Genomic DNA, 57,671 nt, shown 5'->3' on the forward strand with positions numbered 1-57,671 from the left:
CCCGGCTGACGCAGGTCACGGGAGCGGGTTGCAGTCTGGGTGGCTTAATTGCTGCCTTCCTCTCAACCCCGGCCGATCCGCTGACGGCGGTGGCGGCCGCCCATGCGGTTTATGCCCAGGCCAGCGAGCGGGCATCATCCGCACGCGGCACCGGCAGCTTTGCGGTGAGCTTTCTGGATCACCTGTCGCTGCTTGATCCGCACGAAGCGTAAATCCACGGTGGGTCGAGCCTGATTCCCGCTAAAAGGGACAGGGCCAGGCTTGAGTGCGCCTGGTCCTCCAGCGCTCGCTTTTTATACGTTTAAGCTGAATCGTTTAAAGCCTTGTCATCTCAAGATCACCATAATCCAGTGTAACAGTTTCGTTATTGCCGACAGCTTGTGATCCACATCCCATTTCCGAAGCCCCTCACCGGCCTTTTCCTGCCGGGTGAGGAAAGTCACGTTTCTATTTGTTACTTATCAGTAAATTCCTTTAACTAATCTAAAAACGATTCAGCAAAAGAGGATACAAATGAACAAAAGAGCGGCGTTGACGGTGCTGGCAGTAATAATTTCTGCTCCGGCTGTGGCTAAAACCTGGGTGCTGACAAGTGCTGAACAGGCAGTAGATCAAGGGAACTGGAAGATTTCCAGCGGCGAGCTGAAGATTAAGGACAGCGCGTTCAGCATCGAACAAAAGGTGCTCCACGGGGGTAAACAGGAAGGCAGTAAAATCATTGTCATTCACAGTCAGTCGGGACTGACAATTACCCTCAGTCCGACCCGGGGCATGAACCTGCTGCGCGTGGAGGGCTTCGGCTCAAGAATGGGCTGGGATTCGCCGGTAAAAGAGGTCGTGAACCCGGCATTTATCAATCTGGAAAGCCGCAACGGCGTGGGCTGGCTGGAAGGTTTTAACGAAATGATGGTCCGCTGCGGCTACGAATGGACTGGCCATCCAGTCACCGCTGACGGTCAGATTTATACCCTGCACGGCAAAGCGGGTAATACGCCGGTATCCCAGCTCGAAGTGGAAGTGGCGGATGCCGCTCCGCATGAAATTCGAATTCGCGGCCTGATCAAGGAAAGCACCTTCAAAAAAGCGGATTTGCAGACCCTTACCGAGCTGCGCTACGTCCCCGGCAGCAACAGCTTCAGCCTGCATGATGTTTTAACCAACCATGCAGACTATCCGCACGATTATCAGATTATCTATCACAGCAACTTTAGTACGCCCATTCTGGAAGAAGGCGCGCGGTTCCTGGCACCGATATCCGGCATCAGCCCCTTTAACGATTATGCCAAAGCGGGTTTAAAAACATGGCAGACCTATGCGGGTCCGACCAAAGGTTTCGATGAAATGGTTTTCAACATCAGTCCGCTGTCTGATGCAAACCATCAGACCGTTGCGGCGGTGATCAATAAAGCCGGGGATAAGGGCGCTGCCATCCAGTTCGATACCCGGCAGCTGCCCGTCCTGACGCTATGGAAAAACACCGATACCCTGAAGCAGGGCTACGTGACCGGTATTGAGCCTGGCACCAGCTATGCCTATCCGGTGACCATTGAGCGTGAGCAGAAGCGCGTGAAGCAGCTACAGCCCGGCACCAGTACCGCATTTGACCTGACTTACACCCTGCTGCATAACCGCGATCAGGTAACCGGGGTTCGTAACAGAATCGAAAAAATCCAGGGCGAAACGAAAGTTGATGAGATTGCGACGCCAATGGCCAAAGAGTAGGTTGGCGGGATAATCAAACCGGATCCCTCTCTACTGAGGACGTGAAGCCCTTAATTGAACTTCTTAAATACCGCTCTGTCATTCCTATATCGGTGTTGAACACATAAAAGGAGATATACATGGATGTGCAAAAGGAAGGAAGTCTCAGATGACCCCGAATGGGGAGTTGTACTTCAGGAATTGGTATAGCAGTGATTTCTCCGTAGCGGATTATCCCTCGCAGCATCTTTTTATTCATGAGATGAGCCATGTATGGCAGCGCGAAAGAGGGATGAATGTTATCGCGCGAGGCTTAGTCAGCTTTGCAGTCAGCTACCGATATAAACTCGACGGTCGACCTTTGAGGCGTTATCCAATGGAACAACAGGCCCAAGTCATTGCAGACCATTTTATTTTGAGTCACTACGGCTATGCAGTGTGGTCGACACTTAAGAGAAGAGGGGATATTACATTGGATGGTGATAAGAGCGAGGCTGTAGTTCAACAAAAGTACAAGGAAACAATGAGTCACTTCCCATGGAGATAATGATGATTTATAAGCGTAAACGTTGCTCCATCTTACTGATTGCATCGATTTTTTTTCTGACTGGTTGCCCAGGATCAGGTGACAGGTTAACAGCAGACGAAACCACCACGGTGAGTCAGACTGGAGAAGATGTCTGTTTTATAGTTAGTAACGCAGCAAACTACCAACCTTCTCTGATCTCGATTAATCCCAGGGGAACACCCCCACAAAAGTTGTCCGTTACGGATTCGCCTGATCTAAGGGTTAAAAACGGCAAGTTATGCATTCCACCCAACTTTTACCGCTTCACAGACAAGGGGCAGTACGTCGTACAATACATACTTGAAGCGCCCGGTGGATTGCCACAAAGAAGCGTGGTGACGGGAATTGAGTTTTCTCAGGGGCAGGTGAAAAGCATACCGCTTAAGGATAGTGAGATAACGAGAGGATCAACGCACTAACGTGGTGAATAGAGAAAGGCCAAACGATGAGAAAACTCAAACAGGTTGCCACCTCTATAAAATCCACCGGCGCTGATAGCAGGGAACATCGAGTTGGGTAAGTGAGAGCATGAGCTAAGGAATCAGCGGAATCAGCGGAATCAGCGGAATCAGCGGAATCAGCGGAATCAGCGGAATCAGTATATTAAATTTAACATAATATACATTATGCGCACCAAGGTAACGCTACGTGAAATCCTGAGATTTGTCGCCTCTACTAATGGTGATGATATTGATATTGTCGCCCCTGATAATTCTACAGGAGCGACTTTTACACATCTTACGGGGTGTTTTTATCCACCACGTTGCCTTCCAGCGCGGCTTTCACAACCTGGTAAACGTCCGTATTATCAATAAACTTGCCATCATTCAGTCCAACATATCTTGCATAACCTGCATCCGTACCTCGTACTCTGGCATTAAACGCCTCGGCCCCGACGCCTTTCGCCCATAAAGGAACCAGCGAGTTTGAATGGTTTCCCGTAGGACGGAATGAGATACCAGGCATATGGCCTTTGCCCTTATTGATGACGGCCTGAAAGGCCGATTTTTGCGCATCAGGTCCCATAGGCATCCCGTTATCGTGGTCTGTCGTTACAACCAGCAGTGTTTCCTCCCAGCTGCTGTTTTTTTCCACCCAGTCAATGACCGCCGATACAGCATTGTTGAAATCTGCGGTCTCTTCAATCAGACGACCGTACTCCACGCCACTGCAGTTAGGATTGTAAGAATTGCCCCAGTCCCCCTTACCCGTACAGGCATTACTGGTGTGTGCTGCCCAGTCGGTTGCTCCTCCCTCAATCATCACAAAAAAGCCCTTATCGTTCTGGCTGAGATGTTTAATTGCGCCTTCGCTCATGGTTTTCAATGTCGGGACCGTGCGGATAAAGGCATCTCCTGACGGCGTTGCGGTATCTTTGCCGGTAATTGCGCCCTGACGCCCCTGCTGGAGCGTTCCGCTCGGGGCTACATTAGGGGAGCCAAGCAGCGGTCCGGTATAACTCAGGGAACCCTCTGCCAGAGAGGCAAACTCATCTTTAGTCCGCACTATCTTCCACGGTTGATGGGCATTGAAAGGAATAATTTTATTCGTTTGCAAAGCCCGCCACTCATCTTCAGCCAGAAAAGTGTGGGCATCTTTGCCGCAGCCCACTGCTGATTCACCCTCGGCCAGATGCTGACAGTCCGTTCCATTGACGTTAAACCCGGGCAGGCCCGTTCCCATAATTAGATCAATCTTGCCGGAGGTAAGCATTTGATGGGCGATCGCATGATAATCATTACGCGATGCACTCTGTGCAGCAAAGGCCGCAGGTGTCGCATGTGAGAAAGGAACGCTGGTGACAACACCTGTAGATTTGCCCTGCTCTTTAGCAATAAGCGTAACGAATTCTATGGGCTTGCCGTTATTATCATAGTTAATGGCATTATTATAGGTTTTAACCCCGGAGGCGAGAGCGGTACCTGCGGCAGCACTATCCGTGGGGTTGGTGGCTAAATATTTGTACCCTTTAAAGGGCAGGTCCTTATCTTCATCCGGAGTGATTTCCCATGCTTTGAGTGGATCATAATTGACTAAGGGATCCGCGGTAAAAGTTGCCTGCTTCGAGGGATTCAGCGGATAGGTGGTCATCGCATACTTGATCGGAAATCCGGCATAAGGCGTTTTTTCCCGACTGCCATATTGCCAGTATGCAGTTGCATCCCATGTGCCCCATCCTGCACCATCATTAATCATTATGATGACATTTTTGGCTTTCGTCATCGGTATTTCTGCTGCAGTCACAGATGATGTGGCCGCCAGCGCTAACGCTGATAAGAGTAATGGGGTTAAGGTGCGTTTATAAAGCGGGGAACAGCACTGATAATTCATAAAAGCTCCAGAGGTCTGTATTTCAGGTTAACAATGTCATTAAAAACCAAGGTGTTTCTAAAGGTTTCTATTAGTATTATATTAATTCATGACATATTAATGACATTTAATGCAATATCAGCCATTACATTGCTCATTCTGTCCTTCCAGTGCGAATTCCGCCCCCCGCAACGCCCGCTTGCACGATGTAACATACCGCACCATTTACTTCACATTATGTCCTGATTACTGTAGTGAAATAGCATTCCCTAAGACCAGGAGTGAACTATGAATCGTCGTCATTTTCTCACCGGTGTTGCTGCTACATTCGTCGCCGTCCGGGCGGGCATTTTACAGGCCAGCCCGTCAGGACAAAACAGTGAAATTCCTTTGTGGGACGGTAATCCGCCCGGGGGTGGCGGCCCAGCCGGCAGCGCCGATCTGTCAGGCAAAGGCGCCCTGACCCACGTGAGCCGTCCCCTGCTCACCCGCTTCACGCCTGCCGTTCCGAACGGTAAGGCCGTGCTGATTGCGGCCGGCGGCGGATATAAAAGAATCGAAATGGGCCCAGAAGCCTGGCCCGCCGCAAAGTGGCTTACCGCTCGTGGCTATACGGCCTGGGTGCTGACCTACAGGCTGCCTGCCGAAGGCTGGAAAGACGGAAGCGTGGTGGCCTTTCAGGATGCCCAGCGGGCGCTGAGGATTGTCCGGCAGCATGAAAAACACGTTAGCGTTTTAGGCTTCTCCGCCGGGGGGCATTTGCTTGGGATGGCGGCGACGCGCACTGATTTTGCGTCCTACCCCGCGCGTGATGCGCTGGACAACACGCCTATCCATGCCGATCGTATTGCGCTGATTTACCCGGTTATCACCCTGGAAAAGCCCTATACTCATACCTCAACGCATAAAATTATGGTTGGGCCAGATGCTTCGGCCTCTGCAGAAGCGGCCTGGTCGGTGCAGAATTATGTTACCAGGCAAACCCCGCCGGTCTTTCTGGTTCAGGCCGAGGACGATCCCATTTCAGATCCGCATAATACGCTGATTATGGCGGCGGCCTGCGAGCATGCGCATGTGCCGGTCGAGATGCACCGTTATTCCAGCGGGGGTCACGGTTTCGGCATGGGTAAACCCGGTACGCCGACGGTAGCCTGGCCGGAAAAATATGAAAAATGGCTGCATCAGGGCTAGAGGAGTGTCATGCCTGAGCTGGATACGCAATCTGAAACAGATCCGCTGAATCGGTTTTCCGCTCCCGTTCAGGCCTGGTTTCGTTCCGCCTTCCCTGCCCCGACGCCCGTTCAGCGGGCCGCCTGGCAGGCTATTGCTTTGGGTAGTAGCTGCCTGGTCATCGCCCCTACCGGGTCGGGCAAAACGCTGGCCGCCTTTCTCTATGCCATAGATGCCCTTTTTGCAGAGCGTCAGATAGCCACAGAAGCAGGTAAAAAGGCGGGCAGGACGACCACGCGTATCCTTTATCTCTCCCCGGTTAAAGCCCTGGCTGCCGACGTCGAGCGTAATCTGCGGCTTCCGCTCGAGGGCGTCACCGGGCAGCGCAGCAGAATGGGCGCCCCTGAAATCAGCATTAGCGTAGGATTGCGATCCGGTGATACCTCCACAGCGGAGCGAGGCAAACTGCTGCGGCGGCCCCCGGATATCCTGATCACCACGCCGGAATCCCTTTTTTTAATGCTGACGTCGAAAGCGCGAGAGACGCTGCGCGGCGTCACCACCGTCATCCTTGATGAGGTCCACGCCGTGGCGGGCAGTAAACGGGGGTCACAGCTTGCCCTGAGTCTGGAAAGACTCGACGCGCTGCTCCCGGCGCCCGCTCAGCGGATCGGCCTCTCCGCCACGGTGCGCCCGGTTGGCCCCGTCGCCGCCTTCCTCGGCGGTTCGCAGCAGACCACCATCGTGAATCCCGCCTCTGACCGCCAGCTGAATATGAAAATTATCGTGCCGGTGGAAGATATGACGGATATCTCCAGCCGTCCGACGCGCCCGGACAGCGCGCAGGAGAGCGGTGCGGCGGGTTCGATATGGCCCCATGTGGAAGCCAGCATTCTCGACCGGGTGCTGGCATGCCGCGCGACGCTGGTTTTTACCAACTCCCGGGGGCTGGCTGAAAAACTCACCGCCCGCCTTAATGAGCGCTACGCCATGCGGCTCAGCCAGGCACCTGAAGCCTCAACTCAGGCCTTTCAGTATGGCTCGCGCAGCGGCGGCACCACACAGAGCGAAGAGGAAACCGCGCCGGTCATCGCCCGTTCGCACCACGGTTCGGTTTCAAAAGAGCAGCGCAGGGTGATTGAATCGGCCCTGAAAGCGGGAGAACTCCGCTGCGTGGTAGCCACCTCCAGCCTGGAACTGGGCATTGACATGGGGCTGGTTGACCTGGTGATTCAGGTAGGGTCACCGCCCTCCGTCGCCAGCGCACTCCAGCGCGTGGGTCGGGCTGGCCACCAGGTGGGCGGCATCTCATCCGGGGTGATTTTCCCGCGTACCCGGCGCGATCTGGTGGATGCGACGGTAACAGTTAACTGCATGCTTTCCGGTCAGCTGGAGGCAATCGCGCCACCGCGTAATCCGCTGGATATTCTGGCCCAGCAGACTATTGCTGCCGTGGCCATGGATCCCCTGCACGTTGATGACTGGTACAGCACCGTACGCCGTGCGGATCCCTTTAAGACGCTGCCGCGCGGCGCATTTGATGCCACGCTGGATATGCTGTCCGGGAAATACCCTTCTGATGCGTTCGCCCAGTTTCGCCCGCGGATTGTCTGGGACCGCGACAGCGGTATGCTGACTCCCCGGCCGGGTGCGCAGCATCTGGCCGTCACCAGCGGTGGCACCATCCCGGATCGCGGCATGTTTAGCGTAGTCTTACCCGAAGGTGAGGAGCAGGCGGGTTCACGCCGCGTCGGTGAGCTGGATGAGGAGATGGTGTATGAATCCCGTCTTAATGACATCATCACGCTGGGGGCAAGCTCCTGGCGCATCCAGCAGATCACTCACGATCAGGTGGTAGTGGTCCCCGCCCCGGGCCGTTCTGCCCGCTTGCCCTTCTGGCGTGGTGAAGGCCCGGGGCGATCCGCCGAGCTGGGTGAATCGACCGGGGCTTTCCTGCGGTATATTGAAGAACAGATGGCCGCTAAGCATGGTCTGCGCGCGGTCGAAAAGGTGCTGTCCCGTAGCGGGCTGGATCGCTATGCGGTGCAAAATATTCTTGCGCTGGTCGATGAACAGCATCAGGCCACCGGGGTGATTCCCACTGACCGGACGCTATTGATTGAACGCTGCCGCGATGAGAGCGGCGACTGGCGGGTAATTCTCCACTCCCCCTGGGGAAAGCGGGTTAACAGTCCGTGGGGGCTGGCCGTGGCCGAGCGCATCCGCACGGATCTGAGGCTGGAAGGCTCGGTGGTCGCCAGCGATGATGGCATCATTGCCCGCTTTCCTGATACGGCCGGCCGGGTTCCAGGCGCTGAGCTTTTCCTGTTTGAACCGGAGCAGCTTCAGCGCACCGTTGCCGATGCAGTCGGCAGCTCCGCTCTGTTTGCCGCCCGTTTTCGCGAGTGCGCCTCCCGCGCGCTGCTGCTGCCACGGCGCAACCCCGGCAAACGTTCGCCGCTCTGGCAGCAGCGTCTTCGCGCGGGTCAGCTGCTCGAGGTGGCGCGTGAATATGCTGATTTTCCGGTACTGATTGAGACCGCGCGTGAATGTCTGCAGGATGTCTACGACCTTCCGGCGCTGCACGGGGTGATGGGGAGGATCCAGCAGAACGAGATCCAGTTTGCCGNGTTGTCTCTGTCATTGAACAGCAGCTACAGCGACTGACGCCAGAGTACCGGGTCGCCAGCAGTGAAGGCCTGGCGGATCTGCTGCGCGAGCTGGGTCCGCTCTCGTCCGGGGAGATGAATCGGCGCTTTGAGGCAGAAGATCAGACGGCAGCGGAGTGCCTGCGGGTACTGGCAGATGCCCGGCGTATCATTCAGGTGACGATAGCCGGTAAGCCGTGCTGGGCATCCGTTGAGGATGCTGCCCGACTGCGCGATGCACTGGGCACCCTGCTGCCTGCGTCTGTCCCTGCGGCCTTTCTGGAACCGGTTTCGCATCCGCTGCGGGACCTGATTGGCCGCTACGCGCGCACCCATACGCTGTTCAGCAGCCAGGACGTTGCCTCAGGGTTCGGCCTGGGTGTCGCGGTAGCGGAGGCAGAGCTGGAACGCCTGCGGGAACAGGGAAAGGTGCTAAAGGGTAACTTTAACCTGTCGGAAGATGCATCCACCGCTGAACAGTGGGTGGCTCAGGAGGTGTTTCGACGAATGCGTGTGCGCTCCCTGCAGGCTGCCCGCGAAGCAACGCGCCCGGTTTCGCAGGAGGCCTGGGTCACGTCGCTGCTAATGCGGCAGGGGCTGATCGGCGAGGGGGTCCCACACCATGAAGGTGTCGCAGAAGGCGTCTATACCGGGACCAACGGCGTTGCGCGCGTCATTGAGCAGCTGGCAGGCGTTGCACTTCCTGCTTCTCAGTGGGAGACGCAGATTTTACCCGCGCGCGTGCGGGACTATCAACCTTCCATGCTGGATGAGCTGCTGGCCACCGGCGAGGTGGTCTGGACCGGAGAACAGGCTGTGGCCGCTCATGATGGTCTGGTTTCCCTGCATATCAGCGAATTTGCAGCCGAAACGCTACCCCTGTCCGTGGAAGCGGCAGAAGGAACCGGGATCCAGACGCCGCTTCAGCAGGCCATTATGAAGATACTGGCTAACGGCGGAGCGTATTTTATGCGTCAGATCCTGGCGCAGCTGGAAGAGAGCGACCCGGAAGAGGTTGCCGGGGCGATGTGGCAGCTGGTGTGGTCTGGCTACATTACCACCGATACCTGGGCTGCGCTGCGTGCGCTAACGAGCCCCTTGCCGACCCAGCGTGGACGCGCCCATCGGGTGCTACGCAGCCGACGTGGACATACCCATCTGGCGGCAAAAGCGCCCTCACCGCGCGCAGGGCCGGGTATTAACAGTCTGACCGGACGCTGGTCAGCGGTGATTCGTGACACCGTAACGCCAACGCGGCGCGTACTGGCGTGGGTTGAGAACATGCAGGATCGATATGGCGTTATCGCCCGGGGGGCGGCGATATCCGAGCAGGTGCCGGGCGGCTTCCCTGCCCTACAACCCGTTCTGCGCGGCATTGAAGATGCCGGACGCATGCTGCGGGGTCGCTTTGTTCAGGGGCTGGGCGGCGCCCAGTTTGCCGATAATGCGACGATCGAAAAACTCCGGGCCGTGGCGGACAGGCGACCGGACCGGCTTCTCGCCGTGGCGTTATCGGCCATCGATCCCGCTAATCCTTTTGGGGCTACGCTCCCATGGCCAACATCGCTACAGGGGGTCCGCCCCACGCGCCGCAGTGGTTCGCTGATCGTTATCTGCCATGGACGGCTTCTGCTCTGTCTGGTTCAGGGCGGAAAAGAGCTACTGACCTTTACCCCCGAAAAGGACAGCGATGAGCGCGCGGCCATTGCTGCGCTGGCCGTGGCGCTTAAGTGCGACAGGCAGCTCAGATTTATCCTGGAACGGGTGGATGGCAAACCGGTCGGCGGCTCCCCGCTGGTTCCGGCGCTGCGAGCGGTGGGCTTCTCTCGCGTACCAAAGGGTTACAGCTGGTTCCCTTAAATCACGCCTTCCTGCCGCCTGACAGACGCGCCTTACCCCTGTTGCAAACTCAATCCCACCTAAACAACCGGTTCATCCACCTTGCCTTTGAGCAACCGCTCAAGTAACTTTCCGGCTTGAGCGGTTGCTCAAACGTTATTTCGCCGCCCTTCTGCGCGGTGCAAGAAGCGATCGAACCTGGAAACCCGCCTGCACTACCCTGAGCCGGGACCAGGATACTTTCAATCTGAGGCAAAATCATGTACGTCAAAAATCGCTGGTTGATACTGGCGATCATCACCAGCACCCTTTTCCTTATTGTCATTGATATGTCTGTTCTTTATACCGCACTGCCGCGGCTTACCCAGGCACTGGACGCCACGGCTTCGCAAAAACTGTGGATTGTGAATGCCTATCCGCTGGTCGTGGCCTGCCTGCTGCCGGGCGCAGGAATGCTCAGCGATCGCATTGGCCATAAAACACTCTTTATGAGCGGCCTGCCCGTCTTTGCCACTGCATCACTCTGTGCGGCTTATTCACCCAGCGCAGAGATCCTGATTGCCTCCCGCGTATTTCTGGCGGTGGGTGCAGCAATGATGATGCCTGCGACACTCTCCATCGTACGCCATGTTTTTACCAATCCGCGCGAACGGGCGCTTGCCATCGGCATCTGGTCCGCTGTGGCTTCAGGCGCCGCCGCCCTTGGCCCGGTAATCGGAGGCGTATTGCTGGCGCATTTCTGGTGGGGATCGGTGTTTCTGATTAACGTACCGGTGGTGCTGGTGGCCATCGTATTCGCCGCGCTCTATATCCCCCGCATCGAGGGTGATGTAAAACGCCCCTGTGATGTGATCGGATCGCTGATGATCATGATCGGGCTGGTCGGCGTCATTTATGCGCTGAAAGAGCTGAGCAAAATGGATGCCTCGATGGCGGCCGTGGCGGTAAGCGGGTTAACCGGTATCCTGTTTATGGGGCTGTTTGTCAGACGCCAGACGCGCTCAACCCATCCTATGATCGACTTCTCCCTGTTCAAAAATGCGGGATTCAGCGCCGGAGTCGCCGTCGCCATTATCTCGATGATCGTGCTGATCGGTATCGAGCTGGTACTCACCCAGCGGCTACAGCTGGTTCAGGATCTGTCACCGCTGAGGGCCGCGCTGACCATTCTCCCTATTCCAATCGCTTCTGCGCTCTCCTCCACGCTGGCTGGCATGCTGCTACCGCGCCTCGGTGAACGGCGGATCATTCTGGGTGGCCTGTGTCTGACCGCACTGGGGATTATTTGCCTGGCGCTAAGTTTTGAAAACGGCCTGTTATATCAGATGATTGCACTGTTTATCCTCGGATTTGGCCTTGGCGGCCCGGTGACCGCGGCCTCAACGGCGATCATGCTCAATACACCAGAGGAAAAAGCCGGGATGGTCGCCGCCATAGAGGATGTCTCGTGGGAGCTGGGTGGCGTACTGGGGGTTACCCTGCTGGGCGGCCTGATGACGGCGGCCTACAGCACTATCCTTGTCCTGCCGGAAGGGTTAGTTAACGGCGTGAAGGCCTATGACAGCCTGGATGAAGCGCTGCTGATCGCCAGGGAAATGAGTCAGCCCTACGCCACTATACTGACCGAGCTGGCAAGAGAAGCTTTCGATCGCGCATTCAGACTGGTGCTGGTCGGCGCGACAGTTCTGGTTGCCTGTAGTCTGGTTGCGTTGAGATACATGTTAAGACAGCCTGAAATCCGGCAGCAGGTCGGGGCGAAAAGCTAAAGGCTGGAAAAGCCACTTGGGATTTTGTTATAAACAGTTCTTTGCCGGGGTAATATACTGAACGCTTTTTACTTCGGCTGACCCAGGGCCGCCTTATAAAGGAACAAAGATGAAAGAGATGGCTGACACGCTCAGAGGCAAAATCCTTGATGGGGCAATCGAACTGTTTATCGTCAGGGGCGTTGAGAAAGTAACAACGCGCGAGTTGACGGAACATCTGGGTATCTCGCGCAGTCATATCTATCACTACTTCCGCGACTGGCAGGCGCTCTGTATTGAGGCGCTGACGCATTTTATGCTGTCCGAGCTGGAGGAGGTTAAAGCCCGCATTGCGCACCTGCCGCCGGGAGAGAAGCTCAAAGCGCTGGTGGATAACTATCTTCCCGAGGGACAGGATGCAGTCTGGCAGCTCTATGTTTCCCTGTGGCAGCTGGCGGCGCATAACGCGGCATGGGCCGCGTTGGCCGACCAGCTGATGCATCAGTGGAAGCAGTTTCTGACCGAAATTATCATCACCGGCGAAGCGAGCGGCGCGTTCAGGGTGACGGACAGCCAGCGCATCACGCGCCAGCTGGCGGCACTGCTTAACGGCTACTCCGATAAGCTGGTGGTGGCACCTTCTGCCGCTGCACGTCAGCAGGCAATAGATGATATTGACGCCTTTATTGCGATGGTACTGTGACAGCGATATTCAGTTAATAGGGGTCTGAAGCCCAACCGTACGAAAACGTACAATTCTTTGTGTCTATTATATTGCGATATATCAGACAGTACTTCATTAACGTATTTTTTCGTTCCATTGGCTTCAGACCCCAAAATCCAGCTTTCATGCTGGATTTACTCTTAGAATGGTGATGCATTCAGATATATCGTAGTTAAGTAAGTCGCCCCGTTATTGAAGCTGTATACATCCCCTTTAACGGTTAGGTGAATAGCCAGGTCACTTATATCAATCTTCGCACTTCCGTCAGACGTTGATAAAAAGGCCCAGTATTTATCGCCTAAACCTTTTAGGAAATTGTTTCTGGTGACTGCTGAAGGGACCAAATAATATTGGTACACAAAACCTGTCGTAGCACCGGCGCTTCCCTCTGTGACGTATAGCGTGATCTGTGAGTTAACTTTCTCAACTTTGTAAATGGTCTGGTCTATAGGGGAATTAAGTACTTTCCACGCACTGTATAAAGCAACGATGGCAAAAATCACCACGGCCCACTTAAAAACCCGAACGTTTCGCATAATCTAAACCTGCCCTTATCCATGTCTGATCTTCTGGATCATCACCATAAGAGTTAGGGCCCTGATAATCAGCAAACTCAGGGCGGCTTGTACCTGCAAGAGTTTGCGCAGCACCTGCACCACGAAGCAGAATCTGATCAGGGATACCCGCTGCTGCCCCAACAGCGCCGTAGTTGAAGTTTCCAAAGGCTGCGTACTTCCTATCGCGTTGTTTGTAATCCCACGGCCCGTGATTTCTTACCTGATAATAAAACCAGATGTAGGTGAGGGCTGACGGGCCACGGTGAAAACGTGCCATCATCATGTTATTGACGATATTCACGCCTGGGGGAGCAAAAGAGGACACATCATACGGCGGGTGAGGTGATGCCGCTAATGTTGGGTATCTCACGCTTGCGCTCTCTCATTCCATGCATCGGTGAATTGAACGTTACCATCGCAGTATTTCCAAGTGATTTTTTCATAGCGAAGCTCTACACACTCAAGGTGGTTATGCTTTTCTTTAGCGGGGTCTTTAGTGTCGTGCATCACCGGTGAAACTCCGACAATTTTCACACCTTCAAGCAGCATGTTGAAGTATTCAACTTCCTGACCAGCGTCATTAATGCGATACCATTTGAATTCGGCTGATTTGAGGGTTTGACCAGTAGCTACGGCTTTGTAAAGGTAAGGGCTGGAGCTATCAAACTCCTTTTGGAGTATTACGGCTGAGTGCTTGCGGGTTCCAGTTATTTTCCCTGTCATTCCGTCAGTTGGAATACTCAGGTTATGAGAAAAGCCGTTAATCTCAATGCTGCCATCACGGTCTTGAACATCTACAGACCCCTTGATGTGTGCCCCACCATCGTCTTTAAGCCATAGGTAAGCGGGGATAGCCATTTTTTCTTTATCCTTATGTTGTTATAAAGTCCACAACGAAAGTATAGGTAATCAGGAGTGGCGAGTAAACAATGATGAGGGATGGTTTGGGCGATAGTATACCTAATGCTCCCGATGTGGGTATAACCACAACCAGGAGCGTAGCGACCAGCGTCAGACCGTTGGTTTTTTTATTCTGATTTTGTGGGAGAATGTGCCAGACCATCAATCACACATCTCCGCAGCCACTGCCTTGAAACTCACTTTATCAGGTACGTGATGCGTTCACGTGAGACGGGGCAGAGCCAGCATCTTTTCCGTGCTGGTTGGATACCACATGTGCCTGTTTATCGGGGTTTGAGGCCCAACCGTACGAAAACGTACGGTTGGGCCTCAAACCCCTAATATGACCGGACGCACATAAATCCCCTCTTGCGGGCGCACAATTCCTCACCGCCGTTACACTTACAGCAAATTTAGCGGCGGTACGCCTGTAAGAGGAATTACGATGCCCGATCTTAATAACATTATCCCCCTTTCCGCACCAACACGCGTGACAATTGGTCTGCCCCTGAGAAAACCTGCCACGTTATCCTGCGCTGCCCTGTTTAGTTCGCTGCTGATACTGACCGGCTGCGGCGGGGGCAATACGCCGCCTAAGGTTCACGCGCCAGGAAACCCAGAATCCACTAAGCTGGAGGTGCTGGATAAAGGCGCAGCGTTGATGCAGTCCCGCCCGCCCGTTGACGCGATCAATGCTTACCTTGACGGCTTTCATTTTTATAACGGCGACAAAAATGGTCAGATGGAAGCGCATCATTACGTCACCGTGCTCAATGACGATGTGATGCAGGCGGTTATCTACGACGGGAATACGCGTGATGCCCATTTGATGGGCGTGGAATACATTATCAGCGAAAAACTCTTTGCGGGCCTGCCGCCCGAGGAGAAAAAGCTGTGGCACAGCCATCGCTACGAGGTCAAATCCGGCAGTCTGATTGCACCCGGCCTGCCCGAGGCGGCTGAAAATTCACTGATGAAAAAGCTGGTAAATACCTACGGCAAAACCTGGCACACCTGGCATACCGATCGGGACAAAACGCTGCCGCTTGGCATTCCGTCCCTGATGATGGGCTTTACCGCCGACGGGCAGCTGGATCCTAAACTGCTTGCCGACAGGGATCGTCGCTTCGATACGGATACCCGGAAGATCCGCCAGCAGCGCAGTGATATTCAGGCTCATCCCATCGTCACTGGAGCCGATGCTTGGGAAAAAGGGCATACGATCCAGTTACAAAGGGTGTCCGGTGCCGGTGAGCATGCTCAGGGCACCACCGGCTTCTCCACCTCGGAACAGACCGAACACGGCAAGGTGGGAAACTGACCGGCGCCCTGCTCCTTGCGAACCCGGCTGGGCGAGAAACAGATGGCGCCCTGCTCTTTTACTCGCGCCAGCCCAGCGCGGGTGCGACGTGCGTCAGGATGGCTTCCATCACGTGAGCACAGTAGTCAACGCCGAGCTGATTAGGGATAGTCAACAGCAGAGTATCCGACTCGGCAATCGCTTCATCCTTTGCCAGCTGGGCGATCAGTGCTTCCGGCTCGGCTGCATAGCTACGGCCAAAAATAGCCCGCGTTTTCTCATCCAGATAGCCTATCTGATCGCCGCCTTCCCGGCTGGATCCAAAATAGGCGCGATCGGTGCTGTTTATCAGGGCAAAAATACTGCGGCTGACCGACACCCGCGGCTCGCGTTGATGACCCGCCTCTTTCCACGCTGCCCGGTAAGCGCGGATCTGCCTGGCCTGCTGAATATGGAACGGCTCACCGGTTTCATCATCTTTCAGCGTGGAGCTTTGCAGATTCATCCCCAGCTTTGCGGCCCATACGGCGGTAGCATCGGAGCCGGATCCCCACCAGATACGTTCGCGCAGCCCGTCGGACCAGGGTTCCGGGCGCAGTAATCCGGGCGGATTAGGAAACATCGGCTGCGGATTGGGTTTGGCAAAGCCCTCTCCACGCAGCACCTCCAGCAGCTCCTCGGTGTGCCTGCGGCCCATCTGCGCGTCGTTTTCACCCTGCTGCGGCTCAAAACCGAAATAACGCCAGCCGTCGACAACCTGTTCCGGCGAACCGCGGCTCAGCCCCAGCTGCAACCGGCCTCCGCTGATCAGGTCAGCCACGCCCGCATCTTCCGCCATATAGAGCGGGTTTTCGTAGCGCATATCAATAACGCCGGTGCCAATCTCGATACGCTTCGTCCTGGCCGCCACCGCCGCAAGTAGCGGGAATGGCGCGCTAAGCTGGCGGGCAAAGTGATGCACGCGGAAATAAGCCCCGTCCGCGCCCAGCTCTTCGGCGGCCACGGCAAGGTCGATGGACTGGAGCAGCGCATCCGCTGCTGAACGCGTTGCCGACTGCGCCGAGGGCGTCCAGTGGCCGAATGACAAAAAGCCTATCTTTTTCATGGTCGGGCTACCTTTATCTCAGGTCAGATTCAGTACAGACTAGCATACATGCTGCATTCTCAGGCTGACAGCCCGCTTCGATAAGGGCGCACATAACGATCCATTTTAACCCTATGCGGGTGAAATCATTTCAGGCTATATTACAATTTACCCGTCCCTGAGATACCAGGTTATCTTGCGAGTGAATCGTCTGATTCGTTCGCAAAATGACCTGATTGAAATGGTCAAGTTGCTGGAGTCGAATAATATCGGCTTAAAAGCCTTAGGGGATCCATTGATATCACCTCCAGATCCGGTATGCTGACATTTCATCTTTTTGGGGCACTGGCTGAATTTGAGCGTAATTTGACACGGGAAAGAACCCAGGCCGGACTTCAGGCTGCGCGGGCCAGAGTGAAAAACGGCGGAAGACCAAAAGCGCTTATGGAATAAATTACACTTTTATTAAAAGGAAATTAATAGAATGGCAATACCAGCATATATGTGGTTGAAAGATGACGGCGGAGCTGATATCAGAGGTTCCGTTGACGTGAAGGAAAGAGAAGGTAGCATCGAAATAAACGGATTTTCGCATAATCTCAGTTTACCAACAGATGCTATGACAGGGAAAGTGACCGGAACCAGAAAACATTCTTCAGTAATCCTTCAAAAAGAATTTGATTCATCTTCCCCTTATTTGTACAAAGCCGTTGCAACCGGTCAGACACTCATGTCAGCTGAAATTAGATGGTATAATATCAATGATGCCGGCCAGGAGGTTGAATATTTTAACATGCTGTTGGAAGGTGTTAAAATTGTTGGAATGTCACCCATAATGCACGACACCAAAGATCCAGCAAAAGAAAAACATAATCACCTGGAGTGTGTCGAGTTGCGTTATGAGAGAATTACCTGGAAACATTGTGTTGGCAACTTGTTGTTCTCAGATTGCTGGAATGAGAGAGCGTAACTATGCGCTATCCAACCTTAGCAGTAACATCTCATCCACCTTATGATGTCTCGTCTTTCGCACCACCAGGTGTGTCTGTACTCAACAACATGATGATTGCCAGATTCCACAAAGGGCCATCTGCTTTGACCTATGCCTGCTTTTACTCTCAGGTGCGTAATAACGGTCCATGGGATTATAAAAAACGGTCTGGAAAACACTACGCTAATTTCGGAAACTTCAATTACGGAGCTGTAGGAACGGCTGCTGGGATCGGAAAAGAAGTATTATTCAGAGCCGCGGGATGGGCGCAAGGCAGGGCTGGGACGAGTGAGAAGGAATATGGCATTTGGTATGGCGATAGCCCTTTTGGTGATGATCCTGATGACCAGGGGTGGATTAGAGCGGGGATAGATTATGCGATACGCTCAGGTTTTTAAAAAAAGCTATTTTCTGATTGCTTTAATCGCACTGATCGTGACTGGAACATATCAGATAATAAAATTTTCACCACTTGAACAGTCCATAATAAAGAAGGTAAGGGTTAATAATTTAGCTAATCTTTATATCACGGAAGCGAGCACTGGAGCCACTACCAATTTCTCTTATCGGTATTATGTTTTTGATGCGAGTAGAAGTGATGCGGATTTTCAGGAAAGCGTAAAAGGAGATAATAAGAAGCCTTTTCTTATAACTGACGATAAAAACGCTTCAGTTGAAGTAAAAGAAAACTGTATTTATCTTAAAATACGAGGGCGGATATACTCATACATTAGTCCCGCGTCATACCGAAACAAAACAGGTATTTTCTCTGTTCCGATCTGTATGGAATCCTCTCCCTGATAAACTCCGGAGCATGGTTGCTGACATGAATACCCTGCCTCACCCCGCCTGGCAGCACGCGACCGGTTGACTTAAGCAGGCCAGGGTTTCGCACCCTGCATAAAGGCCAGAGAGAACGCATTCTCTCTGGCCTTTTTTTACTGCATCAGGAGGCCGCTAAGACGGCATCCTGGTCTGTTACAGCGTACCGGTACCGCCGTCAGAACACCAAACCTGACCAGAGGTGTAGGTGCTCTCCTGGGAGGCGAGCGTGACGTACAGCGGCGCGATTTCAGCCGGCTGGCCTGGGCGGCCCAGCGGCGCGGTGGCACCAAATTGCTCAACTTTCTCCTGCGGCTGTCCGCCACAGCACTGTAGCGCGGTCCAGTAGGGTCCGGGGGCGACCGCGTTAACGCGAATTCCCTGCGGCCCCAGCTGTTTTGCCAGTGATTTGGTAAAGGCAACGATGGCGGCTTTCGTCTGCGAATAATCCAGCAGAATATCGCTTGGCTGGTAAGCCTGTACCGAGGTGGTATTAACGATAGTTGCGCCGCGTGGCAGATGATCCAGCGCAGCTTTTGTTATCCAGAACATGGCATAAACGTTGGTTTTAAAGGTGGCGTCAAAGTCCTCAGTCGAGAGGTCTTTAATGGATTCATGGTACTGCTGACGGCCAGCGTTGTTGACCAGAATATCCAGTCCACCCAGCTGTTCAGCGGCTTGCTTTACCAGATTCTGACAAAAGCTTTCTTCACGAATGTCGCCAGGGATAGCAACCGCTTTGCGGCCTGCTTCCTTAATTAACTTGATCACTTCCTGCGCATCTTCCTCTTCTTCAGGCAGGTAGTTGATCACTACGTCGGCGCCTTCGCGAGCATAAGCAATGGCGACGGCGCGGCCAATACCAGAATCACCCCCGGTAATAAGCGCTTTGCGGCCGGCCAGGCGTCCACTACCTTTGTAGGAGGTTTCGCCGTGATCGGGACGGGGATTCATTTTGCTCGCCAGACCAGGAAACGGCTGCTTCTGTCGCTCGAAAGGCGGGACGGGATAAGCATCGCTGTTGGTTTGGTTCAGTGATGCCGGGAGGCCATTCTTGCTCGTCATAATTTGCTCCTGTTAATTTCGGGCGGTGTTGCCACTAAGCATAGAACAGGATTTCACGATCGCCAGGTATTGTTCCCGGTAACCTTTTTTTCTGAGCCACGTGAACTTCGGCAAAAATTATCTATACTTTTCAATCAGGATGAAAAAAGACCGGGCCGGAATGATTCACTTATTCTGTCCAATGCCGTTGCGCAAAAGCCGTTTCCTGGCCGCGTATAACCCCTCCCTGACAAGGATGAGTGCCGAGTGAAAAACAAAACGTATCAGAGCCCAACGCGCAAGCAGGGCTATGCCGATCTGGGTGATTATGCCGCCATTGGCGAAGGTCGTTCCGTTGCGCTGATCGCACCCGACGGCGCCATTGACTGGTGGTGCGCCCCCAATCTCGACTCCCCGCCGCTGTTTGACCGTATTCTGGATGATGAGATCGGCGGATATTTCCAGCTTGAGCCCGTGCAGCCCTACTCCGTTCAGCGCCAGTATCGTGAAAACAGCAACGTGCTGGAAACCCGCTTTGAAACTGAAACGGGCGTGGCGCGGGTGACTGAATCGATCAATAGCACCCTGGCCGGACGACTGCCGTGGAGTGAACTGGCCAGACGCATTGAGGGCGTTGAAGGCGAAGTGGCGTTTACGCTTTGCATGCGGCCTGGCACCGTGGCGGAAACCCGCTCTCCCTGGCGTGCGGAAACGCAGCAGGGAACCGTTTTTCACATTGCGGATCTGATGCTTATGCTGCGCACCAGTGATGACGTGACCCTCGAAGAGAGCAGCGATGAACAGATAACCGGTCGGTTCACCACTTCCCCCGGCTCACGTTCGCTGGTTGCGCTTCTGGCGACGGAAAAAGAGCCGCTGGCGGTACCCGAACTGACTGCTATCGATGGACGAATCGAAACCAGCCATACGGCCTGGTGCGACTGGGTCAATAGTCTGAGCTACGAGGGGCTGTTCCCCGGTCACGTTAAGCGCTCTGCGCTGGCGCTAAAATTTCTGTGGTACTCACCGACTGGCGCACTGGCCGCTGCCGCCACCACCTCACTGCCGGAAGGCATTGGCGGCGAGAAAAACTATGATTACCGCTATGCCTGGGTACGTGATGCCTGCCTGATTATCAAATCTTTCGTCTACCTTGGTGCACTGGAAGACTGTAAGGCGGCATTCTCCTGGTTAACCCGCACCATCATTCGTCACGGCGTGCAGCTACGCGCCTGTTATACCCTCGAGGGCGGAATTGTCCCGGAAGAGCGCTACCTGCCGCTGAAGGGATATCAGGGATCCCAGCCGGTGCGGGTGGGAAATAACGCGCGCGATCAGGTCCAGCTGAGTATGTATGGCGATATGCTGGCGACCGCGCAGCTGTTTATCGAAGCGGGTCACGTGCTGGATCTGGCGACCTCACGTATGCTGGGAGAACTGGCTAACTGCTGCGCCGACAGCTGGCGGCAGAAGGATTCCGGCATCTGGGAACTGCCTGAAGAGCAGCACTATACCCACTCTAAAATGGCCTGCTGGCTGGCGCTGGATTCAGCGGTAGCCATGGCGGAAGGCAAGCATATTGAGCCGACCTGGGTTGAGCGCTGGCAGCGTGAGCGCGATCGCATCCGCGACTGGATTGAAACGCACTGCTGGTCCGAATCAAAACAGGCGTATCTGTTCTACCCCGAGAGCGAAGCCGGACTGGATGCCTCGATGGCGCTGGTTTACCACTATGGCAATACGGTTAATCCGCAGCGGATGCTGTCAACCTATCAGGCGATTCAGAGGGAACTGGGGCATGATACGGCGATGCTTTATCGCTACAGCGGCGTAGAACAGGAGGAGAGCACCTTTGTCGCCTGCTCTTTCTGGCTGGCTGAGGCCTGGGCGGCCATGGGCGAACGCGAGCGGGCAGAAAATGCCATGAATGAGATCCTCGACAGCCTGTGCGATCGCGGTAACGTTGAGACCTTCAATGAGATGTTTGACGTCAGAACGGGCAGCTGGCGCGGCAACTTGCCTCAGGGTCTTAGCCACCTCGCGCTCATCTGTGCCGCCCAGAGGATTTCGACGGCTGGCGAAACGCATTCTGGTAGCAACACTGAATGATATATCAATCGCGTACGCATTCATGCCGCATAAGCTAACTCTGCTCCCCTGCCCGGTGTCATCGCCGGGCTAAAATACAGCGAAGAACTCCTATAGCTACAATGGCAGGAATGTCAGCGATAAACCACATGGAGTCGGTATCTTTCATGTATGAAAAGATCACCTGGAAATATTGCGACGGGAACATTTTGTTCTCTGACAGCTGGGAAGACCGTGCCTGAAGAAGTTACCGGACGTAGCCCGGTTTCGTTTACCGTTATTTGTTCAACATTTTTTCTATTAGGCGAACTGCAATCTGGTAGCCCACGATAGTTATCAGTGTACATCCGACAAGAAGCGAGGTAGCTTCAGCGGATGGTATGCGCTTTGTCACCCCGGTGAAAACCCTCAACTCAGGCCCTAACAGAAAATACTTTGGTTCCAGACGCGGTATCACCTGGTACAACTTCCACAGACTAAAAATATGCGCTAATGGTCAGGTGAAATGAATAAGAACCTTTTGTATGTTGTAACTAATTACCTGACTGAGACCCAGGATAAAACCTGCACAGTCCTGAGCTGGCTGTTAAAGGAGGATCCTTTATTCATACGCTGGTTAACCTTAGCTGAATTACCTGGTTCACCTGCCCCTTCAGAAGTCCGATATTAACTGCCACATCTCTGTAAATACTGACTTTTAAGGATCCACTATGCTGACCCCTTTTTTTCCAGGGCCAGGTAGACTGAGGCCCTCCCGATCCCAAGCTGACGAGCAATGGCCATGGCCCCCATCTTCTCCGTGGTGAACAGGCGCCAGACCTCTGCCGGATCTATTGAGGGCTTTCTTCCCCGGTACACGCCCCGCGCTTTCGCCGCGGCAATCCCTTCCATCTGGCGTTCACGTCGCAAATTGGTTTCAAACGCAGCGAAAACGACCAGCATATCAAGGAAGGCCTTGCCTGCTGCTGAACGCGTATCCACTGGCTATTCTGTTGCCCTGAGCGTTACGCCGGGCATACACGATATCCTGCAGGTCCTTAATGCTGCGTGCCAGGCGATCCACGCGGGTCACCATCAACGTATCACCGGGGCGCAGGAACTCCAGCAACAGTTGCAACTCGCTCCTTCCGGTACGGCTGCTTCCGCTGGCTTTTTCTGCCCGGATGATTTCACAACCGGCAGAGCGGAGAATTTGTGTCTGAAGGATAAGATCCTGATCGCTGATTGAAACGCGGGCATAGCCGTAAAGTGCCATTTTGGTGAAAGTGTCTCATTAGACTCTAGATGATGAGAACGTAACACCAGGATGAGGCAAAACAACCCAAATGAGACAGAAAAACTGTCTCACCGGATTGCCTTCTTTAGGTCTACTGATAAAAGACAAATCAGAATATTTTTTGAAAAAATAGCCTGAATAGTGTTAATAAATTACAATGACTTCCAACGCGGATTCGCGATAAGAGACGGGGCTTCGGGTTTGAAGGTTTTTTTCTGCTGGGAAAAATAACTATAGAAATTAGCATTTTTTGCAGTATAAGCCAGATAACGAGTTGCTGTTGTAAAAGAGTCTGCATTTTTCAGCGCGTCCAGACTTCCTCGGGTACGTCGTTGTTGGATAGTTTCCTCACGCTCTCCTTTAGTTGTCGGTAGCTTTTCTGGTTCAAGAAGAGCGAGCATAGCATTTAACTCCTGATATCCCTCATTCTTCACCACTCCAATATACGCATTATCTTCCGTATTCAGGCTGAGGTGTGAAATTTCATGAATCAAAATATGAGCTAAATGATCAATGCCAAGTGTCTCATTTTTTTTGACTTTTCCCAGTACATCCGTATAAGTATTCATGTAAATTTTCTCCCCACGCTGAAATGCTTGAGTATCGGCTTCGGCTGCTACACTCTCCGATTTTTCTCCAGATGCGGTTATCTTCAGCGGGGAATACTGGACATTTCTTTTCGTATCCAGTTTATTTACCCCCTGTAACACATTTTTTATTTGCGCCTTCCAGATACCTAGTTTTTCTTCTCCCATATGCAGCCCAAAAAATGTCTTATAGATATCTAACGCTACTTCATTATTAGATGAGTTATTCAAAAACTTCTCAGCGACTGATAATTGTTCTGCAGCTAAATATTTAGCTTCTTTAATATAGGTTCTGCCAACCTCCTGTTGAGATTTTTCCTCATTTGGAGCAAGTCCATCCTTATCAAAAAACCTTAGAGGATTATTCCGTACCATCCTGAACAGGTTCAGCCCGTCCACTGTGCCAGCCGGGTCCGCGCTAAGCCACCGACCCGCCCACGGTTGATAGTACCGATACCCGTAGTAATACAGCCCCGTCGCGTCACGCTCCTTGCCCGAATAGCGCGCGGTCTTGTAATTCGCTTCCACCGCGCTGCGGGCTGTCCATACCGCCGTACCACCATACGGGTAATATTCCTCCATGCTGATAATGTTGCCGTTGCCGTCCAGCTCCAGCTGGCTGCTGCCAATCAGATTGTCGTAACTGTAACGCATCTGACCGCTGCTGATGTCTGCCGGTTTGCCGCTCTCCCAGTGCAGCGCCCGCACCTGTGCCCGGCCCGCCTCGCCCACGGTTATCACCTGCAAACTCTCCGTTTCTATACTGCCTGTTGAAGTCGTGCGCAGCTCCAGCCCCGGCAGGTACATCACGCGCTGCGTCTGTTGGCTGCTGTTTGTTTTCTGCATGCTGACTTTCAGAAGTCTCTGGCTGCTACCGTCATAGCGGTAACTTTCCCGGTCATCCGCGCTTCCATCTCGCACCACCGGCGTCACCTGCAGCAACTCATTACGTTGTGTCCAGACCAGGTTCTGCCCTGGCTGCAGCTGTTTCTGCTGTCCGCCCGCCGTGAACAGCGCGTCCACCTCTGCCGGATTATCCGTCAGGGTACTCAGCACGCCCCGGTTGCTGCGGTCGCTTAACGTGATGTTTGTGGTGTAACTGTTACTGGTCGCCGGGGCACTGTGCCTGATTTGCGTCAGATTGCCGGCCTCGTCATAAGTGTAAGTGCGGGTGTAACTGGTATATGCAGAGCTGTCGGTGGGGAGGGGTACGGTGGCGGACGGTAAGCTGCTGCCCTGCTGTCCGGTATTGGCCATCTCGCGCCCGGTGGCGCTGACCAGCTGGTACAGGCTGTCATAGGCGTATGTGTTCTCAGGCACCACTTTCTGATTGCGCCAGAAGCGGGTCTGTTCGGCGTCATTGCTGATTTTCAGCACGTTGCCCACCGGGTCGTACTCATAGCGCAGGTCCTGCAGGACCCTCGCACCTGAGGCGTGTCCTGCCGGACGCTCCGTTTTAATGCCGGTCAGGCGCTGCGTCTCTGCTTCATACGTGTACGTGGTCACCACGCCGTTGCCGTGTACCTCGCGCAGCTTCTGCCCGGCAGCAGAGTATGTCAGGGATGTCACGATAGCCTGCTCTTTTCCGCCCTTTAGCGTCAGCCAGCTGCCCGACAGCAGGCCTGCCACGCCGTACGCCACTCCCTGCGTATTGCCTTTTGCATCGGTGGTGGTCAGCACCGCGCCGGTGGCGTCAGCGGTGGTCAGGGTAGAGTATGTTTCAGTATCGAGCCGGTCATTCCAGGCGGAGACGTCAGTCCCCTGCCAGGCGGCTGCCACATCGGGGTTATCCGCATCCTTCAGCAGACGGCGGGTGACGGAGAGCGGCACACCCGTCAGCGCCACGCTGTCGGTCTGCACCAAGCCGGCCGTGTCGTAGTGGCTGACGCACAGTCTGGCGAAGTTGAGGGCTTTCTCCGCCTCGGTATTGCCGGCATACACGAAGCGCTCCGTGATGCGGGCGGCTTCACCGGTGGCCTGTTCGGTCACGCTCACCGGACGCCCGGGCAGTTCTGAGTCTTCATACTGCCAGGTGCGGGTCACCGCCTGGCTTCTGTCCTCCGCGCCATCACCGGCAGTGCTGATGTTGCTGACCGCCAGAAACGGCCGGCCTGCGGCGTCATTCAGGCTGACGGTGGTACTGTTATCGACTCCCTGCGTGTGCAGGATGCTGCCGGCCAGGTCCGTGAAGTATGTGAAGGTCGCCAGCCCAGCGTCGTGCAGGCGCGGGTCAGCGCTCTGCGTCAGAAAGCCGCGGGTATCGTACTGATGTCGAGTGATGCACTTACTGGTAGCGTCCGGGGAGCCGGGATGGCGGTGGTACGCGATATCGCGCACGGTCAGTCCGCGATTGTCGAAAACCGTCACCGTCGGGGTTTTGCTGAACAACGATGTGCTCATGGGATTCTCCTGTGTATGTTATGCAGCCGGTCAGGCTGCAAAGACAATCATACAACAATCAGGATAATTCCACCTGGACAGGCACTTTCAGAGTGGGCCGGAGAAAGTTGATGGTATATAAATTTCATTTGCAATTATTGTGAGCCCGGGAGGATTTTCATTGTCACCTAATCTGAGCCGAAAATTGTGCTGATTGCGAGTCGGAGGGATTTCGATTGCGAGCCGCTACATGTATCCCCCTGCGGGTGGATTTTACCCTAATGGTGGCATTCTGAATCAGATTACCGACCGGATAACCCGCTGGTCAGCGACCTTCGCGTCCGCCGAGCACTACTGCATGCCACCAATGCGAAGGCAGGTCGTTGAAACCCTGTTCTCCCCTAACTACCCCCAGGCCACTTCAGTCATTGCGGCGACGGCCGCAGGATATATGAATCTTTGCCGCAGCCGCAAAACAAAGAAGTGCTGCAGCTCATCGCCCAGCATTGGCGTCAGGTCGGCGTGGAATAGTTGAACCAACACACCCTGAAACCATGCGCTCCATGGAGTTGATTGCCGGGCATATTGCTCCCTTGCTGAGAACGTTGGAAAAGTCCCTTTAACCAGACAGTATCGTGACCACGGCAACAGATTTACTGGCTTACCCTTTCCTCCCTCTAACGGGCAAGGGTAAGCCTGACTTCCCTACCCTTCAATCAGCCAGAAGAAAGTTTCCCGCATTATTTCGATTTTGTCCTGACCTCCTGCTGAATTTTCAATATCAACTCACTACGCTGATGCCTGCCTAAAGGTAAACGAAGCTTAATTGCATGTTGTAACTAAAAGGTTTGGATATAAAACAGCGGCGGCAGTGACAATGTGCCAGTCACACCAAACTTCGCCGCGGCAATCCCTTCCATCTGGCGCTCCCGGCGAAGGTTGGTTTCACATTCAGCGAAAACGCCCAGCATATCGAGAAAAGCTTTACCTGCTGCCGAGCGCATGTCCACTGGCTGTTCTGTTGCCCTGAGCGTTATGCCCTGCTGATTCAGGGCATATACGATACCCTGCAGGTCCTTAATGCTGCGGGCCAGGCGATCCACGCGGGTCACCATCAACGTATCACCGGGGTGCAGGAACGCCAGTAACAGTTGCAACTCGCTCCTTCCGGTCCGGTTGCTTCCGCTGGCTTTTTCTGATCGAATGATTTCACAACCGGCAGCGCGAAAAGTTTGTGTCTGCAGAGTAAGATCCTGGTCGCTGGTTGAAACGCGGGCATAGCCGTAAAGTGCCATAATAATGAGAACTGTCTCATTTAACTCCAGATGATGAGAACGTAACTCCGGGATGAGACAAAAACAACCCAAATGAGACAGAAAAACTGTCTCACCGGATTGACTATTTTGGGTTTACTTAAAAAATACGTATGGGCGTTTTTTTATAGTATTACAGGATGGATTAGCTATAATTATGAATAGATAAAAAAGGAGAAATTTTATGCATGGAAACTCAATTAATTCATCAATACCAAGTAACTCCATTTACCAAGTTGCAAGCAATCAAAATGTAAGCGAGAACTCAAAAAAAAAATTTATAAAAAATATTAGTAGAACTTTTCAGTCACAGGTAAAAATGACCTCGTTAAAGCGAAGAATTAAAACTCATCATGAACTAAGTAAGGATTCGATAGAAAAACATAGAGCCAGCTTAGATGAATTTTATAGAAATGAGTTAATTAATGAAGATTTACATCCATCCGAAGATACTGCGTTACATCTGATAGTAAAATCTCAGGTTAAGGCTGCAAATGATAAATTCTCAGGCTCACGTGTAAAGCTTGTTTTCCAGAAATACCATGGTGTGTCAATGGTGGACACAAAACCCTACTTGCCGACAAGGAACAAAACATAAATAAAATCGATGATGTTTTTTAAACAATAGTGTTTTTATTTTCAGTTATTGTGAGCCCGGTGAAATGGATTTCAAGCCGGGCCGGATAAATGCGAGCCCATTATCACTTAATGTGAGCCGGTGGCATTTTTCATTTGCAGTTAATGTGAGCCGAAAATTGCGCCGATTGCGAGTCGGGGGGATTTCGATTGCGAGCCACTACAGCTACAGTTACTTCTGAACAAAACATGCTTTCTAAAGAAAGAGTATCCGGAGCCCGCTACGCAGGGCATCTGATGTGCTGACGGTCAGGCAGGGAGAGGATGGTTAGTGGCGGATCTGCGCCAGGTCGTCTTCTGTCAGCCCGGTCATTTTCTTGACGGTATTGCGGTAATTGCCGTTCTGCATCATGGTACGGACTATTTTCAGAGTTGCTTCGCGCTCACCTTCTGAACGACCTTCCTGTCTGCCAAGCTGGATACCTTTCTCAATACCCTTCTGCTCGAGTTGTTGTGCGATGGTCATAAGTGCGTCTCCGTGTTGCAGCACACGCTGTGCCAGTTCGCGAACAAAGGCTTCAGACCCCTTTCCTTTTCAGTTCATCTTTCGTGCCAGGTGTGGTGGTTTCAGCATCTGGCAGGCAGGATGCTTCTGCGGTTTTATCTGGTCTGACTGCCTTACGGCGAGTTCCGGATTTCATTCAGTCTGTGCTGCTGCTCCGCAGGCAGGGTACCCTCCTCCGGTGTGGTGCTTTCATTAAGCTGCATCCGGACGGCAATGCCGGAATCATGGCAGGCCTGCAGCCACTGTGCGATCTGCAGCGGATCGCCGCTTCCGGGAAAGTGCTATATTGGGCAGAAAGCGGATTCTGTAGAGAAGGTGATACGGTAATTTAAATGCGTGGCTGTATGCCTGCTTATTATCAGGTGGTCAATGATTGCGAGTTAATTGGTTGCTTTATTAATTATAAAGCACCTAATTATTACATGTGGAACATTTATGTTTGCATCAATGAAGACTCCGGGTGATTTCAGCTATGCCTTCGAAAAATTCGCAACGCCATCGCATCTTCTGAAAAGCGAGATGCAGATTTCGCGAAGGATACCGCGCTGGAAATTCTCAGCAGTAAGTATGCGCGGTTCCGTCAGGAGCTCATGTCGTGCGTAATATTTCGGATTACGTCGCCCCGGGTGTTTAGTAACTCTAAACAAACCGAATGATGTGCCAGTCACACCAAACCGAATTAGCACATTTTTCGGCGATAAACTGGATGCCTGTAAGGGGATCACAAACCATTCTCAGGGATACCGCTATGACAAAACCACCCAGAGTTTTATCAATGGGAAAACCTCCCCCTATGGGGAATGGTAACGGGTAATATTCTGCGAAATCAGAGCGTCTTCTGGGACCCATTTGATACACAAACCGGCTACCCCAGGTATTACTGGCGGGGTAGCCGTGCCCGACTCTTCCCCTATTCGCCGTTGCCTATCTGCCAGACATAGGTGGGTTCGCTACCGTTAACCTCCCAGTCTCCGACGTTACGCATTTTATAAATCACCGGATTATGCGATGCCAGCGTCCGGGCATTGCGCCAGTGCCTGTCCAGCGCTTTGCTGAGCCGGGTATCCGATGCGCCCAGCGCGTTAAATAACTCCCCTGCCGCGCGGGTAATCAGTTCGCAGGCGATGACCTGCGCTTTTGCAGATTCCACCTCGGCAAGGATATTGGCGTGCCGGATTGCACTCTCGCCCTCAGCGTTATTATGGGTTTCAAAGGCCTGCTGGAGCGAATGCGTGGCGCGCTGGACGGTCGATTCAACCGCCCACGCCCAGCTGGCAACCTGCCCCACCACCTGAAGTACCTGGGCATCCTGCTTCACCTGTCTGGCGTTACCGTGACTGTAGATACGTTTACGACCCGCCACGCCCTGTGCGGCATCCCGACTGATGGCCCGGCCAATGCCCGCCAGCGTCGATAGCAGCACATGCTGATAAAAAGCGGTCTGATAGCGGAAGCGTTCACTAAAGTCATAAACGTGCGGCGGCTCTACCCTCGCCTGCTTAAAGCGCGTGGTACCGCTGCCGGTCAGGCGCTGTCCGAAACCGTCCCAGTCATCATCGCACTCGACCTCCGGCTGGTGCGTGCTGACCACGGCGATGACATCGCGGCCGTTATCAGTCCGCTGTGCGTAAACATCGATCCAGTCAGCATAAAGCGTTCCGGTACTGTAAAATTTCTCGCCAGACAGGTGCCAGCCGTTTTCAATGGGCGACACTTTAGTCAATACCTCACCCAGCTTCAGGTTGCCAATCTCACTCCAGCCGCTGCCAACCAGCTCCCCATCGCGAAAGCGATTAAACCAGCGGCGGCGATCTTCACTGTCCGGCTGATTTAAGCGGTCTTCAACAAAGGCAAAGTGTGCTCTGAGCGCCTGAGGAAGATTAGAGTCCGCTTCGGCCAGTTCGGTCAGCAGTTGAAAAAGCTGCGGGAGCGTAGCGCCCAGCCCCCCCTCCGCCACGGGAATGCGCAGGGTGCCAAAGCCCGCTTCTTTTAACCAGCGGATCGGCTCATAGAGCAGCTCTCTCTGTCGTTCCCGCTCTGTCGCACCCGCTGCGATACGGGTAAATATCGGACGAAAGCGAGCAGCCAGCGCGTCATACTCGGGTTGATATGATTCAGACATGGTGTTCTCCTGTGTCGTTCAGGTCATCGATATCCTGACGGGTCGGTTCGTAACGAATGATGAGTAGGAAGAAGATCGGGATAATGGCGGCCAGCGAAACAATCCAGAACATATTAGTGCCGTAAGCGGCCTGCAGTATGGGCAGGATAAACAGCGCCAGCGCGCTGCCGATGCCGGAGAGCGAACGCCCGAATCCCACGCCGGTGGCGCGAATATGGGTTGGGTAAGCGAGCGCCGGATAGATCATCATCTGGGCGCCAGGGCCAAAGCCTTCGGCAAACAGCCACAGCCCCAGCATCAGAACGGCAAAGACTACCCCGGCCGCCGCCTGCGGATGCCCGACCAGCGCCAGTGAAATCAGTGCGATAAATTGCAGGGCAAAACCGGCTATGGCCACATGACGGGATTGAAACTTCCATGCCAGACGCATCCCCAACAGGCCGCCGGTAAAAGCAAACAGCGCGTTGAGCCCCAGTGAGGCCGAGATCGTCTCAAACACCCCGGCACCCAGAAAGCGGGCCAGGATAGAGGGCAGAAAGAAAGCGATGGCGGTGTATTCAAATGAAATACAGATATTCATTACCGCCGTCACCAGGGTTCGCTCACGCCAGGGTTTTTGAAACAGCAGTCGGAAGCTGCCTGCCTGGCGCGCGCGCTCCTCATCCACCCGCTGGCCCGTATCCTGCGCATGGGCATTGATGCCGTAAGCCTGACGCAGAATGCGTGCGGCCCCGGTTAAATCGCCCTGCTTCGCCGCCCACAGCGGTGACTCATTCATAAATTTGCTGCGTACGGCAATGATCAGCAGCGCGGGGACTGCGCCAAACAGCAGCGAGGCGCGCCACAGCCAGTTAGCGTGCCCGGCAGGCAACAGGAACCAGAGCGCGAAAACGATCAGAAAGCAGACCGAGGAGGCGGCGTACCACATCGGGCACCAGGCCGCCAGCCGACTCGCCTTGTTACTTTTCCCCGTAAACTTAGAGAATTCGGCCAGGTAGGCCATCGCTACCGGGAGATCGATGCCGACTCCGATGCCCATCAGAAAACGCGCCCCAATCAGTACCCAGACATTGGGCGCCAGTCCGGCGGCAATGGCGGAAACCACAAAAAACAGCATATCGGCCATAAACACCGTATAGCGGCCATATTTGTCCGTCAGCCAGCCGCCGATCAGGTTACCTGCGATGGTGCCGATCATGATCGATGAGGTCACCAGCCCGGTTAGCGCTGGCGTCAGGCCGAACTCTTTCACCACGTCGTCAATGCCGTAAGAGAGCGTGGTGAGATCGTAGGCATCCAGGAAAACGCCGCCCAGCGCCAGAAAGACGATCCAGCGGGCATAGCTGTTCTTATGCGCGCTGTTGTTGATCAACCGCGCCACATCGCTAACCGAACTGACCGGTGTCGAAGAGGGTGGCGCGAGGGTATCGTCAATATTGAGCGTGTTCATTCAGACCTCCCTGAGTTATTCATGCAGGTTGCCGGTAGCCGTCGCGAACTCCGCCTGGGCGGGTTCGCGGGAAGGATGACGGTAGCCGGCGCCGGGATGCGGTGCCACCAGCCGGGGGCCCTGCCCGAACAGCTTTTCCCGCAGCGTGCCTGGCCGGTAATCCTGCTTATACACGCCGCGCTTTTGCAGCTCGGGTACCAGCAGCTCCACCACGTCGGTAAAGGTTTCATGGGTCACCGCATAGGCCAGGTTAAAACCATCGACGTCGGTCTCCTCTACCCACGCCTGCAGTTCATCCGCCACCGTTTCCGCACTGCCCACCAGCAGCGGACCGAAACCGCCGATCCCAACCCAGTCGGCCAGCGCCTGCACCGTCCACTGTCGGTTGGGATCGGCGGTGGAGAAGGTTTCCACCGCCGACTGAATGGCGTTGGTGTGCAGATTTTTCAGCACCTGATCCGGCGCGTACTGGCCAAAATCAATACCGGTCCAGCCTGAAATCAGCGCCAGCGCCCCTTCATAACTGACGTAGCCCTTGTACTCCTGCCATTTAGCCTGCGCGGCGCGATCCGTGTCGGCCACAATCACCGTTTGCAAATTAAAAATCAGCACGCTGCGCGGGTCACGTCCCGCTTCGGCTGCACGACGACGAATGTCAGCAACCGTCTTTTTCAGCAGCACTTTTGACGGCGCGGCGACAAAGACGCATTCGGCATGTTCAGCGGCAAACTGTTTACCCCGACTGGATGCCCCGGCCTGATAAAGCACCGGCGTACGCTGCGGTGAGGGTTCACACAGATGGATGCCGGGCACCTGGAAAAAGGCCCCCTGATGATTAATGGGATGGATCCGGGCGGGATCGCTGAAAATACCCCGCTGGCGGTCACGTATCACCGCCCCCTCTTCCCAGCTGCCTTCCAGCAGTTTATAGACCACCGCCAGGTACTCATCGGCATAATCGTAGCGGGCATCGTGATCGGTCTGCGCCTGATGGCCGATATTCTTCGCACCGCTCTCCAGATAGGAGGTCACAATATNCCAGCCGATACGGCCCTTAGTCAGATGATCGAGCGTGGAGAGACGGCGGGCAAAGGGATAGGGATGCTCGAACGACAGGGAGGCCGTCAGACCAAACCCCAGATTTTCCGTCACCATCGCCATCGGGGTGATCAGTGCGAGCGGATCGTTAACCGGCACCTGCGTGGCATGACGCAGGGCGGCATCGTTATTACCGTTGAGCACGTCATAGACGCCCAGCACGTCGGCGATAAACAGTCCGTCAAACCTGCCACGCTCAAGCAGGCGCGCCAGATCGGTCCAGTAGTCCAGATCCTTGTATTGCCAGGAACGGTCGCGCGGATGCATCCACAGGCCAGGCGACTGATGACCGACACAGTTCATATCAAAAGCATTCAGGCGTATTTCGCGTTGCAAAGACATAGCACACTCCACGGTCAGACACGGCCAGCGGCAGGCCGTACGTATTAACAAGGTGTAAAGGGGAATAAATCAGTTTGTTAGCGAGGCGGGACATCGCTCCTGATGAGGGCTGGAGGTAATACCGAGCAGCTGATGCGCGATAAACACGGCATGTTCGGCAACCTGGGGCAGCCCCATCAGCTCGCCAAAATGCCCTCGCGCGGCGGGACCCGCCACCCACAGATGGGCATTGCTCTGCCCCTGTGCATTGACCGTTCGGGAAGCGTCATCGACCCGGATCCCAAGCGCCAGCGGATCGGCCTGAATCACGCCTTCTGCCGCCAGCTGGCTCAGCAGCGCATCGCTATTGAGCAGTGCACCCTGTGCCGGGCCGGTAGTAATAATCAGCCGGTCGGCCAGCAGCGTCTGCTGAGTGCCTTCGCGGCGGGCAAGCGTCAGCGCTAACGTCGATCCTTTACGCTCAACCCGTTCCAGCCGCGCCGCCAGGACAGTCAGCTGCCCACTGATTTGCAGCAGCTCAAGCACCGCGCTAACCTGGGGGGCGATGCGGTAGCGGTGCACATCCCACCACGGGCGCAGATGGCGCAGAAAACGCTGCTGCTCCTTCAGCGGTAGCTGCTGCCAGATGCGCTGTCCGTTGAGGCGGATATCATCCAGCACCCGCTGCCACGGCAGATTCTCCTTTGCCCCCAGGGCTACCTCCCGGCGGATCCGCCGCAGCCAGCCGCGCACGGTAGTCGGCGACTGCTGATAATCGAGCGGTCTGGCATCCCAGCTGCCGCTGAGGTTGTCGCGCGGCAGCTGTCCCCGCCGTGAGAAGACGGTAATCTTCCCCCGATGCCCCTGACGATGCAGCGAGGCGACCACATCCGACATGGTCAGCCCGCTCCCCATAATGGCTACCTGCTCCTCTTTGCCAACCCGCGCCAGCGCGTCCTGCTGCCAGGGATTAGCGATAACCCCACGATGGCCGCTCAGCGACCTGGTCAGAACTTTCGGCAATGCCGGCGGGGGATGGCTGATCGCCAGTACCAACTCATCCGCCCGATAGCGCTCCCCGGAGGCGGTCACCACCACGCCGTTATCCAGCGCAACGGCACGATCGCGAACGTGAACCAGCCTGACCGGAGCGTGCTCTGCCTGGTGGTCAAACTGTGCAGCAATGTAGCGGCCAAACTGACCCCGCTGCGGATAGACGCTGCCGTCGGACCACTGCGCATCCGGATCGGCAATAAAGGCGTCTGAGGCGCGATACCAGCGGTCAAATGCCCCTTCTTCCTCCGCCGACAGCTGCATGCGCGATGCGGGCACGTTAATGCGGTGCGTCGGATCGTCCGTGCTGTAGGCCACCCCCTGCCCCAGACGTTCGCGAGGCTCGATTACTGTCACCCTCAGCCCGGCGTGACCGAGCCGGGCCAGATGAATAGCCAGCGCGGTCCCGGTAAAGCCGCCGCCGACGATAACAATCTCTCTTTCAGCCATGACTGAGCTCCGGTTGCAGCTGCCGCTCCAGTTCGCGTACCAGCGGGATCACCTCACGGCCAAAATATTCCACCTCTTCCTGACAGTGCAGAAAGCCCAGCAGCAGCAGATCCACCCCGGCCTGATGCAGTTCGATGATACGTTCGGCAATCTGACGCGGCGTGCCAATCAGATTGGTTTTGAATCCGTCGTTATACTGCACCAGATCCTCCAGCGTCGAGTTGGCCCAGTTGCCCTCACCTTCCGGCGATGCGCTACCGGCATTTTTCACCTCGTGCTGAAAGCCCTTTACCGCGTCGGGGTTGGCCTGCTCCACGATCTGACGCAGCACCTGATGCGACTCCTGCTCGCTGTCGCGGGCAATCACAAAGCCATTAACGCCAATCCTGACGCTATGCTGGTTTTCAGCCGCTTTCTGCTGAATATCCACCACCTGCTGACGAACGCCTTCCAGCGTATTGCCGTTAGTAAAGTACCAGTCAGACACCCGGGCGGCCATATCGCGGGCGGCGCGTGAGCTTCCCCCCTGGAAGATTTCCGGCAGAGGCTGCAGCGGCTTCGGTTTAAGCGAATAATCGCGGTAGCGGTAGAAATCACCGGCAAAGGTAAAGCTCTCCTCCTGCCAGATCCCTTGCAGGCAGCGAATAAACTCTTCCGACCGCAGATAGCGCTCTTCGTGATCCAGCCACGGCTCGCCAATGGCTTTAAATTCTCCCCGAAACCAGCCGCTGACGATATTCACCGCAATGCGCGCCGAAGAGAGGTGGCTGATGGTGGCGATTTGCTTCGCCGCCAGCGTGGGATTCCACGGGCCGGGCAGCAGCGCGGCAATCACCTTAAGCCGTTCAGTCGCCCCGAGCAGCGCCTGAGAAAAGGTCACCGACTCATGTTGATTGTCCGCCCCATAGCCCGCCGTAAAGCGGATCTGCGTCAGGGCGTATTCAAAGCCGACGCGCTCGGCAGTCTGGGCGAGTTTCCGGTTGTAGTCGAAATCCCAGCTGGTACGCTGCGGGATCTGGCTGATCACCAGGCCGCCCGAGACGTTAGGCACCCAGTAGGCAAATTTAATCGGTTGACGGGTCATGCTTAAACCTCACTGTTGTGGTTTTTGCGGACGGCGATCGCCGCCGATGGTTTCACCAAAGGGTCCGGTGTTCAGGGTCTGCTGTGGCCGATCGCTCTTCCCGCTGAGCGGCAGTAGCGGCATCACCAGTTCGGCAAAACGATGCGCCTCCTCCAGGTGGGGATAGCCGGAAAAGATAAAGTTCTCAATACCCAGCGCCTGATACTCGCGGATGCGCTCGGCGACCTGCTGCGGATTGCCGACCAGCGCCGTACCTGCTCCCCCCCGAACCAGACCGACGCCGGCCCACAGATTGGGTGCGATGCGCAGCCCCTCGCGCGAGCCCTGATGTAACGCGCTCATTCTTGCCTGACCGGTGGAGTCCATCCGTGAGAAAATCTTCTGCGCCGCGGCGATGGTGTCATCGTCAAGATGCGCAATCAGCCGATCGGCTGCCGCCCACGCCTCCTCTTCCGTTTCGCGGACGATCACGTGCAGACGAATGCCATAGGAGAGCGTCCGTCCGCGCGCCTCTGCACGCTGACGCACCACCGCCAGCTTCGCAGCAACCTGATCGGGCGGCTCCCCCCAGGTCAGGTAGGTATCGACCTGGCTGGCCGCCACCTCAATAGCTTCATCAGAGGAGCCGCCAAAGTAGAGCGGCGGCCCGTCCTGCTGCACCGGTGGAAACAGCACCTCAGCGCCCTCCACGCGGATATGGTCGCCAGCAAAATCGACTTTCTCCCCCTTCAGCAGGCGGGAGTAGACCGTCAGGAATTCGCGCGTGACCTGATAGCGTTCAGCATGCGTCAGAAAGATGCCGTCGCCCTTGTTCTCAACCGGATCGCCGCCCGTTACCACATTGATCAGCAGCCGCCCCTCCGAGAGACGATCCAGGGTCGCCGCCATACGGGCGGCCAGGCTCGGCGGCTGGAGGCCAGGACGAACCGCAACCAGATAGCGCAGGCGTTTGGTTATTGGTGCCAGCGCCGAGGCCACCAGCCAGGAATCCTCGCAGCTTTTCCCGGTCGGGATCAGTACGCCGTAATAGCCCAGGTTGTCTGCTGCCAGCGCAACCTGTTGCAAATAAGGCAGATCCACCGCCCGCCCCCCTTCTGTGGTGCCCAGATAGCGTCCATCGCCGTGGGTCGGCAGAAACCAGAATACGTTGATCTTTTCCTGCGTTGCGTCGCTCATTATCACTTTCCTATATAACGATATCTGAATTTATTTCATAGATTATGCTCATTAGGTTATAAAGAACTTAGCAGGATGCATGCCAGATTTTAAATCAATAAAAATTGATTATTTTCAATTGCTTACCTTTTTATCGCTACGGGGCAGGCTGCTGCAAATGCAGCAGCGGCCGGGCATAAATTGCTGCATTGGCAGCAAAACGGGCGCCTTCCCCCTCGTCTCATTTCCCATCAGCAGGTATCGTGGCTTTTCGTTAAACCGCAGGAGAATCGCATGCATAACCCCGGCCCGGACCTGATCGATCCCGCCTCGATTGCGTTTCAGAGCGTACTGGACCGTCTGGCCCCCACCGACGCCACGGTGCTTATCGTCGGCGAAACCGGCACGGGAAAAGAGGTGGTGGCACGCTATCTGCACCACCACAGCCCCCGTCGCCAGCAGCCCTTTCTGGCGGTTAACTGCGGCGCGCTGACCGAGAGTCTGGCGGAGTCGGAGCTGTTCGGTCATGAGAAAGGCGCGTTTACCGGTGCGGCTGAGCGCCATCAGGGCTGGTTTGAGGCCGCCGAGGGCGGTACGCTGCTGCTGGATGAGATTGGCGAGCTGAGCCTGCCGCTCCAGGTGAAACTGCTGCGGGTGCTCCAGGAACGTGAGGTGACCCGCGTCGGGTCGCGTCGCCCGGTCAGGGTTAACGTGCGGGTGGTGGCGGCCACCCATGTCGATCTGGCCAGCGCTATTCGCGAACGCCGCTTTCGCGAAGACCTTTACTACCGACTTAACGTCGCCGCCGTCACCCTGCCACCGCTGCGCCAGCGACGCGAGGATATTCCGGTGCTGGCCAGCCATTTTCTGGCCCTCTACGCGCGGCGTCTTGGTCGTCCACTGCTGCGTCTGAGCGACGAATCGCTGGCTACGCTGATGTCCTGGTCCTGGCCGGGGAATATCCGCGAGCTGGAAAATACCCTGCACAATGCGGTCCTGCTCAGCCGGGAGCCGCTTATTACACCGCGTCAGCTGCGCCTCGGCCCGGTGAGCGGCGCGGCGCTGCCGGATGAGGAAGAAGATCTCGACCGCTTCCTGCGCCAGCAGCTGCGCGAGAATAACGGCCCTCTCTATCCACGGGTAATCGAATCCCTGGTGCGCAACGCCTTTGAACTCAGCCAGGGCAACCAGATGCAAACCGCCGCCCTGCTGGGGATCAGTCGCAATACGCTACGCACCCACCTCGGGCACCTCGGCCTGATCAAACCCCGGCGCAGCCTGGCCACAGGTGGCGCGCGAACATCCGCCCCGACGGAAGATGGCGAACGCGAGCTGCGTATTGGCTATCAGAAGTTTGGCAACCTCGGCATTCTCAAAGCCCGCCAGTCGCTGGAGGCGCAGTTTGCCGACCAGGGCGTCAGCGTGCTGTGGAGTGAGTTTCCCGCCGGGCCGCAGCTGCTGTATGCCCTGGAAAATCATGAAATTGATTTCGGCACCACCGGTGACGTTCCGCCAATCTTTGCCCAGTCCACCAGCAGCGCGCTGCGCTACGTGGCCTGGGAGCCGGCCGCGCCGCAGAGCGTTGCCCTGCTGGTTACCGGGGACAGCCCCATTCGCACCCTCGCTGACCTGAAGGGAAAACGGGTGGCGGTTAACAAAGGCTCGAACGTCCACTATCTGCTGCTGCACATTCTTGATGAAGCGGGCCTGACGTCAGAGGATGTCCGCATCGTCTATGCCCCGCCGAAATACCCGCTGACGCCCAGCGATCGCCATGCGGTGGATGCCTGGATGATGTGGGACCCGCTACTCAGCGATGCGGAGCAAAGCGGCCAGATGCGGGTTTTGGCAAACGGCGAAGGCCGGGTCAGCAACCATCAGTTCTATCTTGCCGACCAGCAGTTTATTCGCCACTCCGCCGACCTGCTTCACGCACTGATTGACGCGCTTGAGCAGACGGGCCGCTATATCGATGCACACCGCGCAGACGCCGCCGACCTGCTCGCGGCTGAGCTGGGCCTGGCTCCCGAGGCGGTAGGCCGTGCGCTGGGTCGGCGCAGCCATCAGACGCGCCGGATGGATCTCACCATTATTCGCCAGCAGCAGGCCATTGCCGATCGGTTCTATGCGCTGGGCCTGCTGCCCCGGGCGATCAAAGTACGGGATGCGGTGTGGCAGGAGTGACGGCGCCCCTGTCGGCCTTAGCCAGTGGATTAATTACCGGGAAGCATTAGAATACCCTAATGAAAAATCATCCACTCACTACAGCCACAGAAACCGATCTCCCCCGTAGGGGTCGCCCGCCCGTCCCCGAAGCGACGTTGATTAACAAAATCCAGCAAAGCACCTTTCATCTGCTGCAAACGAAAGGCGTTGAAGGGGTCAGCGTGGATGAGATCTGCCGGAACGCCAGAGTGGCGAAAAAAACCTTTTACCGGTTTTACGCCGATAAAGAGAGCCTCATCGAGAGGATTATCGTGGACTGGTCCTCCACGCGGGTTATCCCCGACCTGGCCATCCCGCAGAGCCGCGAACAGACCGTGCACATTTTGACCCTGTTTTTTACCGAGCTGGCGCAGCGGGCGCTATCTGCCGAATCTGTCGCCCTCTTCAGGCTGCTGCAAAACGAAAGGGGCAAGCAGCAGCAGTTCCTGAGAATGTATCAGGAGATGGGCATTGAAAACGCAAGCCTGCTGCTGAACAGGTGGTTTGAGCACATTCAGCATCTGCCTTTTATCAACCCTGACTGGCCGCAGAATGCTGCTAAGCAGCTCCAGGCCCTGATTATCTCCCCCGTACTGCGGGAGATCCTGCTGGGACTGACGCCCCCTGTTCCGGCGTATGATATCCGCCCCCGAATCAACGACGCCCTGACGTTTATCTCCCCGCTGCTCTTTCATCGGACGTAACCGTCTCGCCGCCAGCCGTCCAGCCGTTATGCCTGCTTACCCTTTATCACCGTTGCTTACAGCCGCTGGCTTATGCTGCTGCGTCTTCGCCCGTATAGTCGATTAAGGAAACGATAGGCGTTTCCTTAATATTCCACCTTTGACAACAAATGGACCGGGCTGATGAGTAACAGAAGACACTTTTTACGCAGCGCAGCGGCAGGCGCAGCGACGCTTGCCGTGGGCAGCAGCATACTGACGGCAGGCCAGTTATCGGCCAGGGCGGATGATAGCGTGCCGCACAGCAAGCCTGAATCGGCCCCGAAAAAGATTATTGCCCTCGAAGAACACTTTATGCTGCCGGAGTTTGTGACCTACCTGGCTGAAACAAAACAGAATATCAAACCGGCGCTGTTCAACAACGTCGTGCCCGTTCTGTCCGACTTCGGTGCGGGCCGTCTGGAGGTGATGGATAAAAACGGCATTGATTTCGCCGTGCTGTCGCTCTCCGGCCCCGGCGTCCAGATTGAGTCAGACAGAGAGCAGGCGGTGAAGCTCGCCCGCTACGCTAACGATCGCCTTGCGGAAGAGATGCATAACAATCCACATCGCTATGGTGGCTTTGCGCATCTTGCGATGCAGGATCCCCGGGAGGCAGCCCGGGAGCTGGAGCGCTGCGTCAGGCAGCTGAAAATGCAGGGGGCAATGATCAATGGCGAAACTAACGGCCTCTATCTCGACGACCGCCGCTACGATATTTTCTGGGAAAAAGTGCAGGAACTGGATGTGCCTGTCTATCTCCATCCGGGTAATCCACCGGATCATCCCCATATGTTTACCGATCACCCTGAGATGTGGGGGCCAGTCTGGAGCTGGGCGGTTGAAACCTGTAGCCATGCGATGCGCCTGATCTTCAGCGGGACCTTTGACCGTTTCCCCGGCGCTAAAATCATTCTCGGCCATATGGGGGAAACCCTGCCCATCCAGCTCTGGCGGCTGGACAGCCGGATCCAGACCGCCAATCTGAAATACGCCCTGAAAGAGATGCCCTCGTACTACGTGCGCAAGAATATCTTTATCACCACCTCCGGCGTCTGTTGCGATGCCGCGCTGCGCTGTGCGTTAGACAGCATAGGCCCGGAAAATGTGATGTTCTCGGTCGACTATCCGTTTGAGAAGACGGATATCGCCAGCCGCTGGATCCGCAGTGCGAGCGTCAGTGAAGCCGAACGTAATGCCGTTGCCTGGCAGAATGCCTCCCGGCTGATGAAGCTCTGATTTGTCCTGACCCTGTGCCCCCAGGGTGACGTGACATTGTCACCACTCCTCACTGATTAAAGGTCATTTATGAAAACACTCCCGCAAACGGGTGGCTTTACGCTGATGGCCGTGGCCTGCCTGACCATCATGGTTGGCTGCGTTATCGTACCGGGCCTGCCCTCCATTTCCCGCCATCTGGGCGTGGAGGATGCCGCCGGCTGGCTTGTGACGCTTCCGGCACTTGGCGTGGTCCTTTTTGGTCCGCTGGCCGGACGGATTGTTGACCGGGCGGGGCTGACGCGTTCACTCCATATCGGACTGTTTTTATATGGCCTGTTCGGTGCGGGTGGCGCTTTTCTGCACGGGCACTGGGCGGTATTTACCGACAGGCTGCTACTCGGTATGCCCACCGCGCTGGTGATGTCCAGCGGCACCGCGCTGATCTCATCGTTTTATCACGGCGAGGCCAGGATGCGAATGATTGCCCGTCAGGGAATGTCGATTGAACTGGGCGGCGTCATCTTTTTGTTTCTCGCCGGTCTACTTGCCACCGCAGGCTGGCGCTGGCCATTTACGCTCTATCTGCTTGCCTGGGTATTACTGGCGATGGTGCTGGCCTTTATACCGGGCGACCCACACACCGCACCGGAAGAGACGGCCGCGTCCCCGCGGGCGAAAACCGGTGCGCTAAGGCTGACCTATACCGCCGCACTGTTTTCGATGATCTGCTTTTTTACCGCCATTATCCTGCTACCGCTGCACTTTAACGCCATAGGGGTGAGTGAAGCGCAGACCGGTTATTTTCTCTCATTCGTCTCGCTGATAGCGGTTTTTGCCGCGTGGCTGATGCCAGAGCTGGTCAGGCGCCTGTCCGGGCGGGTAACGCTTGCCCTGGCTTTTACGCTGTATGCCGTGGGGCATCTGCTGTTTGCCTTTGCTCCCTCTATGCCCTTTTTTGTGCCTGGCGGCATCGTCATGGGCTGTGCATTTGGCTTCTCGGTCCCGCTGGTTAATCATCTGATGGTGCAGCTTTCCAGCCCGGCTCAGCGCGGACGAAATCTTGCCCGCCTTTCCATGGCCCTGTTTCTTGGGCAATTTCTGGCTGGCTTTATGGGGTATCTTCCTGGGAACAGTACGGCGGTGTTTACTGCGGCAGCGCTCATTGCGGCCGCTATGGCCGCGCTGACGTTCGCTTATAAGCCTTTTCAATAATCGGCCGCGGGCCCAGGCTTCGTTTATAAGCCTTACCGATAATCCGCTGCGGCTGCGGGTCCGGGCCATGCCCGCATTTCCGCCGCTGGGCTAAGGTTAGCTATTTTCGTCATTAAGCGGTTGCCACGCCTTTTGCTATGTTGCCCGTAGTGTAATGACATAAAGGGAAACAGGATGAAAAAGGTCTGGCTGAGCAGCCTGATGGCGGCCGCATTAATTAGCATTACCTCTCACGCACTGGCGGAAGAGACCCCTGCGGCGGTAAATATCGGCTTTCAGAAAGCCAATATCTTCGCCCTGCTTAAATATCGCGGCACGCTGGACAGCGAATTCAAAAAACAGGGTATTACGGTGCGCTGGGTTGAATTTCCGGCAGGGCCGCAGATGCTGGAAGGGTTAAACGTCGGCAGCATCGATCTGGCCGCCACCGGTGATGCCCCGCCGACCTTTGCTCAGGCGGCGAAGGCCGATCTGGTCTACCTTGCCCACTCTCCCGCCAACCCCAAAACCGAGGCGATCGTCGTACCGCAAAATTCGGCGATTAAAACCGTGGCCGATCTCAAAGGGAAACGCGTGGCGCTGAATAAAGGCTCCGACGTCAACTACCTGCTGGTTAGCGCGCTGGAAGATGCCGGGTCAGGCTATCGGGACATCATCCCGGTCTATCTGCCCCCTGCCGACGCGCGTGCGGCGTTCCAGCGCGGGGCGGTGGATGCCTGGGTGATCTGGGACCCCTACTACGCCGAGGTGGAAAGCAGCACGGGCGCAAGACGGGTGAAGGACGCGACGGGCCTGGTGCCACACTATACCTTCTACCTGGCGAGCCGTAAGTTTGCCGACCGCTATCCGCAAACGGCGCTGAAGGTGGTGGATCAGTTGGGGGATCTGAGCGACTGGGCCAATCAGCACCCGCAGGATGCGGCGAAAATCCTCTCCGCCTCTACCGGCCTGGCGCAGCCCATCTGGCAGCGTGCGCTGGCCAGAATGCCCTTCGGCGCAGAGCGCATGACCCCGGCCGTGTTTCAGGAGCAGCAGAAGCTGGCCGATAAGTTCACCCAAATCGGCCTGCTGCCGGTGAAAGTGGACGTCAGCAGCGCGACCTGGTCGCTCGACAGAAAATAACGCCTGTGCAGGTGGGCGGCCGCGGCTGCCCACCTGCACTTGTGTCACAGCAGTGAATATACCTTAATTTTCCACCCGCGCAGGCTGTCTGGCCTGCTCCGCCGTCGTCGCATAGCGGCTGGTTTTAAAGGGGAGCGACAGTCGCCCGCGCAGGGTAGCCTGGTCTGATGGCTGCCAGTAGCCGCGCGCGGTGAGGATCGGCAGGACAAGCTGGGTGATATCCTCCAGCGCCTCCACCAGCACCGGCCCGCTGATAATAAAGCCGCTGGCTCCCCCTTCCTCCACCCAGCGAATAAAGGTCTCAGCCACCTGCTCTGGCGTACCGAAAAACTCCCCCCGGGGCAGCGTGGTTTCAAAGGCAACCTGGCGCAGGGTAAGCCCTTCCGCCTTCGCCCGCTGTTTAATACTGTCGGTGGTCGAACGGAAGGTATTCTGTCCCAAATCGCCCAAATCCGGGAACGGCCCGTCCAGCGGATACTGACTGAAATCGTGGTGGTCAAAGAAGCGTCCCAGATAAGCCAGCACGTCCTCTGCCGAGAGCAGCGAAAGCAAATGCTGATATTTCGCCTCGGCCTCTTCTGCCGTTTTCCCGACGATCGGGCTGATGCCGGGAAAAATACCCACCGGCTCCCGCCCATTTTTCGCCACTTCTGCCTGGAGCCTGTCGGCGTAGATCCGCGCCTCCTCCAGCGTACGGGCATTGGTAAACACCGCATCCGCTGATTTGCCGGCCAGCGCAATGCCGGTTTCCGACGCACCCGCCTGGAAAATAACCGGCTGCCCCTGGGGAGAACGCTGGATATTGAGCGGCCCTTCCACCGAGAAATACTCCCCCTGGTGATTCAGCTTATGCAGCTTTGCCGCATCAAAAAACCTGCCGCTCTGCCTGTCGCGAATGAAGGCATCATCCTCCCAGGAGTCCCACAGCCCCTGCACCACGCTGATATACTCCCCGGCAATTTTATAACGCAGCGCGTGATCCGGGTGCGCCTTGCCAAAGTTGCGCGCCGACCCTTCCAGGGGCGAGGTCACTACGTTCCAGCCTGCCCGGCCGCCGCTGATATTATCGAGCGTGGCCAGCTGGCGGGCGACAGTAAAGGGATCGCTGTAGGAGGTGGAAACCGTCCCCGCCAGGCCGATGTTATGCGTCACCGACGCCAGCGCGGAGAGCAGCGTAATGGGCTCAAATCGGTTTAGAAAATGCGGCAGTGATTTCTCATTAATGTGCAGGCCGTCGGCGACGAAGAGAAAATCGAAGCCCGCCGCCTCTGCACGCTGCGCCAGCCCGGTGAAGTAGCGGAAGTTAACGCTGGCATCCACCGGGGCCTTTGGGTGACGCCAGGCGTTCATATGCCCGCCCGCGCCGTGCAGCATCAGTCCGAGTTTAATCGTGGTCGTGTTGCTCATCAGATTTCCTTACTGCTGGCCCGCCAGCAGGGCGATGGAACGCAGACGCTGGCTGGCATCGGCCAGCGGCGTGTGCAGGATAAATTCGGAGATGTTTAGCCGCTGCTGCAGGGCAGCCAGCTTTTCGTGAATGCGCGCTGCGGTGCCGTGCAGGATGGTCAGCGGCTGCTTATCAATGCGGTAATCGCTGGCCCCCGCCTGACGCACAAACGCCTCTGCCTGGTCGCGCGTACCGACGGTGACGTGTTTGTCCCCCAACGTGACGCGGAAGTTATGCTGATCGGCCACGTGTGCCCGCGCCTCTTCTTCGGTATCGGCAGCCAGCGCCGCCAGGCTCACCAAAGCCTGACCCCGCCCACCGGCATACTCATGGTAAGCCAGCACGGCCTCAGTCATCGCGACCTCGTCGGGGTTGATAAAACCGGCAAAGACAAAGTTCCAGCCCAGGGACGCGGCCAGACGTGCGCTCTCTTTACTGGCCCCCAGCAGAAACCGCTGCGGCGAGGTGGCCGGGGCGGGTAGCGCGCGGGCTTCGTCCCCGGAAGCATTTGCCCCATCCTGATTCAGGTACTGGTCCAGCCGGGTGAGCTGCGTGGTGAAGTCGTCACGGCTTTCCCCTCGTGCGCCCTGAAGCGCCCGGGTAGAAAGCGGCAGCCCGCCCGGTGCCTTGCCGATGCCCAGATCCACCCGATCGGGAGCCAGCGACGCGAGCAGATGGAAATTCTCCGCCACCTTGTAGGGGCTGTAGTGCTGAAGCATCACCCCGCCGGAGCCGATGCGTAGCCGGGCGGTTTTTGCCAGCAGCCAGGCGATCAGCACCTCCGGCGAACTGCCTGCCACCCGATCGCTGTCGTGGTGTTCAGATACCCAGAGGCGATGATAGCCCAGCCGCTCGGCCTCGAGCGCAAACGTCAGGGTGGTGCTGAGCGCCTGTTCAGCACGCTCTCCCTCAGCAATGGGGCTTTGATCTAATAAACTCAGTCGGTAATTCACGGCAGCCTTCCTCGCGGTTTTGCATCAGAATTTCATATAAGCCGCCGGGTATTAAATATTAATTCCGACTTAGGTTTTCCGTTATTGTCACAAACCTCCCGGTAATGGAGCGCCGTGGTTTTTAATTAGCCCTTATTGTTATTTCGCCCTTAGTTTATTTAGTTTTGTTGTTTTACTTCATCCGCCCCCTGGAGAATAGTGCAGGGAAAGTGGAAAATGAAAATACGGATAAACAATAAAATGATGAATCGAACGCGCCTGGCCGCACTGGCCCTGGCCCTCAGCTTTACTACCCTAAGCCACGCCGCTGGCGCCGACCTGGTGGCGAATGAAACCCCCATTCATACCGTTAAAAATAACGCCGCCGCGGCATTAATTCCCCCCGGGTTTAAATTTGTTAAGCCGGGTAGCCTGACCGTAGCGCTGGCGGTGTTAGGCAGCGCCCCGCCGTTTGGCTTATATGCCAGAGACAACAAAACGGTGATTGGCAGCGAGGCGGATATTGCCCGCCTGGTTGCCGACGGGCTGGGGCTGAAGCTGAATATCGTTCCCGCCTCGTGGGAGGACTGGCCGCTGGGCGTCGCGTCCGGTAAGTATGACGCGGCAATATTCAATATCACCGTTACCCAGGCGCGGAAAGAGCGCTTCGACTTTGCCACCTACCGTCTGGATACGCTGGGCTTTTATGTTAAGAGCACCAGCAAGATCGTTAAGATCGACGCCGCGCCGGATATTGCCGGTAAACGCATTATTGTCAGTTCCGGTACCAATCAGGAAGCCATCCTGCTGAGCTGGGATAAACAGAATCAGGCGAAGGGGCTGGCCCCCTTCCAGCCGCTCTATGTAACGGATGATGCTGCCTCCACGCTCGCTCTGCAATCCGGCCGGGCCGATGCCAGCTTTGGCCCTAACGTGACCGGTGCGTGGCGGGCCAGACAGACCGGCACCACCCGGCTGGTGGGCACCGTTCCCGGCGGCTGGCCTAAAACTGCCAATATTGCCGTCACCCTGAAAAAGGGTAATGGGCTGGTGAACGCCGTCCAGGCCTCGCTAAACAGCGCAATCGCCAACGGCAGTTATCTCCAGGTGCTGGATCGTTGGGAGGAGAGCGTGGAGAAAATAGACCACTCTGAGATTAATCCGCCGGGCCTCGGCGACTGAGCAGGGAGAACCCGATGATCGACGATCGCTTTATTCATACCAGTCCGGACGATCCGCTGATTGAACCGGTGCTTGATGGGCTGTTTGCGGAGTACCGTCAGCGCTACGGTGATTATTTCGCGGCTCAGGCCGAAGAGGTTGAGCCCCTGGGGCTGTACGCCCCACCCGAGGGTGCCTTTATCGTCCTGCTGCGCCATGAGACGCCGATCGCCATGGGGGCGTTTAAACGCTATGACGCCCGCACGGCCGAGCTTAAGCGCATCTGGACGCATCGCTCTATGCGGCGCCAGGGGCTGGCGCAAAAGGTGCTTGCCGAGCTGGAACGTCTGGCACGACTCCAGGGCTATCAGCAGGCGTTTCTCACCACCGGCTTTCGCCAGCCGGAGGCGGTCAGGCTCTACCTGTCCCACGGCTACCAGCCGCAGTTTGATACCTCCGTCGATCCGGAACGTTACTCCCTGCCGCCCTATGACGGGCGTCTGCCCTTTACTAAAGCGCTGTATCATCCGTCCGCGCTGAAGCAGAGTGCATAAGGAGCTGAGATGTCGTCCGATAATCCCGTTCGTTCCGCGCTGACCAAGCATACCGCCCATTCCGCGCTGAAGGTCGTACCCGCGCGCTATCCACTGCGGCTGCTGGGCGCACTCTTTTCGCTGTTTATCCTGCTGGGCATTGTGCAGTCGGTGGCGACGAATCCACGCTGGGAATGGGCGGTGTTTGCCCGCTGGTTTTTTGATCCCATAATCCTGAGCGGTCTGGGGAAAACGCTGATGCTAACGCTGCTCGGAACGCTGTTTGGCACCCTGCTGGGCACGGCGCTGGCCCTGGCGCGCCTGTCGCCGTCCTGGCTGCTGAGTACGCTGGCGTGGGGGTATATCTGGCTGTTCCGATCGCTGCCGCTGCTGCTGGTACTGATTGTTTTGTATAACTTTTCCTATCTCTATGACCAGCTGTCCCTGGGGATCCCCTTTACCTCAGTCACCTTCTTTCACCACGCCACCACCGATGTACTGGATCAGTTATCCGTGGCGGTGCTCGGCCTGTCGCTGGTACAGGGTGCCTATACCGCAGAAATTATTCGCGGCGGCATTCTTGGGGTGGATCGGGGCCAGCATGAAGCGGCTGCCGCCCTGGGCCTGCCGCCCTTGCGCCGCACCTTTCGCATCATTTTGCCTCAGGCGCTGCGGGCCATTTTGCCCACGGTTTTTAACGAAGTGATCGGCCTGGCTAAGGGTACCGCCATTGTGTATGTCCTCTCCATGCCCGAGCTGTTTTACACCGTACAGATACTTTATAACCGCACCCAGCAGGTGATCCCGCTGCTTATGGTCGCCAGCGTCTGGTATCTGCTGATCACCACCGTGCTGTCTGTCCTGCAGTTTTACGTGGAGCGCTTTTTCGCGCGTGGCGTGCTGCACGAATCTGGCCGGCCGCGCATCACCTTTTTTCGCCGTGCTCAGCCTTAAACAGCGGTGCCAGCACGCAGGAGTTTACCGTGTCCGAAGCTTATCAACTTTACCCGCCGCAGGGAGCGCAATCTGACGTTGCGCACGCCCCCCTGCCGCGCTCGCGCCAGGGGCGCATTGAAATCAGTAATATCAGCAAACGCTATGGCACCTTTACCGCACTGGATAACGTCAGCCTGACCATTGAGCCAGGCACGGTGACGGTGATCCTTGGGCCGTCAGGATCGGGTAAATCCACCCTGCTGCGTACCATTAACCATCTGGAGCGCGTCGATGAAGGCTTTATACAGATTGATGGCGAATATGTCGGCTACCGTCGCAAAGGCGACCGGCTGTATGAGCTTAAGGAGCGGGCAATTCTGAAGCAGCGCACCCAGGTTGGCTATGTCTTCCAGAATTTTAATCTTTTTCCACATATGACGGTGCTGGATAATATTACCGAAGCGCCGGTCGTGCAGGGGTTACTGACCCGCAGGCAGGCCGTTGAACGGGCTTACCGGCTGCTGGAAACGGTCGGCCTGCATGAGAAAGCTGAAGCATGGCCGCGCCAGCTTTCCGGAGGTCAGCAGCAGCGGGTCGCTATCGCCCGCGCGCTGGCGCTGGAACCTAAGGTGATGCTGTTTGACGAGCCGACGTCGGCGCTGGATCCGGAACGGGTTGGCGAAGTGCTGGAAACCATCAGAACGCTGGCGCTATCGGGAGTGACGATGGTGGTGGTCACGCATGAAATTGGCTTCGCCCGGGAGGTGGCCGATCGCGTGGTCTTTATGGCTGAGGGTAAAATAATTGAATCCGGTAGCGCAGAGCGGGTACTTAACCGCCCCGCCCATCCGCGCACGCAGCGCTTTTTGCAGCGGGTGCTGTAAACGACTTATACCGGTTTTTATGGAAAAACATCGCATCCACCAGGTTGTTACTGAACTGGCGATATCACGGTGGACAATGTGGGGAGCCTGTTGCTCAAGCTGTGAAGACAGTGAAGGTGCCCATGGCCGTTAACCTTAGGGTGTGCAGATTTTTTCCCGCTGCGCATAGCGTTCATGCCTGGTAGGAGACGGGCCTGGGAGTGACTTACCGTGAAAATAACGTACACTTTATGACTGCAATACAGCCTGGTTATGCCCGCTGCTATTCGGACAAGCGGAATTTGACTGTCCCGCAGCAAGCCCACCAACGTTGTCTGATAAACAGCAAAATTAGAACATATTAAAAAAGCGCTTATGACAGTGAATGTCCATATCGCTGCCAGCACCCTTACAGGACGTGCAGCGGGTACGATAGCTGGAGTTGTGGCTACATATGGCCTTGTCCAGAAAGCGGCGGATAGTGCCCATCGTCTACAGGTTCAAAACCCAGCCTGGCACTTCGCACTTTACATGCAATAACTGGAAATGATGTATTTCCTGATTGAACCGGTATTCGAGCGTGGCAACTTAGATTTTTATCATCTCTGTACGGACCAGTGATTCTCACGATTATTTTCGCACTGCTTCAGGAATATTTTTCCCTGACAGCCCTGTCTGGCCTACAGGCGTATTCGCCACACTTATGATTTTTATTTTTACGCGTTACTGTAAATGGTGACAGCGTGAATATCGCATTTTTTTAAATCATCAATGATAAGGAAATTATATGTCTACTCCCGCTCACCTATGGCCTGAAGATGAAATAAGACTATATGGATGCCTCTTAACGGGTGATGGACAGCGCGTCAAGAGTACAGATGGACTACATTCTCCTGCGATAGCCTGAATATTTTCGCTTTGCAAAATTGATGGGAAGGCTGGCACAAGGCAATGCAAATGGAGTCATTAACGTGCCTAAAGATCACTGAAAACCTCGCGCCGGAAATTTCGACGGTTCCGGCGTAGAACCCCCTTATAGTTGAAAGTATATATTGCAGCATCATTTAAGCAGGCGAGTTAAAAAATAACAACACGCGAACTAAAATGGACAAAAATTAATTATTCAAATAACAGGAGTCAGATCCCAAATCACAGTGGAATGTGCGGTTATGATATGTTGAAAATCACTCTATGGGGATAGCATCAGAACTTTCGAGGCGCAGCACCACAGATTTACAAGCTCTTATAAACCCTAAGGATGAGGAAAATAATATGAGCAAAAGCCATGATCAGGGTACTATAACGGTCGATGCCCCATCATCTAATCCAGGCTCAGAAAGTCCACGTGGTAACAGCGGAGGTAGCGGAGGTAACAAGGGAAATAATGGGTCGCACAATAATAACAAGGGAAATAGCAGTGTAGTCTCCCGAGCCGCAGGTGATACCCTTGCCCGTTCTTTTGGTATCAATCCACAAGAGTTCACAGGCTATTATATCGATGGAAACGGCGATATTATAGCCGAAGTATCTCTTTCATCACCAGCAGTTCCCACCGTGGATGGATACAGGGTGGGAGTGAACCTCGGTCCTCTACCACCCGGTTTAATTCCCAACAATAATGGGACGGCAAATAATGGAAAGAAAGCAGGCTCAAATCCAGGTGGTCTCGTTACTATTTCCTTTAGAGGTGATACTTCCGATGCACGTATTGCCGCGCTGAATAAAATCATAAGCGCTAATGCACCGCTGGTAAACAGTGGCCATTCTGGTCAGAGGATTGTGCGTGCGAAACAGGCAACGTGGCTGGCACAGGCTGAACTGGTGGTGATTAATAATGCACGAAAGCAAAAGGATGCAGAGGACAGGGCAAGAAAAGAGCAGGAAGAACTGGCACGTCAGCGTGAGAAGGAAGCGGCCGAGAAAGCCAGTGCTGAAAGAGAGACGCTGAGCAAAACCAGTGGGCTTATCGCTGATGTCGGTGACCGAATGGGTGAGTATCTTGGAGATAAGTATAAATCGCTGGCTAACGAAATTGCGAATGATATAAAGAACTTCCAGGGGAAAAATATTCGCAGTTACGATCAAGCGATGGCATCGCTGAGCAAAGTCACGTCTAATCCTGCGATGAAAATCAATAAAGCAGATAAAGATGCGATTGTTAATGCGTGGAAGCATGTAGATGCTCAGGATATGGCGAATAAACTCAGTAATCTCGGAAAAGCGTTTAAAATTGCTGATAGAGTGATGAAAGTCGAGAAGGTGAGGCAAAAAAGTATCGAAGGATATGAAACTGGAAACTGGGGGCCGCTAATACTGGAAGTAGAGTCCTGGGTGCTGGGCGGGATAGCTGCCAGCCTGGCCTTAGGTTTTTTCTCAGCGACAATTGGGCTTGCTTTGTTATATGCTGGCGTTCCTGCGATAGCTGTGGGAATATCAGGAATTATGTTCGCTGCCATCGTCGGAGCATTGATTGATGACAACGTGGCTGACAAACTAAATCAGCAAATAATCCGCCCCGCAAATTAACTGGAAAGAAAGGCGGTCATTGCCGCCTTTCTTTTAAAAGCCTGCGAGCAATAACAGGAATAAAAAGCACGCCATAGCTCAACATAAATATCACAAAATAGAATGCAATATACGCCAGCAGCAAGAGTGAATTATGTCCTGACATCAGCCTGAGAGGTCTCCCTGCGGTGGTCAGTTCATGATCGCAGCACAATAATAGATAAAAACAAAATGCATAGAAGAATGGACTGAGCAGACAAGAGCGTATAAGCGCCGCTCTGTCAACATTCTTAATAACTTTGCGAATCTTTATCGTACACGCAAAGCATAAAAAAGCCAAAATGGGTGCGGTTTTGCAATAAACATCCATGACCTTAGTCATCAGCGGATTTTTTGCAGATATTAGTCCCGGAAGATCGGCGGTTCTGGCTGCGATATCCTTCAGAATGGCAGAGTCAGCGTTATGCAAATCCATCGCCCAAATCACTACCAGCGGAATAACACCCGCAAACAAAAACAGATAGGACAGCCTGTTTGCTAATTTATTGTCCTCTTCAATACTCCGCATTGCGATTCCTTCGCCTCTGTGCTGGTCACCTTTTCTTCATCATATACCCATCCCGGCGGTAATTACACCGCTCAAACAACCCTGCTGATATCCCCTCACCACTTCATCGCACCTTGCTGCCATGACAGCAGCCGGTCACGCAGGGTAAACAGCAGCGTGATTAGCGAGGAGAATAGCAGCGCCATCACGATCAGCGCACCGTACATATTGGCATAGGCGGCCCAGCCCTGCGCCCACTGTAGATACCACCCCAGCCCCGACTTCACCCCCATCATTTCCGCGGCGACCAACACCGAAAATGATGCCCCCAGTCCCATAAACAGCCCGACAAACACGTGCGGCAGCGATGCCGGTACCGCCACGCGCAGGATCAGGAACAGCGGACGCGCCCCCAGAGTTCTTGCCACGTCATAATAGCGATCGTCAACGCTGCTGACACCTGACCAGGTCAGCACCGTCACCGGAAACCAGGTTGCCAGGGCAATCAGAAAAATTGCCGCGGAAAAGCTGGAGGGAAAGAAATAGAGCGACAGAGGCAGCAGCGCCGTTGAGGGAACCGGACCCAGCAGGCGCAGTACCGGATGAACCCAGTACCCCAGCCCACGCGACCAGCCGATGGCAACGCCGGTGATAAAGCCACTCAGGCTGCCCAGTACAAAACCTGCCGCCAGCAGCCGCAGCGAATTCAGCACGCTGTCCCCCAGCCGTCGCCAGTCGGTGGCATAGGCCTCAACCAGCGCACGCGGCGGCGCGAAAAAAGGCGCGGGCAGCAGCGCCAGCTTGGCGGTAACCGTTTCCCACAGGGCAATCAGCACGGCCAGCACCACCAGCCAGCGTGCCGCCCTGCGCAGCGGGTCGAACAGCCGCCCGTTAAGCACTCTTCCCAGCAGCGTTGCGAGGGTGAGGAAGACCGCCAGCACCACGAACAGCCGGTGAGTTTCACCGACAAAGCGCGGCGGCGCAAAACCCACCTGCCGGTCCGGCCAGAAGATCATCAGCGCCGCCAGCAGCCACCAGGCGAGTACCGCCAGCGCTAAGGCGGGCGAAATGGCTGCCGGGGGCGCAGGCGTTTGTACGAACGTGCGCGGAATAGCAGCTGATGGTGCAGACGTTTGTGCTAATGCGGATGGGATTGCAGGCGATGAGACCGGCGGCAGTGCAGTATGCCCGCTGCTTTTCTTCGGGCTGGCATCGGTAAAGGCGTCGCTGGACATGGTGCCTCCGTTAGCTCATATGCGCGTGCTGAACCTCAGGCAGCAGCTCGGGAACATAGTGTTCCGCAAAGCGCTGCGCATCGGTATCAGGACGTATCACGTTGATGAGTTTCAGCTCATTGACATACACCGCGACCTCTTTACGCAACTGGTCGCCGGTCGAGTGATGATGGTGCGTATGTTCGCGCAGCATCGCGGTGATGTCGTCAATCGGTACCTGGCCCGGCACATAGGGGGCAAAGATTTTTGCCGTCTCTGCCGGATGATCGGCGGTCCACTGCTGGGCATCCACGATCGCCTGGGTAATTGACCGCGCCACGGCGGGATTATTACGTACCAGCGATCCGCGCAGGCCTAATACACAGCAGGTCAGATTGCGGTACTCGCCGTTAAGGTTATTGTCCACCTCGACCAGCCCCTCACGATGTTTGATTAACCATCCCTGGGGATCGTCGGTGGCCAGCGCCTGGACTTCCCCCTTGCGCAGCGCCTCACCAAACAGGTCTTCCGGGTACTGTACCCAGTTGACCTGTTTGTCGGCATCAATGCCCTGCTTAGCCAGCTGGATAGCAAAGAAATTGCGGATTGGGCTGGCCTGATCGGACACCGCGACGCTTTTTCCCACCAGGTCGCGTACGCTGTGGATCCCGGCGCTGGCCGGGGCCAGCAGCCGCATACAGCCGCCGTGCGTACCGACGGTCAAATCGACGTCAAACCCCTGCTCGAGCGGTTTAAGCCAGCGCAGCGCCATACCAATGCCGCCATCCGCCTGCCCGGTAGCGATGGCCTGGAGCAGGGCATCCGTCGGGCCGCTAAAGTTGACCGGCTCAACGTCCAGGCCATATTTTTTAAAAAAGCCCTGCTGTAGCGCCACGGAGATCGGTGCCTGACAGACCGCCGTCTGTCCCCAGGCCAGCTTAACGGGGGTCAGTTTTCCCCCGGCGGCTGTCGGAGGTTCAGCCCAGGCAGGCAGCGCTGAAGCCAGCCCTATTCCTGCTCCCATCGCGCCAAGCGTCTGAATAAAGGAACGTCGCGAAAAATTCCGGTGACCGGCCATAATTAACTCCCTGAAGTATGATGTGCTCACTACTTTTACAGGCCTGGAAATATCCACCAAATAACATTAGTGCATTAATAATTCTGCCAGCGGCAATATGTCTCAAAGCCTCACTATATTCACTTTGTACGTTAGCTTAGCGGTTATTGTTTATTTACCTTTTATTCTCAGCGCGGAATATAACCGCCAGCAGCAGAAGATATAAGGACCATAAATGACGTTAGCCGAAGACATTAGCCCGGTCACCGGGCTGGCATTAACTATTGCGGGCATCAGCCACGCGTTCTATCTGGGCGGTGAGGCGCTCCCGGTGCTGGACGACGTCTCGCTACGGGTGAAGCCGGGGGAATTTGTTGCCCTGCTTGGCCCCTCCGGCTGTGGGAAATCCACCCTTTTGCGTCTGGTGGCCGGGCTTGACAGGCCTGCCGTCGGGCAGATTGAGGAAGATGGCAGGCCGCTTAGCGGCCCCGATCCCAGCCGGGTGGTGGTGTTTCAGGATCCCACCCTCTACCCCTGGCGCAGCGTGTGGCGTAACGTCGCGCTGGGGCTGGAAACCCGCAGCAGGCTGACCGCAGAGGACAAAATTCGCGTCGACGCCATGCTTGAGAAGGTGGGTTTAAGCCAGTTTGCCCATGCCTGGCCGCATCAGCTTTCCGGCGGCATGGCGCAGCGCGCCTCGCTGGCACGCGCGCTGGTTAACCGGCCCCGACTGCTGCTGCTGGATGAACCTCTCGGCAAGCTCGACTCCCTGACGCGCATCCGTATGCAGCAGGAGCTGGTCGCACTGTGGCGGGAGCAGCAGTTCAGCGCGCTGATGGTCACTCATGATGTGGAAGAAGCCCTGCTGATGGCCAATCGGGTAGTGGTCTTTAGCCCGCGTCCCGCCCGTATTATCGACACCCTTGACGTGGCCCTGCCCTGGCCGCGTCGGCGCGACGACCCGCGCCTGATCCAGCTTCGTACCCGCGTGCTCGATTTACTTGGCGCGGATATCCCCGCGGCCTGAATTATCCCCGGAGCCTTTAATGACAATCTATAACGGCATTACCGAACTGGTCGGCCAGACCCCACTGCTGCGGCTTAACGGCTTCAGCCAGCAGTTTACCCTGCAGGCCGAGCTGGTGGCGAAGCTGGAGTATTTTAATCCTAATCACAGCAGTAAAGACCGCATCGCGCTGGCGATGATAGAAGCGGCGGAGCGTGACGGCAGGCTGCGGCCCGGCATGACGCTGGTCGACACCACCAGCGGCAATACCGGTATTGCGCTGGCCGCCATTGCGGCAGCAAAGGGCTATAAATTTCGCGTCTATCTTCACGACAAACTGAGCGCCGAGCGCTTTGCTATACTCACTGCCTTTGGTGCGGAGATCGTGCCGTTTAGCCAGGTCGAGGGCTTTGACAACGTTATTGAAGAGAGCGACGGTGACTTTGTTGCTGCCGCCCGCTGGCTGGCGGCTAACGTTATCCTGAAGCAGCCGAATATCTGCTTTACCTGCCAGCTGGAGAATCCGGTAAATCCTGATGCCCATTACCGGCATACCGGACCGGAGATCTGGCAGCAGACCGGCGGCCATATTGATCTGCTTATCGCCTCGGTCGGCACCGGCGGTACCCTTTCCGGCGCGGGACGCTATCTGAAGCAGCACTCGCCATCAATTCAGCTGATTGGCGTTGAACCAGGCAGCCACTCGATCCCTGGCCCTGATAACCCGGACAGGCGTGAGATAACCGGGGTGCACGCCTTCCACGACGTGGCACCTGAACGGGTGCCGCCCACGCTCGATCGTACCCTGGTAGATGATGTCTTTGCCGTGGAGAGCTGGCAGGCGATACAGACCGCGCGCGAAGTCGCGGCTTCGGACGGTATTCTGGTTGGGGAGTCTTCCGGCGCGGTGCTCTTTGCGGCGCGTGAAATTGCCCGCAGGCCGGAGAACGCCGGCAAACGTATTGTGGTGATTCTGGCTGACAGCGGCCTGACCTATCTCTCGACCGGGCTGTTTGATCCCCGGCTGACCATTCCGCAAATCGAAGCGGCACAAAAACCGGCGTACGTAAGCGCAGTATAAAAAAGGCCGGTTTCCCGGCCTGTGGCATCAGTTATTAACGGGAATAACCGCGCCTTTATATTTGGTGCGGATCCAGTCCTGAATTGATTTAGAGTGCAGAACGGTAACCAGTGCTTTAATGTCTGGCTTATTCTCATCACCGCGATGCACGGTGATGATATTGGCATACGGGTTATTCTCGCCGCTCTCAACCGCAATCGGATCTTTAACCGGATCCAGACCCGCATCAATCGCGTAGTTCGCGTTAATCACTACCGCGTCACCTTCATCGTTGTTATACATCTGCGGCAACAGTGCGCCCTCAACGTTTGCGAGGAATTGCAGATGCTTCGGGTTGTCCACAATGTCACTGATGCGCGCATCCACTTTGCTGACGCCTGGCTTAAGCTTAATCACGCCGGCCTTTTCGAAAATCGAGAGGATACGCCCCTCTTCGGCTACGGCGTCACGCATGATCACTTTGCCATTCTGCGGCAGATCCTTCAGCGACTTATACTTTTTGGAGTAGATGCCAATCGGTTCGATATGAATGGCGCCCGCGCTGACAAAGTCATAGCTTTTATCGCCCGCATGATCTTTCAGCACGCTGTTCAGGTAGGGAACGTGCTGAAAGTAGTTCGCATCAATGTCGTGGCTGGCCAGCGCCGTGTTCGGCAGGATGTAATCCTGGAAAGGCTTGATCTCAAGGTCGATACCCTGCTTAGCCAGAATCGGTTTTGCCTGCTCCAGGATTTCCGCGTGCGGGACATTGGAAGCGCCCACGGTCAGGGTATCTGCCCACGCGCTCAGACTCAGCGCGCCCAGGGTGGCCGCAGCCAGCAGCGTCAGTGTTTTTTTCATTATTCCATCCTTAACGTTAACGTTTGTCGAGCCGTGTAGTAATGACATCACCTAAAAACTGGATGATAAAAACAATCACCAGAATCATCACCGTTGCCACCAGCGTGACGTCACTGTGGTTACGCTGGAAACCTTCAAGGTAGGCCA

At 55.7% G+C, this 57,671-nt stretch carries 43 protein-coding genes and 10 pseudogenes (2 of these 53 only partly in view); 31 read left to right on the forward strand and 22 right to left on the reverse strand.

The genetic code is table 11. The features are described 5' to 3' along the window. The 4 genes from A1830_RS03650 to A1830_RS23855 all read left to right on the forward strand — a co-directional run. On the forward strand, window positions 1-212 hold the final stretch of the coding sequence (locus tag A1830_RS03650) for a hydroxyethylthiazole kinase (RefSeq protein ID WP_067702235.1). Its footprint begins 301 nt before the window's first position; the window shows 212 of its 513 coding nt (coding positions 302-513); its start codon lies beyond the left edge, outside the window; its stop codon occupies window positions 210-212. 301 nt (window positions 213-513) lie between these two features. Beyond that, window positions 514-1,722: an aldose 1-epimerase family protein gene (locus tag A1830_RS03655; protein WP_067701885.1), complete on the forward strand. Its 1,209-nt coding sequence runs from the start codon at window positions 514-516 to the stop codon at window positions 1,720-1,722. Between the two features lie 148 nt (window positions 1,723-1,870). After that, window positions 1,871-2,248 carry a type VI secretion protein gene (locus A1830_RS03660; protein WP_067701887.1) on the forward strand — a complete coding sequence of 126 codons (378 nt, stop codon included), beginning with the start codon at window positions 1,871-1,873 and terminating at the stop codon, window positions 2,246-2,248. A gap of 2 nt (window positions 2,249-2,250) precedes the next feature. Further along, window positions 2,251-2,688: a putative T6SS immunity periplasmic lipoprotein gene (locus A1830_RS23855; RefSeq protein WP_067702238.1), complete on the forward strand. Its 438-nt coding sequence runs from the start codon at window positions 2,251-2,253 to the stop codon at window positions 2,686-2,688. Between the two features lie 319 nt (window positions 2,689-3,007). Here A1830_RS23855 and A1830_RS03670 read toward each other — a convergent pair whose 3' ends face one another. Further along, window positions 3,008-4,600, reverse strand: coding sequence for an alkaline phosphatase (locus A1830_RS03670; protein WP_067701890.1), 1,593 nt, complete (start codon window positions 4,598-4,600; stop codon window positions 3,008-3,010). Between the two features lie 267 nt (window positions 4,601-4,867). On the opposite strand from A1830_RS03670, the gene A1830_RS03675 reads away from it, so the two are divergent. The 4 genes and pseudogenes from A1830_RS03675 (at window position 4,868) to A1830_RS03695 (ending at window position 12,684) form a co-directional block, all read left to right on the forward strand. Next, window positions 4,868-5,770 carry an alpha/beta hydrolase gene (locus A1830_RS03675; protein ID WP_067701893.1) on the forward strand — a complete coding sequence of 301 codons (903 nt, stop codon included), beginning with the start codon at window positions 4,868-4,870 and terminating at the stop codon, window positions 5,768-5,770. 9 nt (window positions 5,771-5,779) lie between these two features. Then, a pseudogene (locus A1830_RS03680) lies at window positions 5,780-10,257 on the forward strand (DNA glycosylase AlkZ-like family protein). A 239-nt stretch (window positions 10,258-10,496) separates the two neighbouring features. Further along, a complete protein-coding gene (locus tag A1830_RS03690; protein WP_067701899.1) occupies window positions 10,497-12,002 on the forward strand; it encodes an MFS transporter in 1,506 nt (501 codons plus the stop codon). Between the two features lie 109 nt (window positions 12,003-12,111). Further along, the gene (locus A1830_RS03695; protein ID WP_067701902.1) at window positions 12,112-12,684 is read left to right on the forward strand and encodes a TetR/AcrR family transcriptional regulator; all 573 of its coding nucleotides are present in this window, start codon (window positions 12,112-12,114) and stop codon (window positions 12,682-12,684) included. 534 nt (window positions 12,685-13,218) lie between these two features. Here the strand turns inward: A1830_RS03695 and A1830_RS21130 are convergent. Then, entirely contained in the window at window positions 13,219-13,632 is a 414-nt protein-coding gene (locus tag A1830_RS21130; protein WP_082804073.1) for a polymorphic toxin type 44 domain-containing protein, read from the reverse strand. Then, complete coding sequence (locus A1830_RS03705) at window positions 13,629-14,120, reverse strand: Hcp family type VI secretion system effector (RefSeq protein WP_067701908.1); 492 nt, start codon at window positions 14,118-14,120, stop codon at window positions 13,629-13,631. Before A1830_RS03705 ends, A1830_RS21130 begins: the two co-directional genes overlap by 4 nt. 487 nt (window positions 14,121-14,607) lie before the next feature. On the opposite strand from A1830_RS03705, the gene A1830_RS03710 reads away from it, so the two are divergent. Continuing rightward, entirely contained in the window at window positions 14,608-15,483 is an 876-nt protein-coding gene (locus tag A1830_RS03710; RefSeq protein WP_082804074.1) for an OBAP family protein, read from the forward strand. Window positions 15,484-15,541: 58 nt separating this feature from the next. Here A1830_RS03710 and A1830_RS03715 read toward each other — a convergent pair whose 3' ends face one another. Then, window positions 15,542-16,567 carry an LLM class flavin-dependent oxidoreductase gene (locus A1830_RS03715; protein ID WP_067701911.1) on the reverse strand — a complete coding sequence of 342 codons (1,026 nt, stop codon included), beginning with the start codon at window positions 16,565-16,567 and terminating at the stop codon, window positions 15,542-15,544. A 113-nt stretch (window positions 16,568-16,680) separates the two neighbouring features. Between A1830_RS03715 and A1830_RS21135 the strand changes: the two are divergent. The 3 genes and pseudogenes from A1830_RS21135 to A1830_RS03725 all read left to right on the forward strand — a co-directional run. Next, window positions 16,681-16,990, forward strand: a pseudogene (locus tag A1830_RS21135) (recombinase family protein); the annotation flags it as partial. A gap of 40 nt (window positions 16,991-17,030) precedes the next feature. After that, entirely contained in the window at window positions 17,031-17,516 is a 486-nt protein-coding gene (locus tag A1830_RS03720) for an Hcp family type VI secretion system effector (protein ID WP_067701914.1), read from the forward strand. A gap of 2 nt (window positions 17,517-17,518) precedes the next feature. After that, window positions 17,519-17,935, forward strand: a complete 417-nt coding sequence (locus A1830_RS03725) for a polymorphic toxin type 44 domain-containing protein (RefSeq protein ID WP_082804075.1) — start codon at window positions 17,519-17,521, stop codon at window positions 17,933-17,935. Window positions 17,936-18,515: 580 nt separating this feature from the next. Here A1830_RS03725 and A1830_RS03735 read toward each other — a convergent pair. Beyond that, window positions 18,516-19,424 (reverse strand): SDR family oxidoreductase, encoded by a 909-nt coding sequence (locus tag A1830_RS03735; protein WP_067701920.1) that lies wholly within the window; start codon window positions 19,422-19,424, stop codon window positions 18,516-18,518. A 246-nt stretch (window positions 19,425-19,670) separates the two neighbouring features. On the opposite strand from A1830_RS03735, the gene A1830_RS03740 reads away from it, so the two are divergent. The 3 genes and pseudogenes from A1830_RS03740 to A1830_RS23860 all read left to right on the forward strand — a co-directional run. Next, window positions 19,671-21,512 carry a glycoside hydrolase family 15 protein gene (locus A1830_RS03740; protein WP_067701923.1) on the forward strand — a complete coding sequence of 614 codons (1,842 nt, stop codon included), beginning with the start codon at window positions 19,671-19,673 and terminating at the stop codon, window positions 21,510-21,512. Window positions 21,513-21,634: 122 nt separating this feature from the next. Further along, window positions 21,635-21,733 (forward strand): annotated as a pseudogene (locus tag A1830_RS23170) (type VI secretion system tube protein Hcp); the annotation flags it as partial. A 117-nt stretch (window positions 21,734-21,850) separates the two neighbouring features. Further along, window positions 21,851-21,961 (forward strand): annotated as a pseudogene (locus A1830_RS23860) (Tn3 family transposase); the annotation flags it as partial. Between the two features lie 238 nt (window positions 21,962-22,199). Here the strand turns inward: A1830_RS23860 and A1830_RS03745 are convergent. Both A1830_RS03745 and A1830_RS03750 read right to left on the reverse strand, forming a co-directional pair. After that, window positions 22,200-22,746, reverse strand: a pseudogene (locus tag A1830_RS03745) (recombinase family protein). Between the two features lie 173 nt (window positions 22,747-22,919). Next, the gene (locus A1830_RS03750; RefSeq protein ID WP_082804077.1) at window positions 22,920-25,754 is read right to left on the reverse strand and encodes an RHS repeat domain-containing protein; all 2,835 of its coding nucleotides are present in this window, start codon (window positions 25,752-25,754) and stop codon (window positions 22,920-22,922) included. Window positions 25,755-26,036: 282 nt separating this feature from the next. On the opposite strand from A1830_RS03750, the pseudogene A1830_RS22075 reads away from it, so the two are divergent. Next, window positions 26,037-26,258: pseudogene (locus tag A1830_RS22075) on the forward strand (TIGR04028 family ABC transporter substrate-binding protein); the annotation flags it as partial. 371 nt (window positions 26,259-26,629) lie between these two features. Here A1830_RS22075 and A1830_RS03755 read toward each other — a convergent pair. Continuing rightward, window positions 26,630-27,028, reverse strand: a pseudogene (locus A1830_RS03755) (recombinase family protein); the annotation flags it as partial. Window positions 27,029-27,230: 202 nt separating this feature from the next. Between A1830_RS03755 and A1830_RS22495 the strand changes: the two are divergent. Then, on the forward strand, window positions 27,231-27,644 hold the full coding sequence (locus tag A1830_RS22495; protein ID WP_156484932.1) for a hypothetical protein: 414 nt from the start codon (window positions 27,231-27,233) through the stop codon (window positions 27,642-27,644). A 306-nt stretch (window positions 27,645-27,950) separates the two neighbouring features. On the opposite strand, the pseudogene A1830_RS03760 reads toward A1830_RS22495, so the two are convergent. The 7 genes and pseudogenes from A1830_RS03760 to ssuD form a co-directional block, all read right to left on the reverse strand. Further along, window positions 27,951-28,205: pseudogene (locus tag A1830_RS03760) on the reverse strand (Rpn family recombination-promoting nuclease/putative transposase); the annotation flags it as partial. 892 nt (window positions 28,206-29,097) lie between these two features. Then, window positions 29,098-30,309 (reverse strand): acyl-CoA dehydrogenase family protein, encoded by a 1,212-nt coding sequence (locus A1830_RS03765; RefSeq protein WP_067701932.1) that lies wholly within the window; start codon window positions 30,307-30,309, stop codon window positions 29,098-29,100. Then, entirely contained in the window at window positions 30,302-31,759 is a 1,458-nt protein-coding gene (locus A1830_RS03770; RefSeq protein ID WP_067701935.1) for an MFS transporter, read from the reverse strand. Before A1830_RS03770 ends, A1830_RS03765 begins: the two co-directional genes overlap by 8 nt. A gap of 15 nt (window positions 31,760-31,774) precedes the next feature. Then, window positions 31,775-33,199, reverse strand: coding sequence for an LLM class flavin-dependent oxidoreductase (locus A1830_RS03775; RefSeq protein ID WP_067701938.1), 1,425 nt, complete (start codon window positions 33,197-33,199; stop codon window positions 31,775-31,777). Window positions 33,200-33,268: 69 nt separating this feature from the next. Beyond that, window positions 33,269-34,681: an FAD/NAD(P)-binding protein gene (locus tag A1830_RS03780; RefSeq protein WP_067701941.1), complete on the reverse strand. Its 1,413-nt coding sequence runs from the start codon at window positions 34,679-34,681 to the stop codon at window positions 33,269-33,271. After that, entirely contained in the window at window positions 34,674-35,765 is a 1,092-nt protein-coding gene (gene sfnG, locus A1830_RS03785) for a dimethylsulfone monooxygenase SfnG (RefSeq protein ID WP_067701944.1), read from the reverse strand. Before sfnG ends, A1830_RS03780 begins: the two co-directional genes overlap by 8 nt. Before the next feature lie 9 nt (window positions 35,766-35,774). After that, the gene (gene ssuD / locus A1830_RS03790) at window positions 35,775-36,941 is read right to left on the reverse strand and encodes an FMNH2-dependent alkanesulfonate monooxygenase (protein WP_067701947.1); all 1,167 of its coding nucleotides are present in this window, start codon (window positions 36,939-36,941) and stop codon (window positions 35,775-35,777) included. Between the two features lie 273 nt (window positions 36,942-37,214). On the opposite strand from ssuD, the gene A1830_RS03795 reads away from it, so the two are divergent. The 5 genes from A1830_RS03795 (at window position 37,215) to A1830_RS03815 (ending at window position 43,402) form a co-directional block, all read left to right on the forward strand. Continuing rightward, a complete protein-coding gene (locus A1830_RS03795; RefSeq protein ID WP_067701950.1) occupies window positions 37,215-39,104 on the forward strand; it encodes an aliphatic sulfonate ABC transporter substrate-binding protein in 1,890 nt (629 codons plus the stop codon). 59 nt (window positions 39,105-39,163) lie between these two features. Then, window positions 39,164-39,829, forward strand: a complete 666-nt coding sequence (locus tag A1830_RS03800) for a TetR/AcrR family transcriptional regulator (protein ID WP_082804078.1) — start codon at window positions 39,164-39,166, stop codon at window positions 39,827-39,829. Between the two features lie 162 nt (window positions 39,830-39,991). After that, window positions 39,992-41,086: an amidohydrolase family protein gene (locus A1830_RS03805; RefSeq protein ID WP_082804079.1), complete on the forward strand. Its 1,095-nt coding sequence runs from the start codon at window positions 39,992-39,994 to the stop codon at window positions 41,084-41,086. Window positions 41,087-41,155: 69 nt separating this feature from the next. Then, window positions 41,156-42,280, forward strand: coding sequence for an MFS transporter (locus A1830_RS03810; RefSeq protein ID WP_067701956.1), 1,125 nt, complete (start codon window positions 41,156-41,158; stop codon window positions 42,278-42,280). 174 nt (window positions 42,281-42,454) lie between these two features. Then, on the forward strand, window positions 42,455-43,402 hold the full coding sequence (locus A1830_RS03815; RefSeq protein ID WP_067701959.1) for a sulfonate ABC transporter substrate-binding protein: 948 nt from the start codon (window positions 42,455-42,457) through the stop codon (window positions 43,400-43,402). 63 nt (window positions 43,403-43,465) lie between these two features. On the opposite strand, the gene A1830_RS03820 is transcribed toward A1830_RS03815, so the two are convergent. Next, a complete protein-coding gene (locus A1830_RS03820) occupies window positions 43,466-44,809 on the reverse strand; it encodes an LLM class flavin-dependent oxidoreductase (RefSeq protein ID WP_067701962.1) in 1,344 nt (447 codons plus the stop codon). Between the two features lie 9 nt (window positions 44,810-44,818). After that, the gene (locus tag A1830_RS03825; protein WP_067701965.1) at window positions 44,819-45,802 is read right to left on the reverse strand and encodes an MsnO8 family LLM class oxidoreductase; all 984 of its coding nucleotides are present in this window, start codon (window positions 45,800-45,802) and stop codon (window positions 44,819-44,821) included. A gap of 243 nt (window positions 45,803-46,045) precedes the next feature. Between A1830_RS03825 and A1830_RS03830 the strand changes: the two genes are divergently transcribed. The 7 genes and pseudogenes from A1830_RS03830 (at window position 46,046) to A1830_RS23750 (ending at window position 51,800) form a co-directional block, all read left to right on the forward strand. Next, entirely contained in the window at window positions 46,046-46,963 is a 918-nt protein-coding gene (locus A1830_RS03830; RefSeq protein ID WP_369815689.1) for an ABC transporter substrate-binding protein, read from the forward strand. 14 nt (window positions 46,964-46,977) lie between these two features. Next, window positions 46,978-47,496, forward strand: coding sequence for a GNAT family N-acetyltransferase (locus A1830_RS03835; RefSeq protein WP_067701968.1), 519 nt, complete (start codon window positions 46,978-46,980; stop codon window positions 47,494-47,496). Window positions 47,497-47,505: 9 nt separating this feature from the next. Next, window positions 47,506-48,429, forward strand: a complete 924-nt coding sequence (locus A1830_RS03840) for an amino acid ABC transporter permease (protein WP_067701971.1) — start codon at window positions 47,506-47,508, stop codon at window positions 48,427-48,429. Window positions 48,430-48,458: 29 nt separating this feature from the next. After that, window positions 48,459-49,295: an amino acid ABC transporter ATP-binding protein gene (locus A1830_RS03845; RefSeq protein WP_067701974.1), complete on the forward strand. Its 837-nt coding sequence runs from the start codon at window positions 48,459-48,461 to the stop codon at window positions 49,293-49,295. Between the two features lie 327 nt (window positions 49,296-49,622). Then, window positions 49,623-49,811 (forward strand): annotated as a pseudogene (locus tag A1830_RS23175) (hypothetical protein); the annotation flags it as partial. A gap of 290 nt (window positions 49,812-50,101) precedes the next feature. Continuing rightward, window positions 50,102-50,263, forward strand: a pseudogene (locus tag A1830_RS23865) (arylsulfatase regulator); the annotation flags it as partial. Window positions 50,264-50,546: 283 nt separating this feature from the next. Then, window positions 50,547-51,800: an MAP7 domain-containing protein gene (locus A1830_RS23750; protein ID WP_304439231.1), complete on the forward strand. Its 1,254-nt coding sequence runs from the start codon at window positions 50,547-50,549 to the stop codon at window positions 51,798-51,800. A gap of 16 nt (window positions 51,801-51,816) precedes the next feature. Here A1830_RS23750 and cui read toward each other — a convergent pair whose 3' ends face one another. The 3 genes from cui to A1830_RS03865 form a co-directional block, all read right to left on the reverse strand. After that, window positions 51,817-52,347 (reverse strand): colicin immunity protein Cui, encoded by a 531-nt coding sequence (cui, locus tag A1830_RS03855; RefSeq protein ID WP_067701976.1) that lies wholly within the window; start codon window positions 52,345-52,347, stop codon window positions 51,817-51,819. Between the two features lie 95 nt (window positions 52,348-52,442). After that, window positions 52,443-53,561 (reverse strand): ABC transporter permease, encoded by a 1,119-nt coding sequence (locus A1830_RS03860; RefSeq protein ID WP_082804081.1) that lies wholly within the window; start codon window positions 53,559-53,561, stop codon window positions 52,443-52,445. Between the two features lie 10 nt (window positions 53,562-53,571). Further along, complete coding sequence (locus A1830_RS03865; RefSeq protein WP_082804082.1) at window positions 53,572-54,618, reverse strand: ABC transporter substrate-binding protein; 1,047 nt, start codon at window positions 54,616-54,618, stop codon at window positions 53,572-53,574. A 214-nt stretch (window positions 54,619-54,832) separates the two neighbouring features. On the opposite strand from A1830_RS03865, the gene A1830_RS03870 reads away from it, so the two are divergent. Beyond that, on the forward strand, window positions 54,833-55,624 hold the full coding sequence (locus A1830_RS03870; RefSeq protein WP_067701979.1) for an ABC transporter ATP-binding protein: 792 nt from the start codon (window positions 54,833-54,835) through the stop codon (window positions 55,622-55,624). A gap of 19 nt (window positions 55,625-55,643) precedes the next feature. Beyond that, window positions 55,644-56,684, forward strand: coding sequence for a PLP-dependent cysteine synthase family protein (locus A1830_RS03875; protein ID WP_067701982.1), 1,041 nt, complete (start codon window positions 55,644-55,646; stop codon window positions 56,682-56,684). Between the two features lie 27 nt (window positions 56,685-56,711). On the opposite strand, the gene A1830_RS03880 is transcribed toward A1830_RS03875, so the two are convergent. Both A1830_RS03880 and A1830_RS03885 read right to left on the reverse strand, forming a co-directional pair. Next, a complete protein-coding gene (locus A1830_RS03880; protein WP_067701985.1) occupies window positions 56,712-57,524 on the reverse strand; it encodes a MetQ/NlpA family ABC transporter substrate-binding protein in 813 nt (270 codons plus the stop codon). A 16-nt stretch (window positions 57,525-57,540) separates the two neighbouring features. Next, window positions 57,541-57,671: the end of a methionine ABC transporter permease gene (locus A1830_RS03885; RefSeq protein WP_067701988.1), read on the reverse strand. The gene runs 538 nt beyond the window's last position; 131 of the gene's 669 nt are visible here — the last part of the coding sequence; its start codon lies beyond the right edge, outside the window — the gene reads right to left on this strand; the stop codon is at window positions 57,541-57,543.

Source organism: Erwinia sp. ErVv1 (assembly GCF_900068895.1).
Classification (GTDB): Bacteria; Pseudomonadota; Gammaproteobacteria; order Enterobacterales; family Enterobacteriaceae; genus Erwinia.

Coding starts and splice junctions, on each gene's coding strand:
- A1830_RS03750 (WP_082804077.1), bottom strand. CDS start 25,754: ATGAGCACATCGTTGTTCAGCAAAACCCCGACGGTGACGGTTTTCGAC.
- A1830_RS03880 (WP_067701985.1), bottom strand. CDS start 57,524: ATGAAAAAAACACTGACGCTGCTGGCTGCGGCCACCCTGGGCGCGCTG.
- A1830_RS03690 (WP_067701899.1), top strand. CDS start 10,497: ATGTACGTCAAAAATCGCTGGTTGATACTGGCGATCATCACCAGCACC.
- A1830_RS03720 (WP_067701914.1), top strand. CDS start 17,031: ATGGCAATACCAGCATATATGTGGTTGAAAGATGACGGCGGAGCTGAT.
- sfnG (WP_067701944.1), bottom strand. CDS start 35,765: ATGACCCGTCAACCGATTAAATTTGCCTACTGGGTGCCTAACGTCTCG.
- A1830_RS03655 (WP_067701885.1), top strand. CDS start 514: ATGAACAAAAGAGCGGCGTTGACGGTGCTGGCAGTAATAATTTCTGCT.
- A1830_RS03660 (WP_067701887.1), top strand. CDS start 1,871: ATGACCCCGAATGGGGAGTTGTACTTCAGGAATTGGTATAGCAGTGAT.
- A1830_RS03860 (WP_082804081.1), bottom strand. CDS start 53,561: ATGTCCAGCGACGCCTTTACCGATGCCAGCCCGAAGAAAAGCAGCGGG.
- A1830_RS03715 (WP_067701911.1), bottom strand. CDS start 16,567: ATGAAAAAGATAGGCTTTTTGTCATTCGGCCACTGGACGCCCTCGGCG.
- A1830_RS03675 (WP_067701893.1), top strand. CDS start 4,868: ATGAATCGTCGTCATTTTCTCACCGGTGTTGCTGCTACATTCGTCGCC.
- cui (WP_067701976.1), bottom strand. CDS start 52,347: ATGCGGAGTATTGAAGAGGACAATAAATTAGCAAACAGGCTGTCCTAT.
- A1830_RS03840 (WP_067701971.1), top strand. CDS start 47,506: ATGTCGTCCGATAATCCCGTTCGTTCCGCGCTGACCAAGCATACCGCC.
- A1830_RS03875 (WP_067701982.1), top strand. CDS start 55,644: ATGACAATCTATAACGGCATTACCGAACTGGTCGGCCAGACCCCACTG.
- A1830_RS03770 (WP_067701935.1), bottom strand. CDS start 31,759: ATGAACACGCTCAATATTGACGATACCCTCGCGCCACCCTCTTCGACA.
- A1830_RS23855 (WP_067702238.1), top strand. CDS start 2,251: ATGATTTATAAGCGTAAACGTTGCTCCATCTTACTGATTGCATCGATT.
- A1830_RS03735 (WP_067701920.1), bottom strand. CDS start 19,424: ATGACGAGCAAGAATGGCCTCCCGGCATCACTGAACCAAACCAACAGC.
- A1830_RS03815 (WP_067701959.1), top strand. CDS start 42,455: ATGAAAAAGGTCTGGCTGAGCAGCCTGATGGCGGCCGCATTAATTAGC.
- A1830_RS03830 (WP_369815689.1), top strand. CDS start 46,046: ATGAATCGAACGCGCCTGGCCGCACTGGCCCTGGCCCTCAGCTTTACT.
- A1830_RS03670 (WP_067701890.1), bottom strand. CDS start 4,600: ATGAATTATCAGTGCTGTTCCCCGCTTTATAAACGCACCTTAACCCCA.
- A1830_RS23750 (WP_304439231.1), top strand. CDS start 50,547: ATGAGCAAAAGCCATGATCAGGGTACTATAACGGTCGATGCCCCATCA.
- ssuD (WP_067701947.1), bottom strand. CDS start 36,941: ATGAGCGACGCAACGCAGGAAAAGATCAACGTATTCTGGTTTCTGCCG.
- A1830_RS22495 (WP_156484932.1), top strand. CDS start 27,231: ATGCATGGAAACTCAATTAATTCATCAATACCAAGTAACTCCATTTAC.
- A1830_RS03820 (WP_067701962.1), bottom strand. CDS start 44,809: ATGAGCAACACGACCACGATTAAACTCGGACTGATGCTGCACGGCGCG.
- A1830_RS03870 (WP_067701979.1), top strand. CDS start 54,833: ATGACGTTAGCCGAAGACATTAGCCCGGTCACCGGGCTGGCATTAACT.
- A1830_RS03865 (WP_082804082.1), bottom strand. CDS start 54,618: ATGGCCGGTCACCGGAATTTTTCGCGACGTTCCTTTATTCAGACGCTT.
- A1830_RS03695 (WP_067701902.1), top strand. CDS start 12,112: ATGAAAGAGATGGCTGACACGCTCAGAGGCAAAATCCTTGATGGGGCA.
- A1830_RS03725 (WP_082804075.1), top strand. CDS start 17,519: ATGCGCTATCCAACCTTAGCAGTAACATCTCATCCACCTTATGATGTC.
- A1830_RS03765 (WP_067701932.1), bottom strand. CDS start 30,309: ATGTCTGAATCATATCAACCCGAGTATGACGCGCTGGCTGCTCGCTTT.
- A1830_RS03800 (WP_082804078.1), top strand. CDS start 39,164: ATGAAAAATCATCCACTCACTACAGCCACAGAAACCGATCTCCCCCGT.
- A1830_RS03805 (WP_082804079.1), top strand. CDS start 39,992: ATGAGTAACAGAAGACACTTTTTACGCAGCGCAGCGGCAGGCGCAGCG.
- A1830_RS03795 (WP_067701950.1), top strand. CDS start 37,215: ATGCATAACCCCGGCCCGGACCTGATCGATCCCGCCTCGATTGCGTTT.
- A1830_RS03710 (WP_082804074.1), top strand. CDS start 14,608: ATGCCCGATCTTAATAACATTATCCCCCTTTCCGCACCAACACGCGTG.
- A1830_RS03835 (WP_067701968.1), top strand. CDS start 46,978: ATGATCGACGATCGCTTTATTCATACCAGTCCGGACGATCCGCTGATT.
- A1830_RS03780 (WP_067701941.1), bottom strand. CDS start 34,681: ATGGCTGAAAGAGAGATTGTTATCGTCGGCGGCGGCTTTACCGGGACC.
- A1830_RS03810 (WP_067701956.1), top strand. CDS start 41,156: ATGAAAACACTCCCGCAAACGGGTGGCTTTACGCTGATGGCCGTGGCC.
- A1830_RS03705 (WP_067701908.1), bottom strand. CDS start 14,120: ATGGCTATCCCCGCTTACCTATGGCTTAAAGACGATGGTGGGGCACAC.